The organism is Hymenobacter rubripertinctus (genome assembly GCF_003583925.1).
Lineage (GTDB): Bacteria > Bacteroidota > Bacteroidia > Cytophagales > Hymenobacteraceae > Hymenobacter > Hymenobacter rubripertinctus.
In genome coordinates, this window is the sequence record NZ_QYCN01000027.1 from 1 (window position 1) to 55,903 (window position 55,903).

General features: G+C 62.7%; 43 protein-coding genes. 27 read left to right on the plus strand and 16 right to left on the minus strand.

Annotated elements, in window-relative coordinates; genetic code table 11:
* The first annotated feature begins 211 nt into the window (after positions 1-211).
* Together D0T11_RS15790 and D0T11_RS15795 are read left to right on the plus strand one after the other, a co-directional pair.
* Positions 212-1,132: a tetratricopeptide repeat protein gene (locus D0T11_RS15790; protein WP_182888446.1), complete on the plus strand. Its 921-nt coding sequence runs from the start codon at positions 212-214 to the stop codon at positions 1,130-1,132.
* Positions 1,133-1,238: 106 nt separating this feature from the next.
* A complete protein-coding gene (locus D0T11_RS15795; protein WP_262681985.1) occupies positions 1,239-2,396 on the plus strand; it encodes a trans-sulfuration enzyme family protein in 1,158 nt (385 codons plus the stop codon).
* Positions 2,397-2,506: 110 nt separating this feature from the next.
* Here D0T11_RS15795 and D0T11_RS15800 read toward each other — a convergent pair whose 3' ends face one another.
* The 3 genes from D0T11_RS15800 to D0T11_RS15810 all read right to left on the minus strand — a co-directional run bounded on the left by D0T11_RS15800 (position 2,507) and on the right by D0T11_RS15810 (position 5,316).
* The gene (locus tag D0T11_RS15800; protein WP_119656774.1) at positions 2,507-3,652 is read right to left on the minus strand and encodes a DegT/DnrJ/EryC1/StrS family aminotransferase; all 1,146 of its coding nucleotides are present in this window, start codon (positions 3,650-3,652) and stop codon (positions 2,507-2,509) included.
* A gap of 273 nt (positions 3,653-3,925) precedes the next feature.
* Positions 3,926-4,639 (minus strand): acetyltransferase, encoded by a 714-nt coding sequence (locus tag D0T11_RS15805; RefSeq protein ID WP_182888447.1) that lies wholly within the window; start codon positions 4,637-4,639, stop codon positions 3,926-3,928.
* A 2-nt stretch (positions 4,640-4,641) separates the two neighbouring features.
* Positions 4,642-5,316 (minus strand): sugar transferase, encoded by a 675-nt coding sequence (locus tag D0T11_RS15810; protein ID WP_119656776.1) that lies wholly within the window; start codon positions 5,314-5,316, stop codon positions 4,642-4,644.
* 208 nt (positions 5,317-5,524) lie between these two features.
* On the opposite strand from D0T11_RS15810, the gene D0T11_RS15815 reads away from it, so the two are divergent.
* Positions 5,525-6,352, plus strand: a complete 828-nt coding sequence (locus D0T11_RS15815) for a 4-(cytidine 5'-diphospho)-2-C-methyl-D-erythritol kinase (protein WP_119656777.1) — start codon at positions 5,525-5,527, stop codon at positions 6,350-6,352.
* Positions 6,353-6,371: 19 nt separating this feature from the next.
* Here D0T11_RS15815 and D0T11_RS15820 read toward each other — a convergent pair whose 3' ends face one another.
* From D0T11_RS15820 to tgt, 3 genes are all read right to left on the minus strand, one after another.
* The gene (locus tag D0T11_RS15820; RefSeq protein ID WP_119656778.1) at positions 6,372-7,295 is read right to left on the minus strand and encodes a DMT family transporter; all 924 of its coding nucleotides are present in this window, start codon (positions 7,293-7,295) and stop codon (positions 6,372-6,374) included.
* Between the two features lie 86 nt (positions 7,296-7,381).
* Positions 7,382-8,458, minus strand: coding sequence for an LptF/LptG family permease (locus D0T11_RS15825; RefSeq protein ID WP_119656779.1), 1,077 nt, complete (start codon positions 8,456-8,458; stop codon positions 7,382-7,384).
* A 110-nt stretch (positions 8,459-8,568) separates the two neighbouring features.
* Complete coding sequence (gene tgt / locus D0T11_RS15830) at positions 8,569-9,699, minus strand: tRNA guanosine(34) transglycosylase Tgt (RefSeq protein ID WP_119656780.1); 1,131 nt, start codon at positions 9,697-9,699, stop codon at positions 8,569-8,571.
* A gap of 170 nt (positions 9,700-9,869) precedes the next feature.
* Here tgt and D0T11_RS15835 point away from each other — a divergent pair, with 170 nt between their 5' ends.
* The 9 genes from D0T11_RS15835 (at position 9,870) to D0T11_RS15880 (ending at position 21,619) form a co-directional block, all read left to right on the plus strand.
* A complete protein-coding gene (locus D0T11_RS15835) occupies positions 9,870-10,991 on the plus strand; it encodes a glycosyltransferase (protein WP_182888448.1) in 1,122 nt (373 codons plus the stop codon).
* Positions 10,982-11,599: an RNA polymerase sigma factor gene (locus tag D0T11_RS15840; RefSeq protein ID WP_119656782.1), complete on the plus strand. Its 618-nt coding sequence runs from the start codon at positions 10,982-10,984 to the stop codon at positions 11,597-11,599. Before D0T11_RS15835 ends, D0T11_RS15840 begins: the two co-directional genes overlap by 10 nt.
* Before the next feature lie 140 nt (positions 11,600-11,739).
* On the plus strand, positions 11,740-12,360 hold the full coding sequence (gene rsmG, locus D0T11_RS15845; protein ID WP_119656783.1) for a 16S rRNA (guanine(527)-N(7))-methyltransferase RsmG: 621 nt from the start codon (positions 11,740-11,742) through the stop codon (positions 12,358-12,360).
* A 152-nt stretch (positions 12,361-12,512) separates the two neighbouring features.
* Positions 12,513-12,857 (plus strand): hypothetical protein, encoded by a 345-nt coding sequence (locus D0T11_RS15850; RefSeq protein WP_119656784.1) that lies wholly within the window; start codon positions 12,513-12,515, stop codon positions 12,855-12,857.
* A 714-nt stretch (positions 12,858-13,571) separates the two neighbouring features.
* Positions 13,572-13,859, plus strand: a complete 288-nt coding sequence (locus tag D0T11_RS15860) for a transposase (protein ID WP_119656786.1) — start codon at positions 13,572-13,574, stop codon at positions 13,857-13,859.
* A 20-nt stretch (positions 13,860-13,879) separates the two neighbouring features.
* Positions 13,880-14,725 carry an IS3 family transposase gene (locus D0T11_RS15865; RefSeq protein WP_182888449.1) on the plus strand — a complete coding sequence of 282 codons (846 nt, stop codon included), beginning with the start codon at positions 13,880-13,882 and terminating at the stop codon, positions 14,723-14,725.
* 452 nt (positions 14,726-15,177) lie between these two features.
* Entirely contained in the window at positions 15,178-16,665 is a 1,488-nt protein-coding gene (locus D0T11_RS15870) for a serine hydrolase (RefSeq protein ID WP_119656788.1), read from the plus strand.
* A 313-nt stretch (positions 16,666-16,978) separates the two neighbouring features.
* The gene (locus D0T11_RS15875; RefSeq protein ID WP_119656789.1) at positions 16,979-17,881 is read left to right on the plus strand and encodes an ABC transporter ATP-binding protein; all 903 of its coding nucleotides are present in this window, start codon (positions 16,979-16,981) and stop codon (positions 17,879-17,881) included.
* 69 nt (positions 17,882-17,950) lie between these two features.
* Positions 17,951-21,619, plus strand: a complete 3,669-nt coding sequence (locus tag D0T11_RS15880) for an ABC transporter permease/M1 family aminopeptidase (RefSeq protein ID WP_119656790.1) — start codon at positions 17,951-17,953, stop codon at positions 21,617-21,619.
* Positions 21,620-22,261: 642 nt separating this feature from the next.
* On the opposite strand, the gene D0T11_RS15885 is transcribed toward D0T11_RS15880, so the two are convergent.
* Complete coding sequence (locus D0T11_RS15885; RefSeq protein WP_119656791.1) at positions 22,262-23,248, minus strand: YheT family hydrolase; 987 nt, start codon at positions 23,246-23,248, stop codon at positions 22,262-22,264.
* Positions 23,249-23,623: 375 nt separating this feature from the next.
* Between D0T11_RS15885 and rpsT the strand changes: the two genes are divergently transcribed.
* The gene (gene rpsT / locus D0T11_RS15890) at positions 23,624-23,881 is read left to right on the plus strand and encodes a 30S ribosomal protein S20 (RefSeq protein WP_088463877.1); all 258 of its coding nucleotides are present in this window, start codon (positions 23,624-23,626) and stop codon (positions 23,879-23,881) included.
* 249 nt (positions 23,882-24,130) lie between these two features.
* Here the strand turns inward: rpsT and pyk are convergent, their stop codons facing one another.
* Complete coding sequence (gene pyk / locus D0T11_RS15895; protein ID WP_119656792.1) at positions 24,131-25,570, minus strand: pyruvate kinase; 1,440 nt, start codon at positions 25,568-25,570, stop codon at positions 24,131-24,133.
* A 159-nt stretch (positions 25,571-25,729) separates the two neighbouring features.
* Positions 25,730-26,158 carry an IPExxxVDY family protein gene (locus D0T11_RS15900; protein ID WP_182888450.1) on the minus strand — a complete coding sequence of 143 codons (429 nt, stop codon included), beginning with the start codon at positions 26,156-26,158 and terminating at the stop codon, positions 25,730-25,732.
* Positions 26,159-26,320: 162 nt separating this feature from the next.
* Here D0T11_RS15900 and D0T11_RS15905 point away from each other — a divergent pair, with 162 nt between their 5' ends.
* The 9 genes from D0T11_RS15905 (at position 26,321) to lgt (ending at position 34,943) form a co-directional block, all read left to right on the plus strand.
* Positions 26,321-26,557, plus strand: a complete 237-nt coding sequence (locus D0T11_RS15905) for an acyl carrier protein (RefSeq protein ID WP_019948606.1) — start codon at positions 26,321-26,323, stop codon at positions 26,555-26,557.
* A 170-nt stretch (positions 26,558-26,727) separates the two neighbouring features.
* Positions 26,728-27,981 (plus strand): beta-ketoacyl-ACP synthase II, encoded by a 1,254-nt coding sequence (fabF, locus tag D0T11_RS15910; RefSeq protein WP_119656794.1) that lies wholly within the window; start codon positions 26,728-26,730, stop codon positions 27,979-27,981.
* Positions 27,981-28,730: a ribonuclease III gene (rnc, locus tag D0T11_RS15915; protein ID WP_119656795.1), complete on the plus strand. Its 750-nt coding sequence runs from the start codon at positions 27,981-27,983 to the stop codon at positions 28,728-28,730. The genes fabF and rnc overlap by 1 nt, the downstream gene beginning before the upstream one ends.
* Before the next feature lie 170 nt (positions 28,731-28,900).
* Positions 28,901-30,874, plus strand: coding sequence for an NAD(+) synthase (nadE, locus tag D0T11_RS15920; protein ID WP_119656811.1), 1,974 nt, complete (start codon positions 28,901-28,903; stop codon positions 30,872-30,874).
* Between the two features lie 699 nt (positions 30,875-31,573).
* Positions 31,574-32,275 (plus strand): DUF433 domain-containing protein, encoded by a 702-nt coding sequence (locus D0T11_RS15925; protein ID WP_182888451.1) that lies wholly within the window; start codon positions 31,574-31,576, stop codon positions 32,273-32,275.
* Positions 32,259-32,663: a PIN-like domain-containing protein gene (locus tag D0T11_RS15930; RefSeq protein ID WP_119656797.1), complete on the plus strand. Its 405-nt coding sequence runs from the start codon at positions 32,259-32,261 to the stop codon at positions 32,661-32,663. The genes D0T11_RS15925 and D0T11_RS15930 overlap by 17 nt, the downstream gene beginning before the upstream one ends.
* Positions 32,664-32,917: 254 nt before the next feature.
* The gene (locus D0T11_RS15935) at positions 32,918-33,550 is read left to right on the plus strand and encodes an RNA polymerase sigma factor (RefSeq protein WP_119656798.1); all 633 of its coding nucleotides are present in this window, start codon (positions 32,918-32,920) and stop codon (positions 33,548-33,550) included.
* Entirely contained in the window at positions 33,543-33,842 is a 300-nt protein-coding gene (locus D0T11_RS15940) for a hypothetical protein (RefSeq protein ID WP_119656799.1), read from the plus strand. The genes D0T11_RS15935 and D0T11_RS15940 overlap by 8 nt, the downstream gene beginning before the upstream one ends.
* Before the next feature lie 114 nt (positions 33,843-33,956).
* Positions 33,957-34,943, plus strand: coding sequence for a prolipoprotein diacylglyceryl transferase (gene lgt, locus D0T11_RS15945; RefSeq protein WP_245990928.1), 987 nt, complete (start codon positions 33,957-33,959; stop codon positions 34,941-34,943).
* 163 nt (positions 34,944-35,106) lie between these two features.
* Here lgt and fbaA read toward each other — a convergent pair whose 3' ends face one another.
* The 3 genes from fbaA to yidD all read right to left on the minus strand — a co-directional run bounded on the left by fbaA (position 35,107) and on the right by yidD (position 37,625).
* Positions 35,107-36,195, minus strand: a complete 1,089-nt coding sequence (gene fbaA, locus D0T11_RS15950) for a class II fructose-bisphosphate aldolase (RefSeq protein ID WP_119656801.1) — start codon at positions 36,193-36,195, stop codon at positions 35,107-35,109.
* A 153-nt stretch (positions 36,196-36,348) separates the two neighbouring features.
* Entirely contained in the window at positions 36,349-37,230 is an 882-nt protein-coding gene (locus D0T11_RS15955) for an esterase-like activity of phytase family protein (protein ID WP_147374688.1), read from the minus strand.
* 173 nt (positions 37,231-37,403) lie between these two features.
* Positions 37,404-37,625: a membrane protein insertion efficiency factor YidD gene (gene yidD, locus D0T11_RS15960; protein WP_119656803.1), complete on the minus strand. Its 222-nt coding sequence runs from the start codon at positions 37,623-37,625 to the stop codon at positions 37,404-37,406.
* A gap of 165 nt (positions 37,626-37,790) precedes the next feature.
* Between yidD and D0T11_RS15965 the strand changes: the two genes are divergently transcribed.
* From D0T11_RS15965 to D0T11_RS15985, 5 genes are all read left to right on the plus strand, one after another.
* Positions 37,791-40,103, plus strand: a complete 2,313-nt coding sequence (locus D0T11_RS15965) for a S46 family peptidase (RefSeq protein WP_119656804.1) — start codon at positions 37,791-37,793, stop codon at positions 40,101-40,103.
* A gap of 200 nt (positions 40,104-40,303) precedes the next feature.
* Positions 40,304-42,007, plus strand: coding sequence for a ribulokinase (locus tag D0T11_RS15970; protein WP_119656812.1), 1,704 nt, complete (start codon positions 40,304-40,306; stop codon positions 42,005-42,007).
* Between the two features lie 35 nt (positions 42,008-42,042).
* Complete coding sequence (locus D0T11_RS15975) at positions 42,043-43,380, plus strand: family 1 glycosylhydrolase (RefSeq protein WP_119656805.1); 1,338 nt, start codon at positions 42,043-42,045, stop codon at positions 43,378-43,380.
* Between the two features lie 179 nt (positions 43,381-43,559).
* Positions 43,560-44,465 (plus strand): hypothetical protein, encoded by a 906-nt coding sequence (locus tag D0T11_RS15980; RefSeq protein ID WP_119656806.1) that lies wholly within the window; start codon positions 43,560-43,562, stop codon positions 44,463-44,465.
* 20 nt (positions 44,466-44,485) lie between these two features.
* On the plus strand, positions 44,486-46,666 hold the full coding sequence (locus D0T11_RS15985) for a helix-hairpin-helix domain-containing protein (RefSeq protein WP_119656807.1): 2,181 nt from the start codon (positions 44,486-44,488) through the stop codon (positions 46,664-46,666).
* 158 nt (positions 46,667-46,824) lie between these two features.
* On the opposite strand, the gene D0T11_RS15990 is transcribed toward D0T11_RS15985, so the two are convergent.
* The 4 genes from D0T11_RS15990 to D0T11_RS16005 form a co-directional block, all read right to left on the minus strand.
* Positions 46,825-50,403: a reprolysin-like metallopeptidase gene (locus tag D0T11_RS15990; RefSeq protein WP_119656808.1), complete on the minus strand. Its 3,579-nt coding sequence runs from the start codon at positions 50,401-50,403 to the stop codon at positions 46,825-46,827.
* A 349-nt stretch (positions 50,404-50,752) separates the two neighbouring features.
* The gene (locus D0T11_RS15995; RefSeq protein ID WP_119656809.1) at positions 50,753-52,699 is read right to left on the minus strand and encodes a DUF3857 domain-containing protein; all 1,947 of its coding nucleotides are present in this window, start codon (positions 52,697-52,699) and stop codon (positions 50,753-50,755) included.
* A gap of 238 nt (positions 52,700-52,937) precedes the next feature.
* The gene (locus tag D0T11_RS16000) at positions 52,938-54,986 is read right to left on the minus strand and encodes a DUF3857 domain-containing protein (protein ID WP_119656810.1); all 2,049 of its coding nucleotides are present in this window, start codon (positions 54,984-54,986) and stop codon (positions 52,938-52,940) included.
* Positions 54,987-55,238: 252 nt separating this feature from the next.
* A partial coding sequence (locus D0T11_RS16005) for an MFS transporter (protein ID WP_147374689.1) occupies positions 55,239-55,903 on the minus strand: 665 nt, incomplete at its 5' end.

Sequence of the window (55,903 nt, forward strand, 5' to 3'; positions counted from 1 at the left end):
GAGGCCATCAACTGTTCGTTGCGCCAAAAGTGCGGCGTGTTGGTGCGCAAGTCCTGCTCGTTTAGCCGGTGCGAGAAAATGCACCATACGCGCATCCAACTCGTCATCGACGAGCACAACCGTCGGTTAACGCCAACCTGAATCACCTCCCATTATACCACCGCCAGTTTTTTTATGGTCGGCTGCCACCCGATGCCGGAGAGCTACTATCTTGCAATACCTTTTACCGGTCGTAATTCGCTGTTTGGTTATGCGCTTTCTATTCTTTTTGGTGTTTGGCTTGGGTGCCTCACTGACAGTTGCGGCCCAAACATTTGCCATTGACTACCGCCGTGCCATGCAGGCCCGGGATACCGCCAAGACGCGGAAGGTGCTGGCCGCCTGGCAGCTCAAGGAACCGCAGAATCCCGATTGGTACGTGGCCAAGTTTAATTACCAGCTGCGGCAGGCGTACCGGGTAATTGTTGGCAACGCACCCGCGGCAGGCCGGGGAGTGGCGGTCCAGCAGAAGGACAAGGCTATAGGCTCTATGAATGAAGGGTATGAGCCGAAATTGTTGGCGGCGGCCCGGACCACGTTGCGGGAGGGTATCAAAGTAGCTCCCGAGCGGCTTGATATGCGGTTCGGACTAGCTAAATCCTATGAAATGACCCACGAGCCAGCCGCGCAAATAGAGGTTCTGACAGTAGCCCTGGCTGAACGGAAGGCTGGTGGTAAGCCCTGGCGCTGGCAGGAGGGAAAGCCACTGCCGGAACCCGAAGCGGTGTTTCTGCCCGAAAATCTGGAAGAATATATGCTGCCTTACTGGCAGGCCGACACGCCCGAAGACGCGGAAGTAGCCCGGCAGCTGGCCGAACTGGTAAACGAATATTATCCGGCCAGCTCCCTCGGGCCTTTCAACCTGGGTATGTATTACACGATGACGGGTCAGGAGGAAAAAGGCTATTCTTTCTTTCAGCAAGCGAATACCCGCCGCCCAAGCGACTGGCAGACTTTGGCTAACCTCACGCGGCTGGCAATTAAGTTGAACCATAAAACCGAAGCCCAACGGTACTTAGCTGATTTGCAGAAGCTGCCCGAAGGCCGCCCGGCTGCGGCCGACTTAGGGAAAGAGGTTCGGAAGATGAAATGAGAAGTACCCTCTAAAAGGGCTGAGCTGCCAGCGGCACGTTCATTCGGCTGATTATCTTTGGTTCGGCAAGAGTAAAGCCAGCGGCTGAAAAATCAGCGCCATCACAATTAATCAGCGCGAATCAGGATCTATGGAAATCCACCCCAAAATCACCCCCATCTACCAGACGTCGGTCTTCAAGTTCGAGGACCTCAACGAGCTGGAGCTGTATTTTGGGGAACCGGGCAGCCGCTACCTGTACTCGCGCAACGGCAACCCCAACTCCGACGAGCTGGCCGAGGCCCTCACGCGGCTGGAAGGCGGCGCGGGCGCGGTGGCCACCGGCTCGGGCATGGCGGCCATTTTCGCGGCCCTGATGACGTACTGCGCGGCCGGCGACCATGTACTGTGCGCCGCCGACATCTACGGGGGTTCCTCGTCGCTGCTGAACCAGGAGCTGAGCCGGCTGGGCATCACGGTGAGCTACGTGCCGTTTGAGGAGCTGACGACCAACCTGGCGGCCTACATGCAGCCCCGCACCCGGCTGCTGCTCTGCGAAACCATCAGCAACCCCCTGCTGCGCGTGGCCGACCTGCGCGCCGCCGCCGAAGCCACCCACGCCCTGGGCCTGAAGCTGGTGGTGGATAATACGTTTGCCTCGCCCGTTATCACCCGCCCCTTCGAGCACGGCGCCGACCTGGTGATGCACAGCGTGACCAAGTACGTGGCTGGCCACTCCGACGTAACGGCCGGGGCCGTGGTGGCCCGCACCGCCGAGGATGCTGCCCGCCTCAAGCAGTTGGGCACGCTGTTCGGGCTCACGTTGAGTCCGATGGAAAGCTGGCTGGCCGTGCGGGGCCTCAAAACCCTGCGCCTGCGCATGGAAGCCCACTGCCGCAATGCCCAGGCCGTAGCCGAACTGCTAGCCCGCCACCCGGCCGTGGGAGAGGTATTCTACCCGGGCCTGCCCCAGCACCCCCAGCATGCGCTGGCCGCCGCCCAGGGTGCCGGCCAATTTGGCGGCATGGTCTCGTTCCGGCTGGCCGACGACACCACGGAGGCCGTGAGCCGCTTCATGCGGGCCAGCCAGCGGTTCCCCTTCGCGCCGTCCCTGGCCGGCGTCGATTCGTCGCTATCCTACCCAGCCGGTACTTCGCACCGGGCCCTGAGCGAGGAGCAGCGTCAGGAGCTGGGCATCACGGCCGGGCTGGTACGGCTGAGCGTGGGCATCGAACCGGCGGCAGAACTGCTGCTGGATTTGCAGCAGGCCCTGGACAAAAAGTAGCGCGCCGGTTATACTGCCGATATAATTCTTGTACTGACAACCGGAGGCTTTGTGCTTCAGAAACTGTCAACGGAACTTTATATACTGCTAGCCGAGAGTTTGTGCTGATTTCAGGCGGGAAACAAGGCCCGTACGGCGGCGGCTACCCGGCGCAGGTCGGTATCGGTCATGGCCGAGCCGGAGGGCAGGCAGAGGCCGCGGGTAAATAAATCAGTACAAACTGCGCCGCCGTATAGGGGCAGGCCCGCGAAGAGGGGCTGGAGGTGCAGGGGTTTCCAGAGCGGGCGGCTTTCCACGTTGTGGGTTTCCAGGTGCAGGCGCAGCTGATCGGGCGTGACGCTGGTTTGGGCCGGGTCGAGGAGCAGGCAGGAGAGCCAGCGGTTGCTGCGGCCCCCGGCGGGTTCGGCGGGGCCGAAGGACAGGCCGGGCAGGTCCCGGAGCTTGTTCTGGTACCAGGCGTAGATTTCGCGGCGCTTTTTCACCCGGTCAGCCAGCAAACCCATCTGGCCCCGCCCGATGCCGGCCAGCAGGTTGCTCAGGCGGTAGTTGTAGCCTAGCTCCGAGTGCTGGTAGTGGGGCGCGGCGTCGCGGGCCTGGGTGGCCCAGGATAGGGCTTTTTTGGCCCAGGCGGCGTTGTTGGTTACCAGCATGCCGCCCCCGCTGGTGGTCAGAATTTTATTGCCGTTGAAGGAAAATACGCCTACGGCCCCGAACGAGCCCAGGGGCCGGCCCTCGTAGGTGGAGCCCAGGGCTTCGGCGGCATCTTCCAGCACGGGCACCTCAAACTCGGTGGCCACGGCCAGAATTTCGCGCAGCCGGCAGGGCATCCCGTAGAGGTGGACGAGAATGAGGGCCCGGGGGCGGCGGTTCTGGCGGCGCAGGTCTTCCAGGGCTTCGCGCAGCCGTTCGGGGCACATGTTCCAGGTCTGGGCCTCGCTGTCGATGAACACGGGCGTAGCGCCCAGGTAGGTGATGGGGTTGGCCGTAGCCACGAACGTGAACGAGGGGCAGAGCACTTCGTCGCCGGGGCCTACGCCCAGCAGCCGCAGCCCCAGGTGGATGGCGGCCGTGCCCGAGGTGAGGGCCACCGCGTGCGCTACGCCGGTAAACTCGCACACGTCGCGCTCAAAGCCGTCCAGGTTCGGGCCGACGGGCGCTACCCAGTTGTCCTCAATGGCCTTGTGCAGATAGTTCAGCTCATGGCGGCCGAGGTGGGGCGGGGAGAGGTATAAACGGTCGTAATCCTGACTATGCATAAGCGGGGGTAGCCGCGAAGGTCCGCAAAAAAGGCGGCGCGGTGGTAGTTAAAGTTGTCAGATTGTAGTTGTCAGTTGTCAGATTGTAGTTGTCAGATAGTAGTTGTCAGTTGTCAGATTGTAGTTGTCAGTTGTCAGTGTTTATATAAAGTTCTGACTGACAACTGACAACTGGCAACGAACAACTGGCAACGAACAACTGACAACCGACAACTGACAACTGACAACTGGCAACGAACAACTAGCAACCAACAACTGACAACGAACAAACTGTTAACGCGTGACCGGCGGCGTCAGTATCCGGGCCGGCACGCCCACGGCGGTGCAGTCGGCGGGCAGGTCGCGGATGGCCACGGCCCCGGCCCCGAGCACGGTGCGCGCGCCCACGCGTACCTGGTTGAGCACGGTGGCGTTGGTGCCCAGGTATACGCCTTCGGCCAGGTGGGCCGCGCCGCCCACGTTGGCGTGGGGCATCAGGGAGCAGAAATCGTCCAGCACGGCGTCGTGGCCCACGGTGCAGCCCAGGTTCAGGAGCACGTGCCGGCCCAGGCGGATATCGGTGGTGAGCACGCAGCCCTGGGTGATGAGGCAGCCCGGCCCGATGTGCAGGTGCTGGAACGATTCGGTGCTGACGCCGGGGTGAATGAGGGTCGGAAAACTTAGCCACGGCGAGGTGAGCCGGCCCACCACGGCGGCCCGGCTCCGGCTGCTGCCCACGGCCACGGCCACGGCCAGCGGGGTGGGGGTGGCATTGAGGTCGTGGGCAGTGCCGAGGTAGCGCAGGCCGTGGATCAGGTCGGTAGCGGGCGGCTGGTCGTCGTAGAAGCCCGTCAGCTCCCAGGTGGGCCGCAGGGCGTTGAGCTGGCGGACCAGCACCAGGATTTCCCGGCCCAGCCCGCCGGCCCCAAAAATGGCCAGCTGGCGCGGTACCACCAGCTCGGGCGGACGGGTAAGGGCGGGAGCAGGCGACGAAGAGGAGATGTGCACGGTCAGGAAGCAGAAGGTTCGGAAGTAGCAGAAGTAGCAGACGCCGCCGGTGGGGGCGAGCCGGTGAAGGCGGCAGTGGTGGCCTGGCCGGCCGCCGTGATGCCGCGCGCGCCCAGCACCCGGGCCACGGTGCGCAGCAGAATCCGCAGATCCAGTTGCCACGACAGGTTATCGACGTACCAGACGTCGAACGCGAACTTTTGTTCCCAGCTGATGGCGTTGCGGCCGTTGATCTGGGCCCAGCCCGTAATGCCGGGCCGCACGGCGTGGCGGCGGGCCTGCTCGGGCGAGTACAGCGGCAGGTACTGCACCAGCAACGGCCGCGGACCCACCAGGCTCAGGTCGCCGCGCAGCACGTTCCAGAGCTGGGGCAGCTCGTCCAGGGACGTGGCCCGCACCCAGCGGCCCAGGCGGGGCAGGCGCTCGGCGTCGGGCAGCGGCTGGCCCCGGGCGTCGCGCCGGTCGGTCATGGTCTGGAGCTTGTAGAAGGAAAAAACCCGCCCGCCCAGCCCCGGGCGGGGCTGGCGGAACAGCCACGCACCCCCGTTCTGCCAGGCCAGGGCCGCCGCCAGGGGCAGCAGCAGCGGCCCGGCCAGCAGCAGGGCCGGGGCTGCCAGCACCACATCGAGCAGGCGCTTGCCACGGCGGGCGTACCAGCTTTTTGAGCTGTTAGCCATTAGCTGATAGCTGTTAGCTTTCGTTGGGCGGGCCAAGGCGTGGTGGGTGGACAGATGAAAAAGATGGCCAAAATTGGTCGGAATACGGCGTCAGCAGTTGTTGCTAGTCTGAAAACCGCGAATTCCTGCCAGAACTTAGAATATTGCGGACTGATTCCTCCCCAAAGCTAACAGCCGACAGCTAACAGCTAACAGCTTTTCAATCCCCATGCTCGTCTTCCCCAACGCCAAGCTCAACCTGGGCCTCTACATCACCAGTCTGCGGCCCGATGGTTTCCGCAACCTCGAATCGGTGTTCGTGCCCTTGCCCTGGTCCGACGCCTTTGAGGTGCTGCCCGCGGCCGGGGGTGCCAAAACCGACCTCACGCTCAGCGGTATTCCGGTGCCCGGTGCGCCGGAAACCAACCTGTGCGTAAAAGCCTACGCGCTGCTGGCCGCTGATTTCGACCTGCCCCCGGCGCAGCTGCACCTGCACAAGTGCGTGCCCATCGGGGCCGGGCTGGGAGGCGGCTCCGCCGATGCGGCCTTCGCCCTGAAGGCGCTCAACAGCCAGTTTGCGTTGAAGCTGACGCCCGAACAGCTCGAAAGCTACGCCCGTCGCCTGGGCTCCGACTGCGCCTTTTTCATCCGCAACCAGCCCGTTTTCGCCCATTCCCGGGGGGATATGTTCGAGGAGATGGATTTTGCCCTCGCCCTCACCGGCACGCCGGCCCTGGTGGTGTACCCCGGCCTGCACATCAGCACGGCCGAAGCCTACGCCCGGGTGCAGCCCCGCGCCCCACGCCACGATTTGCGCCAGAGCCTCAGTGCGCCCATGCCCACCTGGCGCGACACCGTCAGCAACGATTTCGAAGAAGCCCTGACCCCGTTCTATCCGATACTCGGCGACATCAAGCAGCAGCTTTACGCTGCCGGGGCCACCTACGCCAGCCTCTCGGGCTCCGGTTCGGCCGTCTACGGCCTGTTTCCCGACCTGCCCGCCGCCCCGGACCTGCCGTGGCCGGCCGGCTATACGGTTTGGAGCGGGCAGTTGTAGGGGCGCGTACCCTGCGCCCCTACGCCGTAACCGGGTTGCGCCGGAGCAAGCGGCGCTTGTCCCAGCGGTCCAGCACGGGGTGAATGAGGACGCTGAGCAGGATGATAAGCGTGCCGGCATAGAAACCGGGGGAGAGTTTTTCTTCCTCGAAGCCCGACACGTGCAGCGTGTACATGCCCACGGCCAGCAGGATGCCGTACACCGGCTCCAGGTTGATGGTGAGGTTGACCACGAAGGCCGAAATGCGCTTCATCAGCTCCACCGAGGCCGAGAAGGCGTACACCGTGCACACGCCAGCCAGCAGCAGCAACCAGAGCCAGTCGTAGCCCGAAAGCGCCAGTTGCAGGCCCTTGCCGGCCGTGAAGTAGTGGCTATAGACCGGGAAAAACAGCGCGATACTCAGGCAGGCCCCCAGCATTTCATACAGCGTGAGCCGCAGGGGCGGGTGCTGCTGCACGAGCTTGGAGTTGAGCACGCTGAACAACGCCGACAGGCCCGCCGAAATGATCGCCACGCCCAGGCCCAGCAGCTGATCCAGCTCGGCCTGCGAGACGATGTAGAGGCCCACCATGGTGAGCAGGCCCAGGGCCACCTCGTAGCCGCGCACCTTGCGCCAGAGCACCAGCGGCTCCAGCAGGGAAGTCCAGAGGGCCAGCGTGGCCATGCCCGCCAGGCTCACGCTCACCGACGAGAGGCGGGCGGCCAGGAAGAAGGCAATCCAGTGGGCCGCCACGATGGCGCCCACGCCCAGCAGGCGCAGCACATCGGCCACCGGAATGCGCCAGGGCCGCCGCCGCACCACCAGCAGGGCCAGCAGCCCGAGGCTGGCCAGGGCCGTGCGCCAGAACACCAGCTCCACCGGCGGCACCGAAATCAGCTTGCCCAGAATGGCCGTGAAGCCCCAGAGCAACACGATAAAATGCAGGCGCAGGTAGTCTTTCATGTGGGGCAGCAAGGCTGGTTAAGGCCGGGGGACTGGGTTAGCGTTTGGATGGCTAGTGGGCGGTTGACAAATAGTATGCAGCTCACCTACTGCGGTATCACCCGATAGAGCACGCCGCCGATGATAGTGAACACGATGCTGGGCACCCAGGCAGCCAGCAGGGGCGTGAGGGTGCCCACGGCGGCCAGGTTGCGGCTCAGAATCACGAAAATAATGAACACGAAGGCCAGCACGAAACCCAGGGCAATCTGCCCGCCCACGCCGGCCCGGCTCTTGCGGGCACTCATAATCACGCCGATGACGGTGAGAATGAACATGGCGTAGGGGTAGGCGAACCGCTCGTATTTCTCGCTCAGGTAGACCTGCGTATCGTCGGCCCCGCGGGCTATTTTCTGGTTGATGTAGCGGTTGAGCTCGGGCAGGGTCAGGGTTTCGGCCAGGCGGTAGGTGCTGGCGAAGTCCTTGGGGAACAGGTTGAGGGTGGTGTCGCGGGCGGGCAGGCTTTGGAGGGTTTCCTTTTCGCCGCTGAACGTGCGCAGCAGCTGGGGCGTGAGGTGCCAGGCCTGTTTGGTGGAGTCCCAGGTGATGGCCTCGGCCGTGAGCCGGCGCCTGAGTGAAGTGCCCTCAATGGTTTCGAGGGCGAACTTGTAGCCCGCGTTGTTCACGTTGTCGTAGCTCTCCATGAACGCATACTGCTGGGGGCCGATTTTGATGTGCACATTGCGCCCGCTGTAGCGGTAGGGGTTCTTGATGTACTTCTTCTCGAACTCGACCCGCGTTTTGTTGGCCATCGGAATCAGCCAGCCCGTCATGGCCAGCGTGAGGGCGCCCAGGATGGCGCTGCCCATGATGTAGGGCAGCAGAAACCGCTTGAAGCTGATGCCCGAGGCCAGCATAGCCACTACCTCGGTGCGCGAAGCCAGCTGGGCCGTCACGAACACCACCGCAATGAACACGGTGATGGGCGAGAGCAGGTTGGCGAAGTACGGAAACAGGTTCACGTAGTACTCCGAAATGATCTGCCACGCGCCCAGGTCGTGCTGAAGGAAGTCGTCGTTTTTCTCCGTGAAGTCAATCACGCAGATAACCGATACGAGCAGCACCACCGTGAAGAAAAACGCGGTGAGAAACTTCCTGAGGATGTATTTATCGAGAATCTTCAATGGAGTTGTCAGTTTTTAGTTGTCAGTTGCTAGTTGTCAGTTGTCAGTTGTCTGTCTGAACAACGTCCACACTAACAACTAACAACTAATAACTAGCAACTGACAACCTATTACAGGCGCGTCATCAGCTTTTTCACCATCACCTCTTTCCACTCCCGGAACGTGCCGGCCAGGATTTGCTCGCGGGCCTGCTTCACCAGCCAGAGGTAGAAGGTGAGGTTGTGGATGGAGGCCACCTGGGGACCCAGCATTTCCTTGCTGTGGAAGAGGTGGCGCACGTAGCTGCGCGAGTAAAACGTGCTCACGTAGCCGCCCAGCTCCGCGTCAATCGGCTCGAAATCGTCGGCCCACTTGCGGGCGGCAATGTTCATGATGCCCTGGGTGGTGAACAGCATACCGTTGCGGGCGTTGCGGGTCGGCATCACGCAGTCGAACATGTCCACCCCCAACGCAATATTTTCCAGAATATTGGCCGGCGTGCCCACGCCCATCAGGTAGCGGGGCTTGTCCTGGGGCAGAATGTCGCAGACCAGCTCGGTCATTTCATACATCAGCTCGGCCGGCTCACCCACGCTCAGCCCGCCAATGGCATTGCCTTCGCGGCCCTGCTCGGCCACAAACTCGGCCGACTTAATGCGCAAATCCTTGAACGTGGAGCCCTGCACAATCGGGAACAGGGTCTGGGAGTAGCCGTAGTGGCCCTCGGTGCTGTCGAAGCGGGCAATGCAGCGCTTGAGCCAGCGGTGGGTCATGTCCAGGGAGCGGGCGGCGTAGTCGTAGGCGCAGGGCCAGGGCGTGCACTCGTCGAAGGCCATGATGATATCGGCCCCGATAGTGCGCTGAATGTCCATCACGCCCTCGGGCGAGAACAAATGCTGGGAGCCATCGATGTGGGAGCGGAACTTCACGCCTTCCTCCTTGATTTTGCGCGTGCCGCTGAGCGAGTACACCTGGTAGCCGCCCGAGTCGGTGAGGATGGGGCCGTCCCAGCCGTTGAACTTGTGCAGGCCCCCGGCTTTGCTGATGACTTCCAGGCCGGGGCGCAGGTAGAGGTGGTAGGTATTGCCGAGGATAATCTGGGCCTTGATATCGTTTTTTAGGTCGCGCTGCTGCACGGCTTTCACGGTGCCGGCCGTGCCCACGGGCATAAAAATGGGCGTCTCAATAGCGCCGTGGGCGGTGTGCACCACGCCGGCGCGGGCTTTGGAATGCGGGTCAGTGGTGAGCAGGTCGAAGGTCATGCGGGGAGGCTAAGTTGTCAGTTGTCGGTTGGCAGTTGTTGGTTGTCAGTTGTTAGATACCAAGAGAAAGTACCTGACAACTGACAACCAACAACTGGCAACCGATAACTAATCCGGCTGCAAAGGTACGCCGAATGCCTACTTTTGCGGTTCGAAATACCCGCTGCCCCTTGTCTTTCTCGCTTTCCCCGGCCATCTGGCTGCTGCTGGCCACCGTGCTGGTGCAGTGCTACTACGCGGCCTACTACTTCCGGCCCTTCGCCCGCCGCCCGCCCGAGCCCGCCGCCGGCCCCGACGACGAGCCCGTGTCGGTGCTGGTGTGCGCCCACAACGAGCTGGAAAACCTGCGCCAGCTGCTGCCCCTGCTGCTGCGGCAAGACTATCCGGCCGGCTTCGAAATCATCCTCATCGACGACCGCTCCAGCGACGACACCTACCTGTTTGCCCAGCAGTTGGTGGCGTACTACCCGAACGTGCACCTGGTCACCGTTACGCGCACCCCGGACGGCCTGGCCCCGAAAAAATACGCCCTCACCCTGGGCATCAAAACCGCCCGCCATGCCCGCCTGCTGTTCACCGATGCCGACTGCATTCCGGCCACCAACCAGTGGCTCAGGTACATGCAGCGCGGCTTTGCCCAACCCGCCGATCTGGTGCTCGGCTACTCGGCCTACGCCGGGGAGCCGGGCTTTCTGAATAAGTTAATCCGGTTTGAAACCCTGCTCACGGGCGCACAGTATTTGTCGTTCGCCTGGCGGGGCCGGCCTTATATGGGCGTGGGCCGAAACCTGGGCTACACCAAAGCGGTTTTCCAGTCCACGAAGGGCTTTGCCTCCCACATCCGCACGCTCAGCGGCGACGACGACCTGCTGGTGCAGGACGCCGTGGCGGCCGGGGGCCGGGCGGCCGTGGTGGCCGAGCCGGGGGCGCACACGCTCAGCCAGCCGGCTACCAGTTGGGGGGCGTGGTGGCGGCAGAAACGGCGCCACCTCTCGGCCGGCCGCCAGTACCGCTTCGCCGACCGGGTGCGCATCGGAACCTTCGTGGGAGCCAACCTGCTCTTTTATGGTACGGCCATCGGACTGCTGTTTTTTCCCGCCGATTGGATACCTTTGACTACGGTGTACCTCGCGCGTACCGGCGTACTACTGGCCGCCTATCAGCCGCTCAACCGCCGTCTCGGGGAGCAGCTGCCGGTGGGTTGGTTGCCCGTCCTCGACGCAGTGTATTTTTTTTATTATCTCGCCCTGGGAATCTCCTTGTTCCTCTACCGTACGCTCCGATGGAAGTAAATAATCAGGAAAAACAGTTTTCTGCCAAAGCCAAGCACGACTTCAAGCTGATTCGTGCCGCCGTGGAGCAGAACGACGAAAAAGCGTATGCCGAGCTGATGCAGATCTACAAGAAGCCGGTGTACCATGTGGTGCTCAAAATGGTGCGCAACGCCGACGACGCCGACGACCTCACCATTGAGGCTTTCGCCAAGGCCTTCCGCAACCTGCACAAGTTCAACCCCGAATTTGCCTTCAGCACCTGGCTCTTTCGCATTGCCACCAACAACTGCATCGACTTTATTCGCAAGAATAAAATCAAAACGATGTCGATTGACTCGGCTATCAAGATTGATAACGGCGACGAAATTACCATCGACTTCCGCGACCAGAACCTGAATCCGCAGGAGGTAACCATCAAGAACCAGAAAATCGAAATCATGCAGCACGTGGTGTCGCGGCTGCCCGATAAGTACCAGCGCCTGGTTACGCTGCGCTACTTCGACGAGCTGAGCTACGAGGAAATTGCCACCGAGCTCAAAGCCCCCCTCGGCACCGTGAAAGCCCAGCTGCACCGCGCCCGCGAACTGCTCTATGACATGGTGAAGGGCAAAAAGGAAATCATTTAAGCAGAAGCCACCAGAACTGTCATTCCGACGAAGGAGGAATCTGAGTCAAGTCCTTGAACAGTCTGTTCGCTGACGTTGCTCCAGATTCCTCCTTCGTCGGAATGACAGTTCTTTTGGTTGTCAGCCCCCAAAAACTACCCATGAACCTGCTCGACCACTACTTCCCCCACCTCACCGACCACCAGCGCCAGCAGTTCCGGCAGCTCGAAACCGAGTTCCGGGACTGGAACGAGCGGTTCAACCTCGTGGCCCGTCCCGACATGGACAACCTGGAGGAGCGCCACCTGCTGCACTCGCTCGGCATTGCCAAGGTGGTCGAGTTCGCGCCCGGCTCCTCGGTGCTCGATGTGGGCACGGGGGGCGGGCTGCCGGGCCTGCCGCTGGCCATCCTGTTCCCGGAGGTGAAATTTCACCTGGTAGACAGCATCGGCAAAAAAATCAAGGCCGTGCAGGAAATGGCTCACTCCCTGCACCTGACCAACGTGACGGCCGAGCAAATCCGGGCCGAGCAGCTGCGCCCCAAGTACGACTACATCGTGAGCCGCGCCGTGGCCCGCCTGGCCACCTTCCACACCTGGATTGCCCACCGCTACAAGCCCCGCGCCGAAGCGGCCCCGAACAGCGGCCTCTACTACCTCAAAGGCGGCGACCTGACCGAGGAAATTGCCGAGTCGGGCCTCCAAGCCCAGGTGACGGATTTGAGCGACTTCTTCGCCGAGGAGTTTTTCGAGACGAAGAAGGTGGTGGTGGTGCCGGCGTAGGGTTTACATACGTTTTTTGAACGACGGTTTGTAAAATGTTATGGGGCCTTTAGTTTACTCAAATCACCGTTTTGCTGAACGAGTTTAGCGACACAAGCAGGACCGTTTTATCCCTGTCATTTTAAGTTGTTAAGCCTTCAACAACTGTCCTTATGAATCGATTTATGGCGTTTTTAGCGCAACTAAACCGCTTCTCGTACTACTTTATTGCCCTCTGCTTTGTCCTTCCGTTGGGATGCTTGGGGTATTTCATTTTTATTCGTACGCCCCAGTTCCTGTTTACCGTCAAAGATGGATTGCTTGAAAACCCGCAACTCATGGGAGCAATTGGCGAGGAAGCGGGCTACAACCTCTGGTATTCTGGGAACGAAGCACCCAACCGGACTTTTCAGGTAACCATCAAGGGCGGCTGCCCCGAAGCAAGTCTCATCGTGCGCGGCACTTACACCGACAAGGCACACACCGTGACGGATACAGTCCTAGTCAAGTGCCTATAACGAAAATGTTCTTTCAACTGAACACAGCATCTACCTTCGGACCCTTTGCACAGACGCAGTTGTTCGAGTTTTTGAAGTTCTTAACGGCGTTGCAAGAAGCACCCCTTTACTGGGTCGATGGTATCCGTGAGTGGCACAAGCCTTTTTCCGCGCTTGGCGAATCGGTCAAGGCCTAGCTGAGCCGTGTATTTGACCACCGGAGTCAGGGGCCGTTGAGGCCGCAGGAAAAAGGCCGAACGCAACGTCAGGGTGTCGTGCATTTGGCGCCATGTGCCCGTGATGAGGGTATCAACGTACTGAAATCGGTACGCAAAAGTATGGTCTGGATGCAGCGTGAGCACGACCGCCGGGCGGTGGTACAGGGTGCAGGAATCGGTGTATGTGCCCAGCGCAGCACGCTGGCACCCGAGTAAGAGCAGGTATGCCAAAAAGAGCCAGAGGTACCGCATCGTAGGGCACAAGTTCGCCATTCAGGATAGAAATGCGCTCCTTTCGGTGAACGGCAGGAATCAGCTCAGCAGCTGGTGGCCAGCTGGCCCCAATAGGATAGGGCGAGTTTAAGAAACTCGTCTACGATTCAAAGTTTACGAAACTGGCCGGAAGAATGAGTTTCGTAAACGCCCAAAATGAAGCCTATTCCCCTCCAAAGTACCACGCCGGCTGTAGTACTCCCCAAAGTTTGGACAGTTTGTGGTGGCTATCTTAGTCAAGTCCATGAACCCAAAACGCACCCGTCGCCGCTTCACTGCTGAGTTCAAGGCAGAAGTGGCCTTAGCCGCCCTGACGGAGCGGCAGCCGCTGGCCGAACTGGCCGCCCGCTACCAGCTGTCGGTGCCCCAAATTAGCCGCTGGAAGCTGCACCTGCGCCAGCAGGCGGCGCAGGTGTTCACCGACGCGGTGGCCAGCACGCCGGCCCCGCCCGACCTCGAGCCCTTGTATGCCGCTATCGGCCGGCTGGAGATGGAAAACCAGCTGCTAAAAAAAACGCTACCCACCTGGTAGTCGCCCAACAACGCGCCCTGGTGCAGGCCAGTGAGGCAGGCTCGGTACAGGCCCGCTGCCAGGCCCTGGGCCTGGCGCGCAGCAGCTATTACTACCAGCCCCGGGGCGAAACGGATCTGAACCTGACGCTCATGCGCCTGCTCGACGAGGAGTTTATGCGCCACAACTTCAAGGGCGTGTTGGGTCTGCGCGACCACCTGCGCCTGGCGGGCTATCAGGTCAATGAAAAACGGGTGCGCCGTCTCGTGCGGCTTATGGGCCAGGAGCCGGTTTATCCCAAACCGCGCCTGAGTGTGCCCGGCCAGGGCGTGACGCGCTATCCGTATCTGTTGCGCGAACGGGTACTGAGTGCTCCTAACGAGGTGTGGAGCACCGACATTACCTACATTCCCATGGCCCGAGGCTTCCTGTATCTGGTGGCCGTGTTGGACTGGCACTCGCGCTACGTGCTCAGCTGGGAGCTGAGCAACACGCTCGACGTGGGCTTTTGTCTGAGCGCGCTGGACGCGGCACTGGCCACCCAGCCGGCCCCCTACATCTTCAACTCCGACCAGGCTAGCCAGTTTACCAGTCAACTCTTCGAGCAGGCCTTGCTGGCGGCGGGCTGYCAAATCAGCCGCGACGGGCGGGGCCGGGCCACGGATAATGCCTTCATCGARCGGCTYTGGCGYTCGGTTAAATGGGAATGCGTYTACCTCAACCCGGCCACYGATGGCGGCCACCTCTACGAACAGCTCCAAGCCTACTTCAGCTACTACAACCATCAGCGGCCTCACCAAGGCTTGAAGGGCCAAACACCTGCGCAAATCTATGCCCAAAACCCTACCTTCAGCCCCCAACCCATTTGCTTAACAAACCCCTCCTAAACTGTCCAGTTTTTGGGGAGTAGTACAGGGAGCTACTGGCGCGGCGGACTCAACCGCCCAGCATATAGAGTAAGGTGGCGTTTTAAAACGAGGGCGCCGGCCATTGTCGATAATGCTCAATTTTAGGGCCCTACTCTGCTTGGTAATGGGTTGCTTGATGCGGAGAGGGTGGAGCGCGGCGGCCGCACGATTATAGCCCGGAAAACAGACCATCACTCTGCGGGACAATACATCTAGCTCACCTCATGGTAGCTGGGTTGAAAATAAACCCCAAGAGGGGCCTGGATGCGGCGGGCGGACTGTATTCTACAGGAAATAAATTGTTTTCTAACACTACCTTGCATAACAAGGATCTATATGTAGATTTGGACACCCCAGTTCGCTATGACCGGCTGCTGCGAGCTCAGGCAGGGGGTACTGTCATTCGTCTTGTTTTACTCTCATCACTACCTATGAAGAATTCCCGGCATCTGTTCTGGTTGCGTACTACGGGCGTAGTGCTGACGCTCTTGCTCTGCCTCAACTCGGCTACTCAGGCCCAATCTGCTCCCGATAGCGTCGATCAACTGGTGCAACGGACTATGCGGCAGCTGCGCATTCCGGGGGTGCAGCTAGCCGTGGTGCGCCACGGCCAGCTTGTTAAGCTGGGCAACTATGGCCTGGCCAACGTGCAGGATTCAGTGCCAGTGACCACGCAAACCCCCTTTTTCCTCAACTCCATCACCAAGGCCTTTGTGGGCGTGGCCGTGATGCAATTGGTAGAAACCGGCCAGCTCGATCTGGCCGCGCCAGTCGGGCGCTACCTGCCCGAACTGCCCGCTACCTGGCATCCGGTCACCGTTCGGCAGCTGCTCACCCACACCTCCGGCCTGCCTGACATCCTGCCCGAGGATGCCCTGGTAACAGAAAACAATGAAAAAACTGCCTGGGCCCAGGTGCAAACCCAGCCGCTGGACTTCCCGGCCGGTCAGCAATTCGCTTACAACCAAACCAACTACCTGCTACTGGGGCGCCTCATCGAAAAGCTCAGCGGCCAGCCCTTTGCCCAGTTTATCCAGCAGCGGCAGCTTGAGGTGGTGGGTATGCCGCATACCAGCATCGGTGACGCCCACGACGTGCTGCCCCAGGGTGCCCGCGGCTACACCTACACCCAGTACGTGGACGGGCAGCGGCGCCGGAGCCCACAGCTGCGCAACCTGTTCGAAGTGTTTCCGCCCTCTTTGCGCCCGGCCGCCGGCATGAGCTCCACGGCACAGGAAATAGCTAGCTGGTTGGTCGCCTTGCAGCGAGGCAAGCTGCTGCAGCCTCAGAGTCTTCTGGCGCTCTGGACGCCCGGCCTTCTCACCGACGGCTCGCAGCGCGGCTTTGGTGGCAAGCTTACCGGCTATGCCCTGGGCTGGCCCACCGTTTCGCGGGCCGAGCACCCAGCCGTGGCGCCGGTGGGTGGCGGCCGCTCTGCCGTATTTCTCTACCCCCAGGACGAGTTGGCCATCGTAGTGCTGACCAACTTGCAGGGCGCCAACCCGGATCGGTTCGTGGACGCGCTGGCCGCCTGTTACCTGCCTGACATGCGGGCGGTTGACGGCTTCGGCTTGCCGCCCACCCTGCGTGCGCTGCACCGCCGCGTGCGCCAACGGGGCTTTTCGCACTTGGAGGAAGAAGTAAAGCAGGCTCGCCGCCGCACCCCTACCTATGCTCTACCCGAGGACGCCATCAACGCCTGGGGCTATTCGCTGATCGAGCAAGGCCAGCTGACCGACGCACTGGCCGTATTTCAGCTTAATGTGCGCCTCTACCCTACCAGCGCCAATACCTACGACAGCCTGGCCGAAACCTACGCCGCGCTGGGTAACCGGAAGCTGGCCTCCCGGCACTACACGCGCGCCCTGCAACTGAATCCCCAGAACCGTACGGCCGCGGAGTACCTGCAGCAGCCGTGAGCCGGAGCACTGGAGGTAGCGGAGCGAGAGGTCTAAGGTAAAAACAACTCCGCCGCCCAATTGACTGCTGAACCAGTCTGCTGCACGGGCCGGCATGCTGGGCATTGAAACCCGTGTGGAGTCTGAGCCCGGGGCTTGGGCATTAGCCTCGAAACCGCCGGGACGAAATGCTGAAAGCAGTAACAACCAGCAGAGTTCAGGTTCTAGGCAACTGCCCGTTGAGGTTTTGCATCACAGATCCGGCAGTACCCGCAGTTATTTTCCGATTAAGCTACGTCTGTCCCTTGTTAAACGCCTTTTTCTCTACTCACGCATGGCCCTTACCATTACCAACCTCTCCAAAACTTACCCCAACGGGACCCAGGCGCTCAAAAACGTCAGCCTGAACATCCCCACGGGCATGTTTGGCCTGCTGGGCCCCAACGGCGCGGGTAAATCCAGCCTGATGCGCACCATCGCCACCCTGCAGGACGCCGATACGGGTTCCATTCACCTCGACGACATCGACGTGCTGCGCGACAAAGAAGCCGTACGGCGCGTGCTGGGCTACCTGCCCCAGGAGTTTGGCGTGTACCCCAGCGTGAGCGCCGAGGAACTGCTCGACCATTTCGCCACCCTCAAAGGCATTGCCAGCAGCAAGGAGCGCAAGGAAATGGTGGCCGCCCTGCTGCACCAAACCAACCTCTACGACGTGCGCAAAAAGCACGTGGGCGGCTATTCTGGTGGCATGAAGCAGCGCTTCGGCATTGCCCAGGCGCTGCTCGGCAACCCGCGCCTCATCATCGTGGACGAGCCCACGGCCGGCCTCGACCCGCAGGAGCGCAACCGCTTCCACAACCTGCTTTCGGAGATTGGCGAAAACCTGGTGGTTATTCTCAGCACCCACATTGTGAGCGATGTGTCGGACTTGTGCCGCCACATGGCCATCATCAACAAGGGCGAAGTGTTGCTCACCGGCGACCCGCTGACGGTGATGAACAACCTCAGTGGCCGAATCTGGAAAAAGCTCATTGAGAAGGCCGAATTGCCCGCGTTGCAGTCAGCCACGCAGGTCATCAGCTCACGGCTGTTTGCCGGCAAAACCGTGGTCCACGTCCTGGCCGATTCCGCGCCCGATAGCGGCTTCGAAGCCGTGAACCCAGATTTAGAGGACGTGTACTTCTCGGAAATTAAAAATTATGAATTGAGAATTAAGAATGGCCCCGTCATGGCCTAATGAGCTCTTTTGGGCAGCCTATGCCCACCTCATTTTTAATTTTTAACGCATAATTTTTAATTCAAACGCATGTTTCTCCCCATCCTTCTTTTCGAATTGAAATACCGGCTCAAGCGGCCGGCCACCTGGATTTACTTTGCCATCCTGTTCACACTGGCGTTTCTGCTGGTGACGGCGGCGGGCGGCGGCTTTGGGGCGGGTACCGATGTGACCATCGGCGGCGACGGGCAGGCAGTGAAAATCAACTCCCCTTTTTCGGTGTCCATCACGGTGATGGTCCTGAGCGTATTTGGCGTCATCATCGCCTCCTCGCTCATGGGCAACCCGGTGTACCGCGACTTTGAATACCGTACCCACCCGTTGTTCTATACCACGCCCATCAGCAAAATGGGCTACCTGGGCGGGCGTTTTCTGGGCTCGTACCTAATTGCGGTGCTCGTGTTCAGCGGGCTGGGCCTGGGCATTGCGCTGGCGGGCGTCATGCCCTGGGTAGAAAAAGACCGGTTTCTGGCCAGCACCCCGCTGGGCACCTACGTGTGGCCCTACCTCACGCTGGTGCTGCCCAACCTGCTGTTTACGGGCGCCATTTTCTTCACCACGGCCACGCTCACGCGCAATATTCTGAGTACCTACATTGGGGCCGTGCTGCTGCTGGTGGGCTACCTGGTGGCCAACGCCTACCTGCGCGACCTCAAAAACGAGCACCTGGTGGCGGCGCTGGATGCCTTCGGCCTCGCGGCCCTGAGCTTCACCACGCGCTACCTCACGGCGCCGGAAAAAAACACGCTGCTGGTGCCCATGTCCAGCTACCTGCTGCTCAATCGTGCGGTGTGGCTGAGCTTCGGGCTGGGGCTGCTGGCGTTTTGCTACGCCCGGTTCCGATTCTCGGCGCTGGCTTCGGAAAAGGTGTCGAAGAAGGGGCAACATGCCTCCGCAGCCGCTGCGGGCACCTTGGCCGAGGCCAACCCCGCCGGCCAAGTAGCTGGTGGGCTTCGCCTGCTGCCCCATGTGACGCAGGTTTTCAGCCGGGGCCTGAGTGTGAGCCAGTGGTGGAGCCTGACCAAGCTGGAGTTCCGGGGTATCGTGCGCAGCCGCTACTTCGCGGCCATTGCGGGCGCCGGCGTTATTGTGCTGCTGGCCACCGCTGCCCAGGCCGGCAAAACGTTTGACACGCCCACGTTCCCGGTTACCAACCAGTACCTGACCATCGCCAGCGGGCCCTTTTTCCTGTTCCTGTTTGCCATCATTATCTTCTACAGCGGCGAGTTGGTGTGGCGCGAGCGCCAGGCCGGCGTGGCCCAGATTGCCGACGCCGTGCCCATCCCCAACTGGGTGCCGTTTCTGAGTAAGCTGGCCGCGCTCTGGCTGGTGCAGGTGGTGCTCATGGCCGTGGTGCTGGTGTGCGGCTTGGTTATTCAGACCTTCAAGGGTTACTTCAACTACGAGCTGGGCTTGTACTTCCAGGCGCTGTTTCTCTACCAGCTGCCGTATCTGCTGCTGCTGTGCGTGCTGGCCATGGTGACGCAGGTGGTGGTGAACAACAAGTACCTGGGTTTCGCCGTCATCGTGGTGTATTACCTGGCCGACCAGTTCCGGCCGCAAATCGGCCTGGGCCACCGGCTGTTCGATTTTGGGGGCGGCACCACGCCCGGCCCGTACTCGGCCATGAACGGCTACGGCCATTTCCTGCCCGCCTTCTGGTGGACCAAGCTGCTGTGGGCCGGCGTGGCCCTGCTGCTGGGGCTGGCCGCTACGCTGCTCTGGGTGCGCGGCACCGACACTACCGGCCGCCTGCGCGAAGCCCGCCGCCGCTGGGGCACCGGCAGCACCGCCACCCTGGCGCTGGGCCTGCTCGTGAGCCTGAGCACCGGGGCCTACATCTTTTATAATACCAACGTGCTGAACAAGTACCTCAGCCCCAAGGCCGGCGAAAAACAGCAGCTGGCCTACGAGCAGCAATACCGCCGCTACAAAAACGTGCCGCAGCCCCGCGTTACGGCCGTGAGCCTGAACACGGAAATCTTTCCCAGCACCCGCGCCGTGCGGTTCCGGGGCGAGTTTATGCTGGTGAATAAGCACCCGCAGGCATTGGATTCGGTGATTGTGAGTTTGCCCATCGAGCGGAACCCCCGCGTGCGCAGCCTCACGCTGGGCGCGCCCGGCCAGGCCACGCTGGCGCTCAACGACACCACGTTTGGCTTCCGCATCTACCGCCTGGCCCGGCCCCTGGCCCCCGGCGACTCGCTGGCCCTGACCCTGGACCTGTTTTACCAGGAGCGCGGCTTCCCCAACGCGGGCTCCAACACGGATATCGTGCAGAACGGCACCTTCATCAACAACGGCTACCTGCCCGGCCTGGGCTACCGCGAAGAAGCCGAACTAAGCGACGACCAGGACCGCAAAAACTACGGCCTCCAGCCCAAGCCCCGCATGGCCCGGGTCGATGACCTCAAGGCCCGCCAGAATACTTACATCAGCACCGATGCCGACTGGATACGCTTCCGGACTACCGTGAGCACTGAGGCCGACCAGACGGCCGTGGCCCCCGGCTACCTCCAAAAGGAATGGACCCAGGACGGCCGCCGCTACTTCACCTACGTGATGGACCGGCCCATGAAAAACTTCTATACCTTCCTCTCGGCCCGCTACCAGCAGTACAAGGCCGAGTGGGTAGACACTGCCGGCCGCCGCACCATCCCCATTACCATCTACTACCAGCCGGGCCACGAGTACAACCTCAAGCGCATGGCCGAGGGCGCCAAAGACGCGCTGGCGTACTGCTCCCGGAATTTCTCGCCCTACCAGCACCGGCAGGTGCGCATCCTGGAGTTCCCGCAGTACGCAGCCTTTGCCCAGAGCTTTGCCAATACCATTCCGTTCTCCGAGGCCATTGGCTTCGTGGCCGACGTGGATGACAACGACCCGCAGGACCTGAACATGCCCTACTATGTGACGGCCCACGAGGTGGCGCACCAGTGGTGGGGCCACCAGGTGGTGGGCGGCGCTGTGCAGGGCAGCACGCTCATGTCGGAGGCCCTGGCCGAATACACTGCCCTGATGGTGCTGCGCCACCACAACGGCCCCACCACCATGCAGCGCTTCCTCAAGTTCGATATGAGCCGCTACTTGCAGGGCCGCGGCTTCGAGCAGAAAAAGGAAGTGCCGCTGGCGCTGGTCGAAAACCAGCAATACATTCACTACCGCAAAGGCTCGGTGGTGATGTATGCGCTGCAGGATTACCTGGGCGAGGACAAGCTGAACGGCGCGCTGAAAAAGTACGTGGCCGCCGTGGCCTATCAGTCGCCACCCTACACCAACTCGCCGGAGTTTATCGGCTACCTGCGCCGGGCCGCGCCCGATTCGCTCCAGCCCTTTATCACCGACCTATTCGAGCGCATCACCCTGTTCGATAACCGCGTGACGGCTGCCACCAGCAAGAAGCTGCCCAACGGCCAGTACCAGGTCGACTTCACGGTGAGCTCGGCCAAGTTTTACGCCGACAGCCTGGGCAACCAACGCCCCGCCGACCAGTCGCGCGACGCACTGCCCGTGGCCATTTTTCCGGAGCTGGGCAAGGACAAGAAGCCGGTTCCGCCGCTGCTGCTGGTGAAACGCCGCCTACGCGCCGGCGACAACAAGCTGCGCTTCGTGGTGAACAAAAAGCCCGCATCCGTCGCCGTTGACCCGTACAACATGATTATCGACCGGCGCCTAGACGACAACGTCAAGGAGTTCTAACTTTTGCTTTAGAACGGATAATTGCTTGAAAAGAAATAGTGGAAGCGAGGCCCCAACTACCGCTGATCCGCCTGGCTACTGCGGGGCCGCCAATTATACTTTTGGCGGCCCTTTCCGCGGTAAACCAACGGCCTCCTAAAAAGGAATGTCTGTGGGACCGGGTTGTGGCAGATTCAGGTTGTTTGACCCGGCGTTGCTTGCGTAGAAATTAGTGGTGTACTAACGGCCTGCCAACCATTTCAACACAACATCTTCTACAGGCGTAAATGGGGCTCATTACAGTGGGGAAGTTGGGTTTAGTAACGGCTCCGTAAGCAACGTCTATCGCCTGATGGTTACTATTACCGCCTCACTTTTTGAGGCTTCCCTACTAAATGCAGGAAACAAGGCAACTTTTAAGCATTCAGCGCCGGGGTAGCGTCTCCCATTTCGAAGGGTTTCAAATTCAACTACCTTGGCCTTCAAGCCAAAAACACGATAATCTAAACAGTAACTACCTGTTAGATAGGTTCCGATAAGGGTTCGTTATCAGATTCTATCTGGCTTTGAGACGATAAGCTAATGGAGCGTTCGACTATCCTTTTAAACACCCATATAATAGATGAGCAGCTTGTGAGAAGCAACCACACAAGTGAGGGAGAATCACCCCGGCACCTCGCTCGTTAAAAATTCCACGGCCCGGCGTTCGGAGTAGTAGTCGCCATCGGGCGCGCCCTCGCCGAAACCGACGTGGCCGCCGTCGGTGGGGGTTTCCAGGAACACGTAGGGGCTGGCGGCGGCCACGTCGCGGGGGAAGCAGCTGGCGGGCAGGAAGGGGTCGTTCTGGGCGTTGACCAGCAGCGTGGGTACCCGAATGCCGCTCAGGTAGCGGCCGGAGCTGGCGTGGGTGTAGTAATCCTCGGCCGACTGGAAGCCGTGTATGGGGGCCGTGAACCGGTCGTCGAACTCCGGGAAGTTTTGCAGCAGTTCCAGGTCCGTCAGGTCCACCTGGCCGGGGAGCAGGGCAGCTTTCTGGCGCATCTTCTCCCGCAGCGACTTCATGAAGCGCCGCTGATACACGCGGTTTTCGAGGCGGGCAATGTGGTAGGAACTGGCCCGCAGGTCGGTGGGCACCGAGAACACAGCGGCCCGCTGCACTTCGCGCGGTACGCGGCCGGCGTTTTCGCCCAGGTACTTGAGCGTTACGTTGCCGCCGGCCGAGAAGCCCGTCAGGAATACCCGGCGGTAGCGGGCCGTACCCAGGGCATAACGCACCACAAAGTCGAGGTCGTCGGTGTCGCCGAGGTGGTAGGAGCGCAGCAGCCGGTTCATTTCGCCGCCGCAGCTGCGGTAGTTCCAGGCCAGGGCATCCAGGCCGGCGTGGTTGAGGGCCCGCACCATGCCGCGCACGTAGGGCCGCCCCGCATCCCCCTCCAACCCGTGCGACACGATGGCCAGCGTATCAGTCGGCTGCCCGTCGGGCCGCGCCGACCAGTCGAGGTCCAGAAAGTCGCCGTCCTCGGTTTCCACCCGCTCGCGCTGGTAGTGCACCTCGGGCACCGTGCGCCAGAGGCTGGGCACAATGGTTTGCAGGTGGCCGTTGAACAGGTAGAACGGCGGCTGATACGTGGAAGCGGCAACGAGGGGCATAGCAGAAGCAGCAAAGACGAGGCGCAGTCAGAAACGCCCGGCGGCAGGCAAGAGAAAAATACGCGGAAAGTGCATCGGATGAGCAAACTACGGCAAAAAAGTCAGGCATGCCGAACGAATGGCCCGAACCGAAGCAGGGACTTACCCCCGCCACTGGGGCGGCACAAACGGCAGGAGCTGTCGGCAAAAGTAGCGGCCGTATCCTTCAAGTGCTAAGGGCCAAGTGCTGCGTGCGGGCCTGAAACAGCTGTTTTGGCGGCTTATGGGGCTTCTGGCCATTCCATTCCTTAAAACGGTTTGCGAATTAGCGGCAAAGCCTTACCTTTGCACTCCTCATTTGAACTGAATTCGAGCAGAAGATCATTTTCATACCCCATGGCAAACCATAAATCGGCCCTCAAGCGCATCCGTTCCAACGAAGCTAAGCGCGTACTGAACCGTTACCAGGCAAAATCTACCCGCACCGCTATCAAGAAGCTGCGGGCCTCCACCGATGCTTCGGCCGCCCAGGAGCTGCTCCAGAAAGTATCGTCGATGCTGGACCGTCTGGCCAAGAAGAACATCATTCACAAGAACAAAGCCGCTAACAACAAGTCGAAGCTGGCCAAGTTCGTGAAGTCGCTGGCTGCGTAAGTAGCAAACGGCTATCTGCTCTTGTATAGGCAAGGCCCGGTGCGCAAGCGTCGGGCCTTGCTCTCGTGTGGCAAGGTCGTTGGCTGTTAGCAGAACGAACGTCATCCTGAGCGCAGCGAAGGATCTTATTACGTAGGCCCGATTCCTTGATACGGTCGTTGTAACGTGATAAGATCCTTTGCTCCGCTCAGGATGACGTTCGTTGTGCTAACAGCTAACAGCTAACAGCTAATAGCTAACAGCCAGAAGCTAAGCCACGCTCACCTTCACCATGTTGGTTTTACCCTTCTTGTTGATGGGCATGGAAGCCGTGTTGATGAACACGTCGCCCTTTTTGAGGTGGCCGGAGGCGGTGAGGGCGTACTTGATGTCCGACACGGTGCTGTCGGTGCTCACCATCCGGTCGTAGTAGAAGCCGCGTACGCCCCAGATCAGGCTCAGGGCCGTGAGCAGGGGGCGGTTGTCGGTGAAGATGAAGATGTCGGCCTGGGGGCGGTACTTGGCAATCTGAAAAGCCGTGTAGCCGCGGTGGGTCATGCCGGTGATGGCCTTGGCCTGGGTGTTCTTGGCCAGGTGGCAGGCCGCCGACAGCACGCTGTCGACCATGAAAGTGGGCGAGTTGGCATCAATGGGAAACCAGTGGTTGTAGAGGCTCGGCATCTGGGTTTCCACGCTGCGGATGGTGGCCACCATCGAGCGGATAACCTCGGCGGGGTAGGCGCCCACGGCCGTTTCGGCGGACAGCATCACGGCATCGGCTCCGTCGATGACGGCGTTGGCCACGTCGCTGGTTTCGGCGCGGGTGGGGCGGGGAGCGGTAATCATGCTCTCCATCATCTGGGTGGCCACAATAACGGGCGTCCCGATTTTGTTGCACTTGGCAACGATGCTCTTCTGGGCCATCGGCACCTGCTCCATCGATACCTCCACGCCCAGATCACCCCGGGCTACCATCACGGCGTCGGTGAGGGCAATAATTTCATCGAGGTTTTTGAGGCCCTCGGGCGTTTCGATTTTGGCGATAACGCGGATGTTCTTGCCGCTTTCGGCAATCAGGCTCTTGATGAAGCGGATGTCTTCGGCCCGGCGGGCGAAGGAGAGGGCAATCCAGTCCACATCGTTTTCGAGGCCAAACTTGAGGTCTTCAATGTCCTTCTCCGTCATCGACGGGGCCGACACGTCGGAATTCGGCAGGTTGATGCCCTTGCGGGGCTTCACGGTGCCGCCATAGATTACCTCCACGTCTACCTCCTGGTCGCGGTCGGTGGCCAGCACGCGCAGCTCAATTTTGCCGTCGTCGATGAGAATCATGTCGCCGGGCTTCACGTCGCGGGCCAGGCCCAGGTAAATCGTGCTCAGGCGGGTGGCGGTGCTGATTTCCTTCTCCCCGCACACGAGCTTGATTTTGTCGCCGGCCTTGATTTCGACCTGCCCGCCCTCGACCTCACCGAGGCGGATTTTGGGGCCCTGCAAATCCTGGAGCAGGCCCACATTCATGCGCAGGTCCTTGTTGAGGCGGCGCACCGTGTGAATGACGGCGAGGTGGTCTTCGTGGGAGCCATGGGAGAAGTTGAGGCGGAACACGTCCACGCCTTCGCGCATGAGCATACCCAGCTTCTCGTACGTGTTGGAGGCAGGCCCCACGGTGGCAATGATTTTGGTTTTATTGAAATGCGGACTGGCTTCCATGTTGGGCTAATACGGTCAAAAATTCGTGTGCAAAAGGTTCAGCAAAAAGCATCCTGAGTGGGCCGGTTCCTGCGGGCGGTGCCCCACATATTGAGCTGACGCCAATAATACGGGAACCGGAAGGAGCACGACGCTCAGAATTGGCGCTGGTTTACGTTTTCAAAAGAGCAGATTTTCTTTGAATTTAAGGTCATTGGGGTCGAACTGGCTCACCAGCTGCACCTGGGGCAGGGCCGTGAGCTGCTGGATAAGCTCCTCGGCGGGGGGCAGGCCGGCCCCGTTATTGATTTGCAGCAGGTAGTCGTACTCCTTGATGTCGGGGGCCAGGAAGGGCTTCTTCAGGGCCGAGGCTTCGGCGCTGCGGTTGCGCAGCAGGCGCAGGGTGTGGTACTCGGTGGTGTGGAGGTAGTTGCTGATGACGAGCCGGCCCTTGTGCAGTAAATCGTAGAGCAGGTCGGGCTGCTTCACCAGCCGCAGGTGCAGGGCCTGGTTCAGCACCCAGGCCAGCGTGTGCTCCCGGGTGGAGGAAACGAGCCCGAACAGGTCGAAGTCGCAGCTGTATTCCACGTCCAGGGTGAAGGTTTTCATGGGCAGTGGCGAAGGAAGAAAAACGCAAAAATAGAACTCTGACCCGGGCCGCGGAACCCGGCCGGCCATATTCCCCAACCCGCAAGATTCGGTGAAGGAAGTTTGACAATGTTAGCGAAGATGGTGTTATTTGTGCCGAGTTTTCTTTAAACCCCCACGGAAATGTCTGAAATCGCAGAAAAAGTAAAAGCCATCATCATTGATAAACTCGGCGTTGAGGCTTCGGAAGTAACGCCGGAGGCTTCGTTCACCAACGACTTGGGTGCCGATTCGCTGGATACCGTTGAGTTGATCATGGAGTTCGAAAAAGAATTCAACGTGTCTATTCCCGACGATCAGGCCGAGAACATCGGTACCGTAGGTCAGGCTATCAGCTACCTCGAAGAGCACGCTAAATAGTTGTTAGTGCTTGGTTGTCAGTTGTTGGTGATGTGCTTACAGCGTAATGGCTGCCCCATTCTTCACTGACAACTGACAACCAAGCACCAATAACTAAAAAGACCGGCCGGCCTGCCGCCGGTCGGTTTGCTTTTCTACCCTTTCCATTTTTTCGCTTCTCGAGCCCGCCTATGTCTCTTCGGAGAGTTGTCGTGACCGGCCTGGGTGCCATTACCCCCGTCGGCAAAACCGCCCCCGCGTATTGGGAGGGCCTGGCCGCCGGCCGTAGTGGTGCCGCGCCCATCACCCGTTTCGATGCCAGCAAGTTTAAAACCCGCTTTGCCTGCGAAGTGAAGGACTACAATCCGGATGACTACTTCGAGCGCAAAGAGGGCCGGAAAATGGACATCTTCACCCAGTTCGCCCTCATCGCCGCCAACGAGGCCATTGCGGATGCCAATCTGGCCGCCGAAGGTATCGACAAGGACCGGGTGGGCGTTATCTGGGGCTCCGGCATTGGGGGGCTTACGTCGCTGCAAGCCGAGTGCATTGCCTTCGCCCACGGCGACGGCACGCCCCGCTTCAACCCCTTCTTCATCCCAAAAATGATTGCCGACAGCGCGTCGGGCAACATTTCCATCCGCCACAAATTCCGGGGGCCGAACTTCGTGACGACGTCGGCCTGCGCCTCGTCGTCGGATTCGATTATTTCGGCCTACAACTACATCCGCCTCAATATGGCCGACGTGATGGTGACCGGCGGCTCGGAAGCCGCCATCACCGAGTCGGGCGTGGGCGGCTTCAACGCCCTCAAGGCTATGAGTGAGCGCAACGACGCGCCCGAGCAGGCCTCCCGCCCCTACGACAAGGAGCGCGACGGTTTCGTGCTGGGCGAAGGTGCGGCCTCCCTCATTCTGGAAGAATACGAACATGCCAAGGCCCGCGGGGCCAAAATCTACGCCGAGCTGATCGGCGGCGGCATGTCGGCCGATGCCTACCACATTACGGCCCCCGATCCCGAGGGCAACGGCGTGGTGCTGGTGATGCAGAACGCGCTGCGCGATGCCGGCATCCGGCCCGAGCAGGTGGACTACATCAACACCCACGGCACGAGCACCCCGCTCGGCGACGGGGCCGAGGTGAAGGCCATTCAGAAAGTGTTCGGCGAGCACGCCTACGGCCTCAACATCAGCTCTACCAAGAGCATGACCGGCCACCTGCTGGGAGCCGCCGGGGCCATTGAGGCCGTGGCCTGCATCATGGCCATGCAGCACGGCGTAATCCCGCCCACCATCAACCACGTCACCGACGACCCCGAGCTGGACCCCAAGCTGAACTTCACGTTCAACGAGGCCCAGAAGCGCGAGGTGAACGTGGCCATGAGCAACACCTTCGGGTTTGGCGGCCACAACACGTCGGTCATCTTTCGTAAACTTCCCGCTTAATGCCCAAGCCCGGTCAGCCCCTGCCGTTATTCGGTTTTTTTCGCCGTCTGCTGGGCCGTGACCGGGCTTTCCGGCAAGCTATTACCACCATCACGGGGCACGCGCCCGACAACGTGTACCTGTACCGGCTGGCCTTCACCCACTCTTCGGTGGTGCGCCAGCAAGGCGAACAGGCCCGCCACCAGAGCAACGAGCGGCTGGAATTCCTCGGCGACGCCGTGCTGGGTACGGCCGTGGCCGAGTACCTGTTTCGCAAGTTTCCCTACGAGCAGGAGGGCTTCCTGACGGAGATGCGCAGCCGCATCGTGAACCGGGAAAGCCTCAACGTGATTGCCCTCAAAACCGGGCTCGATAAGCTGGTGCAGCTCGATGCGGCCCAGGGCCGGGCGGCCCGCTCGCGCTCGGTGAACGGCAACGCCCTGGAGGCCCTGGTGGGGGCCGTGTACCTCGACCACGGCTACAAAACGGCCCGTAAGTTCGTGCTCAACCGCCTGCTCAAGCCCTACGTGGACGTGAAGGCCATGACCCAGACGACCACCAACTTCAAGAGCAAGCTGATTGAGTGGGCCCAGCGCAACGGCAAAAACATGCGCTACGAGCTCACCGGCGAAGCCCGCCCGGGCGGCGTCATGGAGTTTTCGGCCGTGGTGGTAGTGGATGAGGAAGAAGTGGCCACCGGCATGGGCCTCTCGAAAAAGCAAGCCGAGCAACTAGCCGCCGAGCGGGCGTTGGCCGCGCTGGGGGTATAAGAACAGCACTGCGGACCTCTGCGCAAACACAGCGTCCTCTGCGGGCTAAAATCGTAACAACGACTTAGCCCGCAGAGGAGGCTGTGTTTGCGCAGAAGGCGCAGTGCTGTTCTGATAACTCAAGCCGGGAAAAAGGAGTTGCTTTGCAGACGCAAACCAACCATACCACTATGCGAATAGCCGGCGCCGCCCTCAACCAGATTCCCTTCGACTGGACCCACAACCTGCGCACGATTCAGACGGCCATTGAGCAGGCCAAAGCGGCCGGCGTGGAGCTGCTGTGCCTGCCGGAGCTGTGCCTGACCGGCTACGGCTGCGAGGACCTGTTTCTGAGCGACTGGCTGCCCGAGTCCGCCCTGCAACACCTGCAAACCATCCGGCCCTGGACGGCGGGCATCTGCGTGGTGGTGGGCCTGCCGGTGCGCCTGAGCGGCCGCACGTACAACACGGCCGCCGTGCTGCGCGACGGGCAGGTGCTGGGTTTCGCGGCCAAGCAGTTCCTGGCCAACGACGGGGTGCACTACGAGCCCCGGTTCTTCCATCCCTGGCCGGCCGGCGAAACCACTACCGTGCAGTGGGAAGGGGAGGAGTGGCCCCTGGGGGATATGATTTTCGAGCACCAGGGCGTGAAATTCGGGTTTGAAATCTGCGAGGATGCCTGGCGGCCCGACGACGTGCGGCCCGCCTGCCGCCTCCAGGGCCGCGTGGACCTGATTGTGAACCCCTCGGCCTCGCACTTCGCCATGAGCAAAACCGACCTGCGCTACCAGCTGGTGTTGCAGGCCTCGCGCAAGTTCCACTGCACCTACCTCTACGCCAACCTGCTGGGCAACGAGGCCGGCCGCATCATCTACGACGGCGAAATTCTGGTGGCCCGCAACGGCCATCTGCTCCAGCGCAACCAGCTCATGAGCTTTAAGGAAGTGGATTTGGAGTGCGTGGACGTGGATTTCAGCACCGAGCTACCGGCCGCCGAAACCATTGCAGCCCTGCCCACGCCCGACGAGTACCTGGAGCTCAACCAGGCGCTAAGTCTGGCCCTGTTCGATTATTTGCGCAAGGCCCGCAGCCGGGGCTTCGTGCTCAGCCTCAGCGGCGGGGCCGACTCCTGCATGTGCGCCGTGGCGGTGGCCGAAATGGTACGCCTGGGCACCGCGGAGCTGGGCACGGCCGAATTCATGCGCCGATCGGGCTGCTTCACGGCCGCCGACATTGAGGAAATACCCGGCGCGCCCGGGGCTGCACCGCAACAGCGGCAGCTGGTGGCGGCCGACGGCTCGCCCAGCCCGACCCCGGCCGGCAACCTGCCCCCGGCCAGCACCGAGGCCGTTTCCGTTGACCAGCGGGAGCTAAACCGCCGCCTGACGGGCCGCCTACTCACCTGCGCCTACCAAGGCACCGTGAATTCCTCCGACGACACGTTCACCTCGGCCCGGGAACTGGCCGCCGACATTGGGGCCGTGTTTTACAGCTGGGATATCAACGAGGAAGTAAGCGGCTACGTGGGCAAGGTGGAGCACGCCCTGGGCCGGGAGCTGACCTGGCAGACCGACGACCTGGCCCTCCAGAACATTCAGGCCCGGGTGCGCGCCCCCGCTATCTGGATGCTGGCCAACATCCAAAACTGCCTGCTGATGACGACTTCCAACCGCTCCGAAGCCAGCGTGGGCTACTGCACCATGGACGGCGACACGGCCGGCTCCATCTCACCCATTGCCGGCGTGGACAAGTTCTTCGTGAAGCAGTGGCTGCGCTGGGCCGAAACCGAGCTCCACTACCCCGGCCTGCGCCGCGTGAACAGCCTGCAACCCACTGCCGAGCTGCGCCCGCTGGCCGACAACCAGACCGATGAGCGCGACCTGATGCCCTACGTGCTGCTCAACCGCATCGAGCGCCTGGCCTTCTACGACCGGCTGGCTCCGGCCCAGGTGCTGGCCACCCTGCGCCACGAAGACCCCGCCGCCGACTGGGAACAGCTCAAAACCTACGTGAAGCGCTTTTTCAGCCTCTGGAGCCGCAACCAGTGGAAGCGCGAACGGTACGCCCCCGCCTTCCACCTCGACGACTACAACGTGGACCCGCGCTCCTGGCTGCGCTTCCCCATCCTGAGCGGCGGCTACGCCCGGGAGCTGGCCGCGCTATAGAATAGGCTCCGGCCTACTATTGCGCCGCCTCGCCCCCGCACCCCCCGCTGCCTGATGCGTGCCGTGCAAGAGGAGCGGGCAAGCCTGACGATTCAGTTGTAGAACTTATACCCCCGGCAGATTCTAGCCCCGTTGGGGCGATACCAATCGTCCTAACGGTTGGCATCGCCCCAACGGGGTTTTGCCTTTGCCCCCTTGCCTACACCTGCTCAGATTAGTTATTGCGGTTTCGCGAACCGCTGTACAAGTATTTTTCAAAAAGCGAAAATACTTGTACAACCTACGCGGCTAACTTGTACAAGTATTTTCGCTTTTTGAAAAATACTTGTACAACTTCAAACTGCTTACCGCAGGCGGCGGGCCTCTGTTCTTGTTGGAGGCGGGGCCGCGCAGTGGCGGGCTGTTTCCCGACCCAATAGCCGCCGCTACTCACCGGAGCCGGTGCATTCGTCAGAAATTCTCCCTTCTCTCCGCAACCCATTGGCCGCCCCCGGGCAACTCAAAGCAACCGGGCACGGAAGTCCGGGATGCGTAGCGTTGCTGGTTGGGCTCTTTTTCGGCAGAATGAAATCCAGTCGTTCATTCAGCATGCACCTTCTCTCTTTTTCGGAGCGGGGGACCGGGGAAAGGCGAACCATTCCAGACCGCTGCCCCCCCGCTAAAAAACCGGTACTTTCGTGGCCTAACCCTGATGAATCCGTGACGGCAAGCAGTAGTCTGAACCAGCTATACCAGGAGCGCGCGGCCTACCGGCTGCCGCTGTACTCCGCCCGGCAGGTGGCCCGCCTGACGGGCCTCTCGGCGTCCACGGTGCAGGCCTGGACCCACGCCGACGACCACGAGGCGCTGGTGCAGGCGGCCAGCCCCGAGGGGTTGTCGTTTCTGAACCTGGTAGAAGTGCACGTGCTGGCCGCTATCCGCCACCAGCACGGCATTCCGCTCCAGCGGGTGCGCCACGCCGTGCAGTTCGTGCGCCAGGAGTTGCAGGCCGAATACCCGCTGGCCCAGCACCAGTTCGAAACCGATGGCGTGGATCTGTTCGTGCGGGCGCTGGAAGACGAGAACCTGCTCATCAATGCCTCCCGCCGGGGCCAGATTACCATTCGGCAGCTGGTGGAAGCCTACCTGCGCCGCATCGAGCGGGCAGCCGACGGGTTTCCGCTCCGCCTGTTTCCGGTGTACGCCAGCAACCCCGGCTTCGTGCCCAGTGGGTTGCCCGCCTACATTGTTGTAGACCCCACCGTGGCCTTTGGGCGGCCGGTGCTCACCGAAACCTACGTGCCCGTAGACGTGGTAGTGGACCAGTACCGGGCCGGCGACGCGGTGGCCGATATTGCCCGTAATTTCAACCTCTCGGCCCCGGCCGTAGAAGAAGCCATCCGGTATGAGCTCGGCGCCTGACCCCCTGTTTTTCCTCGACCGCACCCTCGATACCACCCTGGTGCGCGCGGCCCTACAGGCCCTGCCCGATACCTTCCTGCACCATGCCGACCTGTTCGCGCCCGCCACGCCCGACGCCGAATGGCTGCCGGCCGTAACGGCCCGGGGCGGCTTCGTGCTGACCCAGGAGCGCCGCCTGCACTACAACCCGCTGGAGCTGGAGGCACTGCTGGCCAGTGGCAGCGGCACGTTTATTCTCGTGGCCAAGGGCCTTACCGGGGCCGGGGTGGCCGAGTGCCTGGTGCGGGCTCTGCCGCGCCTGCGCCGCTTTGTGCAAAAATACCCACGGCCCTTCGTAGCCAAAGTGTACGTGGACGGGAGCGTACAGCGCGTTCTTGCCGGAACCTGAAAATCAAGCCTTGCCGTCAGGTTATCCGGACTCACCTCCTGTACCCGTAGGGTCAAGCGCCGTCCTTCGGTTTGCGCTTGACCCTACGGGTACAGGATGCAAAAATTTAATTTATTGGATACCAGGGTTATATACTATAATTATAAAGCCCGGCGCAAGTTTTTGGCCCTGGCCGGACCTAAGCCTGTGTAACCCCAGTATATGCGGCACCGTCCGGAGCTGGTTGCCCACTGTTTCCATCCTTCTGCTGCCGAGTGCCTACGCTTCCGCTGCCTGCTTTTCAACGGTGCCCGCCCCCCGCGCGGCCCGCTCCGGCCTGTCCTGAGGCCGAGCTGGTGGCGCAACTGCAACGGGGCAGCGAGGCGGCGTTTCGCCTGCTGGTAGAACGGTACCAGAACCGGATTTACCGCACCGCGCTGGCTTTGCTTCGCTCGCCGGAGGAAGCCGAAGACGTGGCCCAGGAGGTGTTCGTGGAAGTTTACCAAACCATTGGCCGCTTCCGCAGCGAAGCCTCGCTGACCACCTGGCTCTACCAGCTGGCTACTTCGCGGGCCCTGAAAAACCTGCGGCGGGCCCGCACCAAAAAGCGCTTCGCCTACTTCACCAGCCTGCTGAGCCCCGACAACCGGGTGCTCCACGAGCCGGCTGACCATGAGCATCCGCAGGCCCAATTGGAAAGCCAGGAGCAGGTGGCGGTGCTGCTGGCCCACCTTGCCCGCCTGCCCGACCAGCAGCAGGTGGCTTTCACGCTGCGCCACGAGCAGGAGCTGAGCTACGAGCAAATTGCCGCCGTGCTCACTACCACCGTGCCCGCCGTCGAATCGTTGTTATTCCGCGCCCGAAAAACGCTGCGCGCTCACCTTCAGCCCTCCCCGCGCCATGCCTGATTCCGACCCTCGCCCCAACGCCGACGAAGACTGGGACACGCTGCTGCGCCACTGGCGAAACCAGCCGGCAGCCCAGCCCCGACCATACTTTTACAATCGGGTACGTGCCCGCCTCGACCGCGAAACGGCCGTAACGCGTCTGCTGGTACCGGCGTGGCTGCGCTGGCCCGCTTACGCCGTGATGCTGGGCGCGCTGCTCCTGCTTAGCGGCGACGATGCCGCCCAGCACTCGGTAAGCAGTGCCAGCCAGAACCGCCCTGATCGGATTGAATTCCAGCCTGCTGGCGACTAATGCCGCGTACCTGCGGCCCCCAAGCTGCCCGGCACGGAAGCCGGAAAGTGGGTTTGCCGGGCCAAAAGCCCTTTGTCTGAGTACCTTTGAATCCTTCTCTTTTCTTTTGAAGCCATGTTGTCTATGCTGAGTGCCATTCTTTGGAACCCCGACCCTATTCTGGCCCACCTGGGGCCACTGACGCTGCGCTGGTACGGGCTGCTGTTTATGTCGGGCTTCGTAGTGGGCACGTTTATTCTGGGGCATATCTACAAGTCCGAGAAAGTGTCGCCGCGCTGGGTGGATGTGATTACGATTTACGTGCTGCTGGGTACCGTGATTGGCGCGCGCCTGGGCCACGTGTTTTTTTACGACTGGCCCCAGTACAAAGACAATCTGCTGAGCATTTTTAAAATCTGGGAAGGTGGGCTGGCCTCGCACGGGGCCACCATCGGCATCATCTTCGCCGTCTGGCTGTTCAGCCGCAACAATAAGTTCGACGTGCTCTGGACCCTCGACCGCATCGTGCTGGTGGTGGCCGTGGGCGGGGCGCTCATCCGGATGGGCAACCTGATGAACTCCGAAATCGTGGGCCACCCCACCACCGCGCCCTGGGCCTTCACCTTCCCCCGCGACTACGAGCACCTGGTGAAAGCCACCGCCGATCAGCCCGTTGCGGCCGGCTCGGCCGTGGTGCAGTATTCCCGCCAGCCCGGCCAGGATGCCCAGGTAACGGCCCAGCCGGCCGGCACCACCGTGGCCGCCGGTTCGCTGGTGGCCGTGCCGCGCCACCCCACCCAGATTTATGAGTCGCTGTTCTGCGTGTTCCTGTTCGTGCTGCTCTACGCCATGTGGAACCGCACCAAGGAGCGCACCCCCCGCGGGCAGCTGTTCGGGCTGTTTGTGGTGCTGCTGTTCTCGTTCCGCTTTTTCATCGAGTTCTTCAAAGAAGATCAGGTGGCCTTTGAGCAGGGTATGCAATTCAACATGGGCCAGCTGCTGAGCATTCCGCTGGTGTTTATGGGCCTCTACGTGCTCTGGCGGGCCGGCAAAAACCCCACCAACCCCTACGGCTACGCCCCGCGGGATCTGGAGGAAGAGCCCACTAAAGCTGTTAGCTGATAGCTATTAGCTGTTAGCTCTCGTTCATCAATTCTCAGTTATTGCGCACAAAAAAGGGCCCCGCACTCAACCGAGTGCGGGGCCTTCTTCGTTTTTCAGCTAACAGCTAACAGCTAACAGCTAACAGCTAACAGCTAACAGCTAACAGCTAACAGCTCAAAAACTAGTAGTTGCGGTTGACGGCGTTGAGGTCCTCGAAAGCCGATTTGAGGCGGGTGACGAAGCTTTCCTCGCCCTTGCGGAGCCACACGCGCGGGTCGTAGTACTTCTTGTTGGGCGAATCCTCGCCGTTGGGGTTACCGATCTGGGCCTGTAGGAAGGCTTCGTTCTTCTGGTAATACTGGCGGATGCCGTCCCAGAAAGCCCACTGCATGTCGGTGTCGATGTTCATTTTGATGGCGCCGTAGCCGATGGCCTCGCGGATTTCTTCCTGCGTGGAGCCCGAGCCACCATGGAACACGAAGTTGATGGGCAGCTTGGCGTCGAGCTTGAACTTCTCCTTCACGAACTCCTGGGAGTTGTGCAGAATTTTCGGCTCAAGCTTCACGTTGCCGGGCTTGTACACGCCGTGCACGTTGCCGAAAGCGGCCGCGATGGTGAAGCGGGGGCTGATTTTGCTCAGCTCCTCGTAGGCGTAGGCTACTTCCGACGGCTGGGTGTAGAGCTTGCTGGAATCGACGTCGGAGTTGTCCACGCCGTCTTCTTCGCCACCGGTTACGCCCAGCTCAATTTCGAGCGTCATCCCGATTTTGGCCATGCGCTCCAGGTACTCCTTGCAGATTTCCACGTTCTCCTCAATCGGCTCCTCCGACAAGTCGAGCATGTGCGAGGAGTAGAGCGGCTGGCCGTGCTGGGCGAAGTGCTTTTCGCCGGCTTCGAGCAAGCCATCAATCCAGGGCAGGAGCTTTTTGGCGGCGTGGTCGGTGTGCAACACCACGGGCACGCCATAGGCCTCGGCCATCAGGTGAATGTGCTGGGCACCCGAAATAGCGCCGGCAATGCTGGCCTGCTGCTTATCGTTGGGCAACCCCTTGCCAGCGTAGAACTGCGCGCCGCCATTCGAGAACTGAATGATAACGGGCGAGTTCAGGTCGCGGGCGGTTTCCAGCACGGCGTTCACCGTGTCGGTGCCGGTGACGTTCACGGCGGGCAGGGCATAGCCGTGCTGCTTGGCGTGCTCGAAAAGCTGCTGCACTTCGTCGCCGTACAATACGCCGGCGCGCAGGCCGGTAAGAGTGGTTTGGTCAGCCATGTGCTGGAGGATAGGGGGTAGTGGCGCGGCAGTGGGCAACCGCACCGGGTTAGGAATTGAGCCAAATTTAAGGAAAAGAACTCGCCCTGCCCAGCCACCATGCGCCCCGCCGTAGCGGGCGCGGCAGGGCAGGAGCGAGGCGAGTTCTTTTCCTTACTTGAGCTCGTACTCGTAGAGGGCGCCCTGCTCGGTGCTGATGTAGAGCAGCGAATCGGTAGTGAACACGGCCCCTTCGGTCTGCCCTACGCCCTTGAGGGAAATCCGCTCGGGCTTGGCTTTGAGGAGGGCCGCCAGGTTTTCGCCTTCGAACACGAACATCTCTTCGCGGGCCATGAGCACCAGCCGGCGGCCGTTGGGGCTGAGCGTGGCATCGGTTACTTCGCCCGGAATGGCGAGTTTAGTCAGCAGCTTGGCCGTGTAGGAGCCGGGCCGGTCGGGCACGGTGTACACCTTGCTGGTTTCCTGCTGGCCCCGGTCCTTGGTGAACAGGTAGACCTGCCCGTCGTACCAGAGCGTGGCCTCACAGTCGAAGTTGCGCTGCTTTTTCTTGGGCGGAAACTCGGTCTGGTCGGGGTACTTGAGCTTGATTTCCTGGACGATTTGCGGGTTGAGCGGGTTGAGACGGTGAATCACCAGGTCGCGGCGGTCGTTGTTGTTGTTGCCCACATCGCCGATGTAGAGGTTGCCCACGTCGTCGCGGGTGATACTCTCCCAGTCGCGGCTTTGCACCGGCATGTCGATCTGGGCCACGGTTTTGCCGTCCTCAATCCGGATGCGGTACAGAATGGGCGGGTTGCCGTCGTCGGAGTGGGTGTAGAGCGTGCCGGATTCGCCGGTGAGGGCCAGGCCCGAGCTTTCGCGCACGTCGTCGAGCTTCGATACGCGCTTGAGGTGGTCGATGCCCTCGCCCTTTTTGTCCTTTTTACTGCTCACGTTGAGGGGGGTGGCGGAGGTATCGGGCTGGCTGGGCTGGGCTTCGGAACAGCCGCTGAGCAGCGTGCCGGCCAGGGTGGCGGCAATCCATAGTGTACGCATATGCTGGGTGAAATCAGACGAAAAAAAGCCGCCGGTACCATAGGCCCCGGCCGCCACATCAGCTCTTGTACGGCCCGCAAATGCGGGAGTTGGTGAAACGGTGAATGAGTGACTCGGTGACTGAGTGAATGACGTTCTCTCAGTCACCGAGTCACTCATTCACCGTTTCACCGCTACGGCACCGGATCGGGGCCGTGGCCGCCCCAGGGGTGGCAGCGGCTGATGCGGCGCAACGCCAGCCGGCCGCCGCGCCAGGGTCCGTGCTTCGTGACGGCCTCCACGGCATAGGCCGAGCAGGTGGGCACGAACCGGCAGCTGGGCGGTTTGAGGGGGGAAATCAGGTGGCGGTACACCCAGAGCAAACCCAGCAGCAGCTGGCGGAACAGGTAAGTCATTGTTGCTCAAAGGTACTGGATTCGGTTTCCCGCAGAAGTCCGCAGAGTGTTTCAAGCACCGCTCTGCGAACCTGCGCGAAACCTGCGCGTGCCTCCGCGGGAAACAACGTCAGAACACAATTCCGTACCTTCGCCGGTACTATTTCCCACCCACCAACCTGCATTATGCGCCAGAATCATTGGGTTAAAGCCCTGTTACTAACGCTGCTGTTGCCCCTGACGGCCCACGCCGACGAGGGCATGTGGCTTCCGCTCTTCATCAAGCGCCTCAACCAGGCCGACATGCAGAAGAAGGGCCTCAAGCTGACGGCCGAAGAAATTTACGACGTCAACAATGCCTCGCTCAAGGATGCCGTGGTGCAGCTCGGCGGCTTCTGCACCGGCGAATTCGTGAGCACCCAGGGCCTGCTGCTCACCAACCACCACTGCGGCTACGACGCCATCCAGACCCACAGCACGCCCCAGAACAACATTTTGCAGGACGGTTTCTTCGCCGCCACCAAGGCCGATGAGAAGAAGAACCCCGGTCTGTTCGTGGACATTCTGGTGCGCATGGAAGACGTGACGGCCAAAATGACCGCGGGCCTAAGCGCCGCCACGCCCGAAGCCGAGCGCGTGGCCACCATCCAGCAGCGCCAGCGCGAAATGGCCGAAGCCGCCAAAGAAAACGGCCAGTACGTGGCCTACGTGCGCGACATGTTCGGCGGCAACGAGTACTACCTGTTCATTTACCAGCGCTTCGGCGACGTGCGCCTGGTAGGCGCCCCGCCCGAGGCGGTGGGTAAGTTCGGCGGCGACACCGACAACTGGATGTGGCCCCGCCACACCGGCGACTTCAGCATGTTCCGGGTGTACGCCGACAAGGACAACAAGCCCACCGCCGGCCCCCAGGACGGCAATGTGCCCTACGTGCCCAAAAAGCACCTGCCCGTGGCTTTGCAAGGCGTAAATGAGGGCGACTTCGCCATGGTGTTCGGCTTCCCCGGCCGCACCCAGCGGTTTCTGCCCGCCGCCGGCCTCCAGCTCACCCTCGACCAGACCAACCCGGCCCGCATCAAGCTGCGCGACACCCGCCTCAAGCTCTGGAAAGCCGACATGGACAAGAACCCCAACCTGCGCCTTCAGTACGCCAGCAAGTACGCCAACATTGCCAACTACTGGAAGTACTTCATTGGCCAGAACGAGGGCATGAACCGCCTGAAAACCGTGCAGACCAAGCGGGCCGAGGAAGCCGCCCTGACCCAGTGGATTGCCCAGGACCCCACCCGCCAGCAGCAGTACGGCGAGGCCCTGACCACCATCGAGGACGCTTACAAAACCCAGCGCCAGTACAACCTGAGCACCCAGTACGTGAACGAGGGCGCTTTCGGCACCGAAATTATCACCCTCTCGGCCCGCATGCTGCCCCTGGCCAACGCCCTGAAAAGCGGCGACAAGGGAGCCATCAGCAAGGCCACCGAAGCCCTGCAGGAACCCGTGCAGGACTACTTCAAGAACTACAGCGCCGCCACCGACCAGAAGGTATTTGCCGCGCTACTGGGCCTTTACATGCAGGACGTACCCCAGGACCAGCAGCCCGACGTGTTTGCCCTGGTGAAGAAGCAGTACGGCGGCTCGATGGATAAATACGCCGCCTACGTGTACGGCAACTCCTTCCTGACCTCGGAAGCCAAGGTGAAGGCCTTCCTGGCCAACCCCTCGCTGGCCAAGCTCGAAGCCGACCCGGGTTACAAAACCTACCAGTCGGTGTACACGAACTACGTGCAGAACATCCTGCCTAAAGTGCAGGCCTCGCAGGCCGGCCTCGGCCGCGCCAACCGCCTTTACGTAGCCGCCCTGCGCGAAAAGAACAGCCAGAAGGTGTACTCGCCCGACGCCAACTCCACCATCCGCCTCAGCTACGGCACCGTGCGCCCCTACGACGGCCGCGATGCCGTGCACTACGACTACAAAACCACCGCCCAGGGTATTCTGGAAAAGGAAGACGCTTCCAACCCCGAGTTTGTGGTCCCTAAAAAGGAGTTGGAGCTGCTCAAGATGAAGGATTACGGCCGCTACGCCGACAAGCAGGGCAACCTGCCGGTGGCCTTCATTACCGATAACGACATCACGGGCGGCAACTCCGGTTCGCCCGTCATCAACGGCCGCGGCGAGCTGATTGGCATTGCCTTCGACGGCAACTGGGAAGCCATGACCGGCGACCTGGCCTACGACCCCGACCTCAAGCGCTGCATCAACGTAGACATCCGCTACGTGCTCTGGTGCATTGAGAAGCTGGGCGGTGCCAAGCACATCGTCGATGAAATGACGCTGGTCAACGGCGCGCCAAACCCCGGCATCGGCCCCGCCTCGGCCAGCACCAGCCTCCTGAACACGGGCATGGGCGACCTGGAAAAGATGAAGGTGAAAACCGAGCAGGGCGGTAAAACCAAAATCAAGCGCAAAAACAAAAAGGAGAAGGATTCGGCTAAAATGTAGCCCGGTATCCCGCTTTTGCCCATTGGGGCACTGGCCCCCGAAGCTCCGGTACCGTTAGGTGCCGGAGCTTTTTGCTGGGGTACAGCGGTTGGTCGGGTTCCGGAAACCGACTTTTTGCACCTGATTCGCGTAGTTTCCTTGCGTGGCCACCGCTGTTCTTGCGCGTTGCCGCCTTCCTCACCCTCCAAGCTTCCGCCATTATGCCTTCTGCCGACTCCTATGTTATTGGCCTCGATTTCGGAACGTCGTCGGTGCGGGCGTTGCTGGTGGAAGCGGGCACCGGCCGCGAGGTGGCGGAGGCCGTGCGCGAGTACCCGCGCTGGGAGGCCGGGGAGTTCTGCGACCCCGACCGCAACCAGTTCCGCCAGCACCCCCTCGACCACCTCGAAGGCCTCACGGCAGCCGTGCGCGAGGTGGTAGCCCTGGTCGATGACCCCGCCCGCATCGTGGGGTTGGCCGTCGATGCCACGGCCTCCACGCCCGGCCCGGTAAACGAGCAGGGCGTGGCGCTGGGCCTGCTGCCCGAATTCGCCGACAACCCCGACGCCCTGTTCATCCTCTGGAAAGACCATACGGCCGTGGCCGAAGCCGAAGAAATCAATGCGCTGGCCCGCCGCTGGGGTGGCCCCGACTACACCCGCTACTCGGGCGGGGTGTATTCGCCGGAGTGGTTCTGGGCCAAAATCACGCGCATCGTGCGCCAGAACGAGGCCGTGGCCCGCGCCGCCTACTCCTGGCTGGAACACTGCGACTGGGTGACGCTCGAACTCACCGGCCAGCCGCTGGCCGACCTGAAGCGGAGCCGGTGCGCCGCCGGCCACAAAGCCCTCTGGCACCCCGACTGGGACGGCCTGCCCGCCGAGATTTTTCTCACCCAACTCGAACCCCGCCTGGCCGGCCTGCGCGCCCGCCTCTACCAGAACACCTACACCGCCGACGAGGTGGCCGGTACGCTCAGCCCCGTCTGGGCCAAGAAGCTGGGTTTGCGCCCCGAAACGGTAGTGGCCGTGGGCACCGTGGACGCCCACGCCGGTGGGGTAGGGGCCGGCATCAGGCCCTACACGATGGTGAAAGTGATGGGCACCAGCACCTGCGACATTGTGGTGGTGCCGCCCGCCGATCTGGCCGGCCGGCCCCCGGTAGCGGGTATTTGCGGACAGGTGCTGGGCTCGGTGGTGCCGGGGCTGGTGGGGTTGGAGGCCGGCCAGTCGGCCTTCGGCGACCTGCTGGCCTGGTTCGAGAACCTGCTGACCTGGCCCCTGACTGCCGTGCTGGCGCGCAGCGCCGGCCTGAGCCCCGAACAACGCGAGAAACTACGGCTCGATGCTGAGGAAAACCTGCTGGAGCTGCTTACCGAAGCAGCCCAGGTCCTCGGCCCCGCCCCCAGTCCGGTGCTGGCCTTGGATTGGGTAAACGGCCGCCGCACGCCCGACGCCAACCACCAGCTGCAAGGGGCATTGCGCAACCTCACGATGGGCTCCGGGGCCCCGGAAATCTTTCGGGCCCTGGTAGAAAGCCTCTGCTACGGCTCGCGCCGGATTCTGGAGCGCTTCGGGGCTGAAGGCATCCGCGTGGAGCAAATCGTGGCCATTGGCGGGGTGGCCAAAAAATCGGCCTTTATCATGCAAACGCTGGCCGACGTGCTCAACCACCGCCTGGTGGTAACGGCCTCCGAGCAGGCCCCAGCCCTGGGCGCGGCCATGTACGCGGCCGTGGCCGCCGGCTGCTACCCCACCGTAGAAGCTGCCCAGCAGGCTATGAGCAGCGGCTTCTCGGCCACTTACGAACCCGACCCGGCCCGCGCCGCCGCCTACGCGCCCCACTACGCCGCTTACCTGGCGCTGGGCAACTTTATTGAGGAGTCGACTACCGGTCAACTCAACAATTCGGCCGCTCACTTGTAACTATCAACTCACCAAATTCACTGGCCCCATTTTGCATGGCGAAATCATTTCTGACGGACATTAAAAAACACTTTGGCGACGGCAATTACGCCGGCGACGAGTTTGGCGGGGCCCGCGGCACCTCGGGGCAGGGGCTGCCCACCGGCGGGCCGGGCAACTTCATGTTTGCCACCGGCATCGAGTGCTCGTACCCGACCATCGAACACGGCAAGGTGCGCCGCGACTTGCTCGAAGAGTGCGGCCACTACGAGTACTGGCAGAAAGACCTGCAGCTGGTGCACGACCTGGGCCTGAAAGTGCTTCGCTACGGCTTGCCCTACCACAAAACCCACCTCGGCCCCGGCGAGTACGACTGGGAGTTTGCCGACAAGGTGATGGCCGAAATGCAGCGCCTGGGCATCACGCCCATTCTGGATCTGATGCACTTTGGCGTGCCCGACTGGCTGGGCAACTTCCAGAACCCCGAGCTGCCCGTGCACTTTGCCGAGTACTGCGGGGCCGTAGCCGAGCGCTACTCCTGGGTGCGCTACTACACGCCCATCAACGAAATCTACGTAACGGCCAAGCTCAGCGCCAAAGATGGCATCTGGAACGAGCAGCTGCGGTCCGACGAGGCCTTCGTGACGGCCATCAAGCACCTGGTGGCGGCCTCCATTATGGGCAACCAGCAAATCGCCCGCCACCGCCCCGACTGCGTGATTGTGCAGAGCGAATCGGCCGAGTATACCCACGAGCTGCGTACCGAGCGCACGCCCCACATTCAGCTCGAAAACAAGCTGCGCTTCCTGGCCCTCGACCTGCTCTACGCCCACCACCCCGACGGCGAAGTGTACCAGTACCTGAGCGACAATGGCCTGACCCGCCAGGAATACGACTGGTTTATGGTAGGCGAGCCGCCCGGATATCAGATTATGGGCAACGACTACTACGGCCGCAACGAGCGCATGATTCTGCCCAATGGGGAGGTGCTCACGGCCTCCGATGTTATGGGCTGGTTCAACATCACCCACGACTATTACCTGCGCTACCACAAGCCGGTGATGCACACCGAAACCAATGTGTTTGACCCTGAGCAGGCCCCCACCTGGCTCTGGAAGCAGTGGGTGAATATTTTGCAGATGCGCAAGCTGGGCGTGCCGGTGCTCGGCTTCACCTGGTATTCGCTCATCGACCAGGTCGACTGGAACCGGGGCCTGGAGGCAAAAGAAGGTACCGTAAATGCCTGCGGCCTCTACGATATGAACCGCAACCCGCGCCCCGTAGCCGAAGCCTACCGCCAGCTACTCCAGGAGTACGGCCAGATTACCATTATCCCCCACGGCGAGCTGTTCGAGCAGAACAGCCGCCCGGCCACGCTCAAAGTGGAGATATAACCCGCTCCGGTAAGGGTGAGGAGCCCGTTCCGGCTCCCGGTTATCCAGTCCAGTACCCGAAGGCCCGCCCCGCTGAATCAGCGTGGGGCGGGCCTTTTTGGTAGAAAAATGCCCGCCCGCTTGCGGGAGTCATGGCAAGTGTATACTTTCCAGCAGTTCAGCTATTTAACGTTTATTTTATGGTGAAAATATCCATATTCTCAGTCCTGCTGATCGGCTTCTCGACGGCGGCTTTTGCCCAAGGACCCGGCTTGTGGGGTGCCCGCGCGGCCGCCCTGGGCCAGATGGGCGCCGTGCTGGCCGACGACGCCTGGGCCGGGGCCGGCAACGCCGCCGCGCTGGGCCAGCTCAACCGGCCTGCCGTGGGCGTGGGGGCCGAAAACCGCTACCTGCTGCCCACCCTCAATACCGCCTCGCTGGTGGTGGCCGTGCCCATTGCTTATCGGAAAAGCGACGCGGCCAGCCCACCCACGCCGGGCGTAACTGCGGCCGTAGCCGGGGCCGATGCGCCGCGCTACGGCACGGTGGGTTTCACGGCCCAGCGGTTTGGGGGCACGCTGTATTCGGAGCAGCGGCTGGGGCTGGGCTATGGCTACCAGCTGGGCACCGTGCGGGTGGGGGCGCGGGTAGAGGTGCTGCAAACCAGCATTCAGGGCCTCGGCAGCCGCCGCGTGGTGGCCGCTTCGCTGGGCGGGCAGGCCGATATCATTCCGCGCCGCCTCACCTTCGGGGCCACGCTCTACAACCTCAACCAGGCCCGCCTGGCCGAATACCAGGACGAGCGCCTGCCCACCGTGCTGCGGGCCGGGTTGGCGTGGCGGCCCGCCGAGAAAGTGCTGCTGCTGGTCGAAACTGAGAAAGATGTGGAGCAGGACGCCGACTTTAAGGCCGGCCTCGAATACCGGCCCCTGCCGGCCCTGGCGCTGCGGGCCGGCCTGAGCACGCTCAGCAGCCAGCTGACGGGCGGCGTGGGCCTGCGCACCGGCGCCTTCCGCATCGATTACGCCGCCGCCTGGCACGAAACGCTGGGCCTGAGCCAGCAGGTGAGCGCCGCCTACGTGTGGGAAAAACCCGGCCGGCCATGAGGACGGGAGTGTTAGGTAAAATGTGGCCCGGACTTCAGTCCGTAGCCCATGCATTAGCCGCTGTTTTCACGAGCGGGCTACGGACTAAAGTCCGGGCCACAGCCGCGTTACTGGCCGCGCTGCTGCTCCAGGCTGCTGCGGCCCAGGCTCAGGAGTACCCGCGCCCGCCGGTGCCCGACCTCGACCGGCTCACCCAGGAGCTGTTTGCCGAAATCCAGACCGACGAGAACAACGTGCCCTACGAGGACCTCTACGAAACGCTGCTGCTCTATTATCAGACGCCGCTCAACCTGAACGCTGCCAGTCGCGACGAGCTGCGGAGCCTGCTGCTGCTCTCCGAAAACCAGATAACCCACCTGCTGGAGCACCGCCAGCAGAACGGGCCGCTGCTGAGTTTGTATGAGTTGCAAAGCGTCGAGGGTTTCGAGCTGCGCACCATCTACCGCGTCGCGCCCTTCGTGGCCGTGCTCAACGCCGACCCCAACGCGGCCCGCGGCAGCCTCTGGCAGCGCATCCGCAGCGAAGAAAACAACGCCCTGTTTCTGCGCTACGAGCGCACTGTGCAGGGCCGCCCCGGCTATGGCCCCGCCGATACCACCCGCACCGGCCGCCCCGCCACCCGCTACCTGGGCTCGCCCGACAAGTTGCTGCTGCGCTACCGCGTGAGCCGAAGCCGGGATTTCAGCCTGGGCTTCACGGCCGAAAAAGATGCTGGCGAGCAGCTCCGTTGGAACCCCGCCACCCGCCGCTACGGAGCCGATTTCTACTCGGCCCACTTCGTGGTGCAGGAGCGGGGGCGGCTCAAAACGCTGGCCCTGGGCGACTACCAGCTGCAATTCGGGCAGGGCCTGCTGTTGTCGTCGGGGTTCGTGGTGGGCAAGGGGGCTGAAACCATTACCACGTTGCGCCGCAGCTCGGTGGGCGTGCGGCCCTACGCCTCGGTGCTCGAAAACACGTTTTTCCGGGGCGCGGCGGCCACCGTGGCCCTCACGCCCACGGTGCGGGCCACCGTGTTCGGCTCCCGCAAGCGGGTTGATGCCTCCATTCAGCAGGCCCGCGACTCGCTGGCCGAATTCCGCGAATTTACCTCGGGCTTACAGCTCACGGGCCTGCACCGCACGGCTACCGAGCTGGCCAACCGCCAGGCTTTGCAGGAAACCATACTCGGCGGCCACGCCCAGTACACCAGCCCCAACAGCGACCTGCAACTGGGTTTCACGGCCGTCAATACCCAGTTTGATAAGCCCGTGCAGCGCCGCGACGAGCTGTATAATAAGTATGAGCTGCGCGGCGACCATAACCTGGCCCTGGGGGCGAACTACAGTTATGTGTGGCGCAACCTGCTGCTGTTCGGCGAAACGGCCCGCAGCGCAGGCGGCGGCCTGGGCACCGTGAACGGGCTGCTGGCCAGCCTCGCGCCGGCCGTCGATGTGTCGGTGCTGCACCGTTCCTACGCCCGCAACTTCCACACGCTCTACGGCAACGCGTTCGGGGAAAACTCGCGCAACATCAACGAAAGCGGCCTGTACCTGGGCCTGAAAGTGCGGCCGGCGACCCGCTGGGAGGCCTCCGCCTACTACGACCGGTTCCGCTTCCCGTGGCTGCGCTACCAGGCCGGCGCCCCCGGCGCGGGCCACGACTGGCTGCTGCGCCTCACTTTCAGCCCCACCAAAACCAGCCTGCTCTACGCCCAACTCCGCCAGCGCACCAAGCCCTACGACGCCGACACACTGCGGCCCGTGCCGGTGCCCGTGCCCACCCGTCGCCGCAGTCTGCTATTCTACTACGACACCAGCCCGCTGCCCCAGCTCAGCCTGCGCACCCGGGTGCAGGGCACCGGGTACCGCGAAGACGGTGGCCCCACCCGCCACGGCTACGTGCTGGCCCAGGACGTAACCGTGCAGCCCCTGCGCCACCTGCGCCTCTCGGCCCGCTACGCCCTCTTCGACACCGACGACTACGATACCCGCCAGTACGTATTCGAGCAGGACGTGCTCTACGCCTTCTCCATTCCGGTGCTCGCCGGCCAGGGCACCCGCACCTACGTGCTGGCCCAAGTCGAATTCAACCGCCACCTCACGCTCTGGCTCCGCTACGCCGACACCCACTACCGCCACCAGGACTCGGTTGGCTCGGGCCTCGACGAAATCCAGGGCAACCGCCGCTCCGATGTGAAGGCCCAGCTGCGGTACCGGTTTTGAGGGGAGGGCACAAGAGAAAAGCCTGTCATCCTGAGCGGAGCGAAAGACCTTATACCACTGCAACGAGTCGTTCGTACGGTCGTTTTTGTGCTGTAAGATCCTGCGCTCCGCTTAGGATGACAGGCTTTTTTCTTGTGCCCTAAAGTACTGAACCCTAATTACTCCTTCACCAGTCGCACGATGGCCGGGCCGGCGGAGGTGGTGAGGTGGAGGGTGTAGATACCGCTGCTCAGCGCACTCAGGTCCAGCGGGAATTGCAGCTGCTCGGTGTTCTTGGTGAAGGTGCGGGTATACACTTGGCGGCCAACTGCGTCGATGACGCGCAGGTTCATGCTGCCGCGCTGGGCCGTGTCGATGGTAACCTGGAAAAGGCCGGTGCTGGGGTTGGGGGCCACGATAACGGACTGCTGCAACGTGGCCGCGTTCACGCTCGTGATACCGGCTACCGTCTGGCAGCTTTCGGTGGAATAGGTTGAGGCCCCCACTGTATTCACGGCCCGCACCCGGTAGCAGTATTGGCCGTTGCCCGTTACGTTGTCGGTGAAGAAGGTGGTGTTGGCGGGCAAAGTGGCAATGCGCGTGAAGGCCGTGCTGCCACCCCGGGAGCGTTCCACCTCAAAGCCGGTTTCGTTGTCGGCTTTGTCCACCCACAGCATGTCGATGGCTGCGCTGGTGGCCTGCACGCTCGGCGGCAGGGCAGTGAACGAAACCGGGGCTGCCGGCAGCGCATCCAGGGTGCACAATTCAAGCGTCCAGCCCTGGAAAGTGCCGCCGTTGCCGGGGTTGTTGTCGGCCACGGTGAGGGTCCAGCTGCCGGTGGCCGGCGAGCCCAGCAGGGCGGCGAAGGAGGCGGCCGGCCGAACCGTGGCCCCTGCCCCCACGGGGCAGGCCAGCGCGTTGGGGGCGCTGTCGTCGAAGCTCACTGCCAGCGTGCCGGCCCCCACACACAGGCGCGGGTACACCACCACGCGTTGGCCGGCCGGGTTGGTCAGGGAAATTTCCAGGTCGCTGAGCTCCTCGTGGCTGATGTTCAGGTCCCGGATCCGGACGTTCGAAACGCGGTTGCCATCCGTCACCTGGATAACCGAAGTCAGGATGGGCACCGTGCCGGCTGGAATGGGCTGGGGCAGATTCGGGGCCACGAAGCTCCGGCAGGTCTGTACATCGGTCCGGAACGATACTGCGGCCGAATACGGGGCCGCGCCGCAGGCGCTGAGCGCCCGCACCCGCACGTAGTACGTGGTGGCGGGCAGGAGCTCACTGAGGGGCGTGAAGCTGGTAACCGGCCCGGTGGTGAAGGTCTGGAGGCCGGCCGTGAAGGCCGCGTTGGTTGCCAGCTGCACCTCGTAGCCGGCGGCGTTGGCCACGGCGCTCCACCCAATGCGGGGGCGCAGCAGCCCCACGGAGCCCGCCGTCGGAGCCGTAACGGTAGCCGTCTGCGTGGCGGTCGGCTGAATGGTCAGCGGTACTTCCAGCGTCCGGTTAACGGTGCCGCTGGTCCCGATGAGCGCCAGCGTGTAGGTGCCGGCGGCCGTAGCGGGGCCGGCGCTGATGGTGGCCGTGGTGCCGGAGCCCGCCGCTACCGTTGGGTTGGCAAAGGAAACCGTGACGCCCGCCGGCAGGCTGGGAGCCGTCAGCGTCACCGGGCCGCTGAAGCCTTGCAGCTGGCCCACCGTAAGCGCCACCGTACCCGAGCTGCCGGGGCAAAACGCGAGTGAGCCCGCCGCGCCGGCCGGCCCTTGCAGGTAGAACGTGGGGCCGGTGGGTACCTCAATCGTGAAATTCTGGTCCGAAACGTCGAAGAAGATGCCGCCGCTGGCCCGCACCCGAATGCGGGCCTGGGTGGTTGCCGTTACGCTGGCGGGCAGGGTGAAGGATTCGTTTCCGTCGTTGGGCGTGGCCGCCAGCAGGGTAGTGGGGAAGGTCAGGCCGCCATCCGTGGAAAGCTGAATATCCACGTTGGCGGCGCTGATGGGGGCCTGGGTGGTATTGGCCACGCGCCAGGAAACCTGCTGGGGCGCGCCGGCCACCCAGGTGGTCGCCGTGTTGGGGGCCGTCACCACGAAGGGGCCGGCCGTGGGCACCACCACCACGTGCATGGAGTCGTAATCGGTGCCCCCGCCCCCGGCCCGGTTGTCGCGGGCTACGAGGCGGAAAATCAGGCGGCGGCCATAGGTGGGCAGCAGCTCGCCCTTGGTCTGGGTGTTGGCGAGTATATCGGCCAGGCGCGGAAACGTCCGGGCCGGGCTGGTGGTGGGGGCGAAGGTGCGAAACAGCGGCGCATCGGCCACCGGCCCGGCCGGCGACCCGGCCGGCCCCAGGTTGTACTGTTCCCAGGAATAGGTCAGGGCGTCGTTGTTGGCATCGGTGGCCGTGCCGGTCAGCACGAAGGGCGTGCCGAGGGGAATGGCGTAGTTGCGGCCCGCGTTTACCACCGGCGGCGTGTTGCCGGTGGCCGTGCGCACGGCGCAGTTGCCGGCCCCATTCAGGTGGGCCACAATCTGGTCGAGGCTGCGGGAGTGGAAGTAGGCGTCGGAGTTGGGCTGGATGTTGTCGGCCCCGCAAATACCGGCGTACGCCATGATGGTGGTGCCCGAACCCGGCTCGAAAGCCGAGCTGCCCGCCCGGTTGCCGCCCCCGCAGGCCCCGGTCTGGCTGTTGAAGGTGTGGTCGGCCCCGAACTGGTGCCCCATTTCGTGGGCCACGTAATCCACGTCGAAGGCGTCGCCGACGGGCTGGAAGAGGCCGGTTACGCCGTGGGCTTTAACGGAGGTGACGCACACGGCCCCGAGCTGGGCTATGCCCCCACCCCCGGTGCTGAACACGTGGCCGATGTCGTAGTTGGCCGACCCGATGAACTGATCCACCGTTTTCTGATTCTGGCTCAGCAAGGCCTCCGGATCATCGTCGGTGTAGGGGTCGGTATCCTTGTCGAGAAAGATCAGCGCCTCGTTCTGGGCCACCAGCACCAGGCGCACGGCCAGCTCGTGCTCGTAAATCCCGCTCACCCGGTTGATGGAGGTGACGATAGCGGCCAGGGCGCTGGCTTTGGTGCCGCCGTGAAAGGTGGCGTACTCGCCGGTGCAGGCCAGGGCCAGGCGGTAGGTGCGTAGGGTGGCCCCGTTGGCGGCGGCGGCCCGCTGAACCGGCCGGCGTAGGGCATCGGCCAGGTTGGTATCGGCGGCGGGCACCGCGCACGCGAACGGCGACAGGTGCATGGCCCGGCGCTCAAATACCAGGTGGGTGCGGCTGCCCGGAGCGGCCGGGTCGATGTAGACCACCGAGCCGGCGGCCAGAATCTGGGCGTGGAAACCGGCGGGCGTCAGGTCGAGGCGGGCAGTGGCGGTGGGGTCGTCGAGGCCCTGGGCCACGTAGGTACGCAGCGCGGGGTAGCGGGCGGCCAGGGCCGGGGCCAGCACCGGCACCTGCTCCACCCGGAAGCGCTGGGAGCGGCCATCGGGCAGGGGCAGACTGATGACGGGGGCCAGGCTCCGGGTCGCGGTGGCGTGCGCCGGCGGCGCGCTCCGTAGCGCGGCGCGCACGGCCTCCAGCTGAAAGTCCACGGCCCGGTAGTAGGTCAGCGACTGGGTTACGCCCCGGGCGGCGGCGGGCAGTGGGGCCGCTTCGGACCAGAGCACGCGCTGGGCGTAGCCCGGCACAACCGTGCCTGCCGCCAGCGCGGTGCCGGCCAGTAAAGGCCGCAGCGCCCGCCGAATCAAGGTAGCTAGTGTTTTCATAAAGAGGGAAAGGAAGGCAGAGGAGAAGGGCGGGGCCGCCGCCCGGTGGCGGCCCCCGGAATAGAAGGGCCAAGATAGACGTTTTGCCCGCCAGCCCGTTGTTGTTCTGAAAGATAAAGTGTGGCCCTGGCCAGCCGGCCTGCCCCCGGAGCGGGCCGGATTCCTGCGGCCCTGCCGGTCGGAGTCAGCATGAAAAACGCCCGCTTCCGGGCAGGGAAGCAGGCGTTTCAGTAAACCCGAATGGCGGATGACCAGGCCCAGGCTGGTTTCCTTCTCCGGTAAGCCGGGCCGCCCGGTCCAAGGCCCAACTTACCGGAGTTAGCCGGCCAACCTTGCGGGCGGGGGCGGCTCAGGCGTCGGTTTTGAGCAGCACCAGCTGGGCTTTGTCGGCGGCGGCTACTTTGCGGCGGAACTCCAGGTAGGCCGGGTACTCGGTGGCGGCAAAGCGGCGGCGGGGCATTTCCAGCCGCCGGATGTAGCGCAGGGTGCCATCGGGCAGGGTGCTTAGCTGGCTGGAGTAGGTGCCGAAGGGCGTTTTGAGCTGCACCGGCGCGGGGAGCTGCTCGGGCCGCAGGCTGGCGGGCAGGTGCAGCTGCACGGTATCGAGCTGGGTAAAGGCGTGGTCTAGCCGGACTTCCGACTGCCGTTCGCCCCCCGAAGTAGCCAGCGTGGGCAGCCGGCTCAGCAGGTTGGGCGTGAGAAAAACGCGCTTGCCGCTGGGCGGGGCCAGGCCGGGCAGCGTGAGGGCCAGCGTTTCGGTGAGGCCGGGCACGGGCGCGCCGGGGGGCAGGGCCTGAAACGCTACCTTGTGCAGGGTGAAGTTGGGCAGGGCCAGCTGGTTGCCCACGCGCTTTTTCTGCTCGCTCAGCTCCAGGCCGGGCAGGCCGGCCACGCCATCGTACTCCAGGCCGGTGCGCAGGGTGCGCAGGGTGGCCGTGGCGTTGCCGCTGGCATCCAGAAACACATCGGCGTGCCGTTCGCGGCGGTTTTCGGCCGCCCCGTAGCGGGGCGTCGGAACCAGGTGGCCGCCTTCGGGCAGCAGCAGCAGGGCGTGGCGGTTGCCCGTGAAGCTGCCCATGTAGCCGAACGGATCGGTCTGGCTGGTGCATTCCAGCCACACGGTATCGGGCCGGGCCGGCTGGGTGAGGGGCACGCACAGCACCACGTGGTTGAACTGGGAGCTGGGAAAATCGGTGCGGATGTCCTGCTCGTCGGTGCCCGCGCGCACCAGGGCCGCGTGGGCCTTGATGCCGGCCGCGCCCAGCAGGGCCTGGCAGTAGTTGGTGAGGGCCTTGCAGTCGCCGTAGCCGTTGGCCGCTACCGCAGAGGCCGGGAAGGTCTGCCAGCCGCCCAGGCCCAGCTGCACCGAAATGTAGCGGGTGTTGGCTTGCAGGTACTGGTACACCTTGCGGATGCGGGCCCGCTCGTCGGGTTCGCCCTGCACCAGCGCCTGCATCCCGGCCACCAGGGCCGGGGGCAGCTCGGCGCGGCCGGCGTTGAGCTCGTAGGTCCAGCGGCTGAGGTCGGCCCAGCTGCTGAGCCGGCCGGCGTGGCCCTGCACCTCAAACTCGGCCGGGGCCGTGTACACGCTCGGGGTCAGCTCCCCCACGGCGGGGCCATCGGGTTCCTGCTCGCGGGCCGGCAGGTTGCGCACTTGCCACTCGTACACGTCCTGGCTGCCCTGGGTGCGCCTGGCCTGGGCGGTGCCGGCGGGCAGCTGCCGTTCCTGATAGCGCAGAGCCATGCCGGTTGGCATCAGAACGCGAAACGAGGCCTGCTCCACGCTGAGCTGCTCCACCGGCTGGGGCCGCCAGGTGGAGTAGAACAAGGGGTTGTCGGACACCACTTCGTACTCGAACTCCACCGTGTAGGGGTAGGTGGGCTGGCTCAGGTCGGCTACCCGGCCCCGCCCGTCGCTGGCCAGGCTGAAGCCGTCGGACAGGCTGATGTCCTGGATATCCTGGCTGCGGAGCTGGCGCAGCTGCCGGCCCGTGGCATCATACACGGCCCCCCGGAAATAGCTGACGCTGTTGAGCTGGCTGTAGTAGACCAGCTCGGCGGCCCAGCGGCGGCCGGCCTCGTCGAGAATGGTAACGGCCCGGCGGGTAGTTTCTACCGTGCGCCCCACCGATTTCACCAGCAGCGTTTCTTCCTGGTAGCGCACTACGGCGTGGGCATTTTCGCGCAGCGCGGGCGCCAGATCGGCCACGGCATACTTGGGGGCGGTACCGCCCGTAGCGGCCAAGGGGCCGGCCAGGGCCAGCGTAAGGGTAAAACCCGACAGAAGCAGCCGCATAAGATATAAACGAAGAAGATGGACAAATATCAGTTGCCAGTTGTCAGTTGCCAGTGTCCGGTGGTCAGTTGTCAGTTGCCAGTTGCCAGTTGCCAGTGTCCGGTGGTCAGTGTCTAATGGTTATGCTCCGCGCTGCATGATGCCTTACAACTGACCACTGACCACTGACAACTGACCACTGGCAACTGACCACTGACAACTGACCACTGGCAACTGACAACTGACAACTGACAACTGATCAGGCTTTCTTTTTGAGGACCAGTTGCTCGCTTTGCTTGGCCATCATACGGGCGAAGAACTCGCGCAGGTAGGCGTATTCCTGGGCCGAATACACGGGCCGGGCCAGGTTCATGCGGCTCACGATCTGGAGGCCCAGGGGGCTCTGCTGCACGCCGTAGGTGAAGCGCCCACCCCCTTCGGGCAGCTCCAGCGTCATATTCTGGGGCATCTGCTCCAGCTCGTAGCCGGCGGGCAGGGTCAGGTTCACCAGCAGCGTTTCGTCAAACTTGGCCCCGAAATCCACGGGGAAACGCCGGTCTTCGTGCAGGAAGGGGTTTTTGTCGGTGCCGAAGTCGCGCAGCGGGTTGAGGTAGATGGTTGCCACCGGGGCCTCGGCCCCGGCGCTGGCAAACTCATACTCCAGCGTGAGGGGCTTGTGCAGCAGGTCGCGCTCCTTGAAGGTGTACTTGGCAATATCCCAGCCCTCGTGGCTGGTGGCCAGCTCCTGCATATACTTCTTCTCGCCCAGCTTGCGCAGCTTCTCCCGCTGGTCCAGGGCCAGGTAGCCGCCGTGCTCCTGGTGCACCTTGCCGCTGACACCGCCCTTCTCGTCCACCGTCAGATTGACCTGGCGGTAGGAGAGGAACCGTTCGCTGGGCGTCAGGTCGATCCAGCGCGACTCCTGGCCCCGGGGCAGCACCAGGCGGCCCACGCCGTTGAGGCAGCGCTGGGGCAGCATACCGCAGGGAGCCAGCTCCTCGGTAGCGTCCACCAGCATGTCTTTGCCCCCGGGCAGGGCCACGTGGGCCAGCACGTAGTTGAAGCGGCTGCTCAGGGGCACGTTGGTTTCCATGCGGCCGTGGCTGCGGGTGCTCAGCACAACGGGGTTGGCCGTAAAGCCGGCCTCGCGCAAGGCCGCAATCAGCAGCAGGTTCACGTCGGCGGCCGAGCCGCTTTTCTGGTCATAGGCGCGGCGGATGGTGCTGCCGGCCATCACGCCGTTGTTGCCGTTGTGCTTCACGCTGCGCCGTACCAGGTCGTGGATGGCGGCCACGCGGGCGGCGGGGTCGGTGGTGCTGGCCAGCAAGGGCGCGAGCTGGTCCTTGAGAAAGCCGCCCTTGTTGAGCTGTATCCCGAAGTTGTCGTCGTTCAGCAGCTCATCGTCAATCTTGGTCCAGGAGCCGGCCACGGGTTTGTAGGGCTCGTTGGGCCACTTGGTGCCGGCCAGCTCGAAGTCGATTTTGGCCACGTAGTCGTTGGTGGTGGTCATGTAGGGCTCCTCGCGCAGGGCGGGCACGTTTTCCATGGCCCAGCGGTAGTTGGTCACGCGGGGCGTCAGCACTTCGGAGCCGCCGGCTTCGCGGCCGCCCCGCATGCCCGGCGTTATGGAGGGTGCCCACCGGATGGTGTACTGGGTGGAGGCCTCGTTCTGCTCCTGCACCTTCAGCGGCTCGTAGCCCTGCATGAGCATCTTGTAATCGAAATACTCCGGAATGGCGGCCCGGTACTCGCTCCAGCGCACCGGAATATCCGACTGGAAGGTCCAGTCCTGGAAGTTGAAGATGAACTCTGAGGCCACCAGGTAGGTGTACTCCACCACGCTGCCCACCCGCACGTTGGGCAGCGTGAACTTGCGGATGGTGATGTTGGGCGTGCTTTCCTCCTTGAAAATGGCGTCGGAATTAAGCTTTTCCTTGACTACCTGCCCGTTCACCAGGTTGTAGGTGAAGCCCTTCAGGCCCAGGAGCTTTTCCTCCCGGTTGGCCTTGTGGTAGAGCGGCACCTGCACGGTCGCGTAGTCGTAGCCCGATTTCTTCAGGATCTTAACGCGGGTCACGCGCTCAAACACCACCCGGAACCCGTCCTCGGCATAATCGAAGCGGGAGCGGCCGAAGTCGCAGAGCACCACGGCCGGGGCGGCGCTGTCGGCCACAAAATTGCGGGCCGTGAGGTCGGCTTCGTCAATCTTGCCAAACTTAATGGGGTCGGCCTGAGCCTGGGCCAGCGAAACGGCCGCGCCGCTGCAAATACCGGCCAGCAGCCACCGGCGGAGTAAAGGTGAAATCATACCGAGCGAGAGGTAGAATAAAAAGAAGTGATTCAGGCGAAAGTACCAGGGCCTGCCAATGAGCCGAGCGCTTAAACAACACGAGGATAGGCAATAGCAAAAAAAGACCGCGCTAACGAAGGGCCAATATCCTGTTTATTCCGAAGATGAACAACCCGTGAAGAATGTTTTACAGGCCTTCCATCCTCCGGTCGCCGTTGAGCCCCGCAAGGGCGTCATGGGTATAGAAAAAAAGCCATGCTCCGGCCGGCCTTAGTCGGCCAGCGGGGCGGGCGTGCGGTGGCGCATCAGCAGCAGGAACACGAGGCCCAGCAGCACGCTGCCGGCGCTGGCCAGGTGCACGAAGGGCAGGCGGGCGGGCTCGTTGGCAAACACCCAGCCCGCCATCAGGGCCCCGATGCCGATGCCCGCCTCCAGGGCCATGTACATCGTGGACACGGCCCGGCCCCGCCGTGCGGGGTGGCTCAGATCCACCGTCCAGGCATAAATGGTGGGTGAATTCAGGCCCGTGCCCAGCCCGAACAGCACGGCCCCGGCCAGGAACACCAGGGCCGACTGGGCAAAGGCCAGCAGCAGCAACGAGCTGATGATAACCACCGACGAGCCCAGCAGCACCGGCACCCGGCCGTAGCGGTCGGAGGCGCGGCCGGCCAGCAGGCGCACTACCAGCGAGGCCCCGGTGTAGCAGATGTAGAACAGGCCCTTGCTCTCGCCCGTCAGGCCCAGCACCCGGCTCTGGTCGGGTACCACGGTGAAAATAGCCCCGAACGGCAGCAGAAACAGCAGCGTGGCGGCGGCCGGAATCAGCACCCGGGGCTCAAACACTTCGCCCCAGCTTTCAATGCGCAGCAGCCGCCAGCGAAAGCGCTGGCGCTGGGCCGCGGGCAGCGTTTCGGTCATGGTGCCCTGCACGATCA

Coding starts and splice junctions, on each gene's coding strand:
- D0T11_RS15800 (WP_119656774.1), bottom strand. CDS start 3,652: ATGCATAGTCAGGATTACGACCGTTTATACCTCTCCCCGCCCCACCTC.
- D0T11_RS15810 (WP_119656776.1), bottom strand. CDS start 5,316: ATGGCTAACAGCTCAAAAAGCTGGTACGCCCGCCGTGGCAAGCGCCTG.
- D0T11_RS15815 (WP_119656777.1), top strand. CDS start 5,525: ATGCTCGTCTTCCCCAACGCCAAGCTCAACCTGGGCCTCTACATCACC.
- D0T11_RS15820 (WP_119656778.1), bottom strand. CDS start 7,295: ATGAAAGACTACCTGCGCCTGCATTTTATCGTGTTGCTCTGGGGCTTC.
- tgt (WP_119656780.1), bottom strand. CDS start 9,699: ATGACCTTCGACCTGCTCACCACTGACCCGCATTCCAAAGCCCGCGCC.
- D0T11_RS15840 (WP_119656782.1), top strand. CDS start 10,982: ATGGAAGTAAATAATCAGGAAAAACAGTTTTCTGCCAAAGCCAAGCAC.
- rsmG (WP_119656783.1), top strand. CDS start 11,740: ATGAACCTGCTCGACCACTACTTCCCCCACCTCACCGACCACCAGCGC.
- D0T11_RS15850 (WP_119656784.1), top strand. CDS start 12,513: ATGAATCGATTTATGGCGTTTTTAGCGCAACTAAACCGCTTCTCGTAC.
- D0T11_RS15860 (WP_119656786.1), top strand. CDS start 13,572: ATGAACCCAAAACGCACCCGTCGCCGCTTCACTGCTGAGTTCAAGGCA.
- D0T11_RS15870 (WP_119656788.1), top strand. CDS start 15,178: ATGAAGAATTCCCGGCATCTGTTCTGGTTGCGTACTACGGGCGTAGTG.
- D0T11_RS15875 (WP_119656789.1), top strand. CDS start 16,979: ATGGCCCTTACCATTACCAACCTCTCCAAAACTTACCCCAACGGGACC.
- D0T11_RS15880 (WP_119656790.1), top strand. CDS start 17,951: ATGTTTCTCCCCATCCTTCTTTTCGAATTGAAATACCGGCTCAAGCGG.
- D0T11_RS15885 (WP_119656791.1), bottom strand. CDS start 23,248: ATGCCCCTCGTTGCCGCTTCCACGTATCAGCCGCCGTTCTACCTGTTC.
- rpsT (WP_088463877.1), top strand. CDS start 23,624: ATGGCAAACCATAAATCGGCCCTCAAGCGCATCCGTTCCAACGAAGCT.
- pyk (WP_119656792.1), bottom strand. CDS start 25,570: ATGGAAGCCAGTCCGCATTTCAATAAAACCAAAATCATTGCCACCGTG.
- D0T11_RS15900 (WP_182888450.1), bottom strand. CDS start 26,158: ATGAAAACCTTCACCCTGGACGTGGAATACAGCTGCGACTTCGACCTG.
- D0T11_RS15905 (WP_019948606.1), top strand. CDS start 26,321: ATGTCTGAAATCGCAGAAAAAGTAAAAGCCATCATCATTGATAAACTC.
- fabF (WP_119656794.1), top strand. CDS start 26,728: ATGTCTCTTCGGAGAGTTGTCGTGACCGGCCTGGGTGCCATTACCCCC.
- rnc (WP_119656795.1), top strand. CDS start 27,981: ATGCCCAAGCCCGGTCAGCCCCTGCCGTTATTCGGTTTTTTTCGCCGT.
- nadE (WP_119656811.1), top strand. CDS start 28,901: ATGCGAATAGCCGGCGCCGCCCTCAACCAGATTCCCTTCGACTGGACC.
- D0T11_RS15930 (WP_119656797.1), top strand. CDS start 32,259: ATGAGCTCGGCGCCTGACCCCCTGTTTTTCCTCGACCGCACCCTCGAT.
- D0T11_RS15940 (WP_119656799.1), top strand. CDS start 33,543: ATGCCTGATTCCGACCCTCGCCCCAACGCCGACGAAGACTGGGACACG.
- lgt (WP_245990928.1), top strand. CDS start 33,957: ATGTTGTCTATGCTGAGTGCCATTCTTTGGAACCCCGACCCTATTCTG.
- fbaA (WP_119656801.1), bottom strand. CDS start 36,195: ATGGCTGACCAAACCACTCTTACCGGCCTGCGCGCCGGCGTATTGTAC.
- D0T11_RS15955 (WP_147374688.1), bottom strand. CDS start 37,230: ATGCGTACACTATGGATTGCCGCCACCCTGGCCGGCACGCTGCTCAGC.
- yidD (WP_119656803.1), bottom strand. CDS start 37,625: ATGACTTACCTGTTCCGCCAGCTGCTGCTGGGTTTGCTCTGGGTGTAC.
- D0T11_RS15965 (WP_119656804.1), top strand. CDS start 37,791: ATGCGCCAGAATCATTGGGTTAAAGCCCTGTTACTAACGCTGCTGTTG.
- D0T11_RS15970 (WP_119656812.1), top strand. CDS start 40,304: ATGCCTTCTGCCGACTCCTATGTTATTGGCCTCGATTTCGGAACGTCG.
- D0T11_RS15975 (WP_119656805.1), top strand. CDS start 42,043: ATGGCGAAATCATTTCTGACGGACATTAAAAAACACTTTGGCGACGGC.
- D0T11_RS15980 (WP_119656806.1), top strand. CDS start 43,560: ATGGTGAAAATATCCATATTCTCAGTCCTGCTGATCGGCTTCTCGACG.
- D0T11_RS15985 (WP_119656807.1), top strand. CDS start 44,486: ATGTGGCCCGGACTTCAGTCCGTAGCCCATGCATTAGCCGCTGTTTTC.
- D0T11_RS15990 (WP_119656808.1), bottom strand. CDS start 50,403: ATGAAAACACTAGCTACCTTGATTCGGCGGGCGCTGCGGCCTTTACTG.
- D0T11_RS15995 (WP_119656809.1), bottom strand. CDS start 52,699: ATGCGGCTGCTTCTGTCGGGTTTTACCCTTACGCTGGCCCTGGCCGGC.
- D0T11_RS16000 (WP_119656810.1), bottom strand. CDS start 54,986: ATGATTTCACCTTTACTCCGCCGGTGGCTGCTGGCCGGTATTTGCAGC.